The sequence below is a fragment of the Microvirga roseola genome (assembly GCF_020866965.1).
GTDB classification, from domain to species: Bacteria; Pseudomonadota; Alphaproteobacteria; order Rhizobiales; family Beijerinckiaceae; genus Microvirga; species Microvirga roseola.
The window spans coordinates 1-57,159 of record NZ_JAJATX010000018.1 but is presented as its reverse complement, the minus strand read 5'-3'; the positions used below and the strand labels follow the sequence as shown (position 1 = coordinate 57,159).

Sequence of the window (57,159 nt, the reverse complement as noted above, 5' to 3'; positions counted from 1 at the left end):
TGCCGACCGACAAGGTGCGCTGCTCGCCGCCCCGGCACGATCCCGGCGGCGGGGGCATCAATGTCGCCCGGGTGGTGCGGACCCTCGGGGGCGATGCGCTTGCGGTGTATCCTGCGGGCGGGCCGGCGGGGCTCGCGCTCGAAACGCTGCTCGAAAGGGATGGCGCTCCCCATCGCCGCATTCCGATTTTCGGTCCGACGCGTGAGAGCTTTACCGTCGACGAACGGCGCAGCGGCCAGCAATACCGCTTCGTGCTGCCGGGGCCTGTGCTCTCGGAGGCCGAGCATAAGGCCTGCCTCGATGGGCTCGCCGAGGCGGCGAGTGATGCTCGCTTCATCGTGGCGAGCGGCAGTTTGCCGTCAGGGGTTGGAGCGGATTTCTATCAAAAGGCCGCCGATGTTGCGAAAGGGCTCGGGATCCGCTTCGTCCTGGATACATCCGGCGAGGCGCTGAGGCACATGCGCTCCGGGGTTCATCTCTTGAAGCCGAGCATCCGCGAGCTGCGCGAATGGACCGGCAGCGAGCTGCGCAGCGAGGCGCAGCAGATCGAGGCTGTGCGGCAGCTGATCGGGCGGGGCATCTGCGAGATCATCGTGATCTCCCTCGGTGCGGAGGGCGCTCTCCTCGTGACAGAGGAGATGCACGAAAGGCTTGCGCCCATCGAGGTGCCTGTCAGAAGCGCCGTCGGCGCGGGTGACAGCATGGTCGCTGCGATCACATACGGTCTGGCGCGGGGGCTTGACCTGCGCAATGCGATCCGCCTCGGCATGGCGGCTGGGGCCGCGACCGTTATGACGCCGGGGACGGAGCTATGCCGACGCGAGGATGTGGAGCGCCTCTATGGAGCGTCGCTCTGAGCGCTTTCGATTGAATTTCCACAAAGGGCCGGCACAATCATCAGATCCGACATGATGAGGAGCCTCTGCCTTGACCGGTGACGATACTCCTGCGCTGATGTGGAATCTGGCGGTTCTCTCCGGCTGGCTCGCCATTGGCGCGCTCGTTCTCGCCTGGTACGCGCGCCGACGGTTCCATGCCCTTCTGAAGGCGCCGCTGACGGAGGAGGTGGAGCACCAGACGCACATCTGGGAGCACCACATTCCACGCTGGACCAGTATCGGCCTGTGGCTGGCGGGATTGTCGCTCCTGTCTTGCGCCGCATGGCTCGTCTTCTAAGCCGCTGGAGGAATAGCCCCGACGAGATAGGCTACATGGCCTGCGCCAGCGGCTCGTTCAGAATGGCCGATGCGTCATCCTCGTCCGCAGGGCGCTGGCCGGATCGCGACCGGTGGATCTGCTCCAGCTCTTCTGCAAGGAGCGCAAGGGCCGCCGGGGCGAAGGGGATGTCGTTGTGCTCGGCATCCACCTTGTGCACCTCGAAATCCTTTGATACGTGGCCCGACCATCCCTTCATGCCGTCGCGCCAGCGGCCGGCGAGCGCCATGGGGCGGCCGTTTTCGCTGCCATTATGGAAGTAAAGCGTGCGCACCGGCAGGAGCCTGATCGTGTACTTCCACATCGCCCGCACCATCACGAGGCTGCCATGAAGGTTACGGTCCTCCTGGGCGACCTGTCGTCCGCTGAGGTCTCGCGACCTGATCCTGAGAATCTGCTCCCGCTTGTATTTTCCCAGCAGCACCTTAAGGCCCATGATCGTCGCTCCCGCCGAACGCAGCAGCAGGGGAGAGAGAAGCGACGGAAAGGCGGGCAGGGGCTCCAGCAGCCGGAACTCGCGAGAGCACATGTTCGGCGACTCATACATTACCAGCAGCGCGACTTCCTCGCCCGCATCCACAAGCTTGTGCGCGATCTCGCGGGCCACGATGCCGCCGATGCACTGGCCCGCCAGCAGATAGGGTCCGTGCGGCTGCACGGTGCGGATGTCCTGCAGGTAGCGCTTTGCCATCGCTTCGATGGTGCGGGCTCCGCCGCGGCCTTCAAGGCCGTCCCACTGCAGGCCGTAGACCGGCTGATCGGGCGGCATGGCGCGTGCGAGCTTCGGGAAGCTCGCGATGTTGCCGGAGCCGCCATGGACGCAGAACAGGGGCGTCCTCTCGCCGCCTGTTTTCAGCGGCACCAGAACCTGCCAGTTGTTCTCTTGCATGTGGTTTTCCAGCAGGCCTGCCAATCCTGCGATGGTTGGAAACTGCGCCAGCGCTCCAAGGGGCAGTTCCTGCCCGAACTGCTCGGCGATCAACAGGAACATCTCCACCGCCATCATGGAGTCGCCGCCGAGGTCGAAGAAATCGTCGTGACGCCCGATCTCCGAGATGCCGAGAAGTTCCTGCCAGATGGAAGCAAGCCGCCGTTCAGCCTCGCCGGCAGGCTCTTCATAGGCCGTGGAGAGAATACCGCGGTCGAAGGCGGGAGCGGGAAGACGCGCGGTGTCGATCTTGCCGCTGGGCGTGAGCGGCAGGGAGTCGAGCACGAGGTAATGCGAGGGGACCATGTAGTCCGGCAGGCTGCTCCTGGCGAAGCGGTGCAGATCCTGCAGCGAGAGGATTGCGCCGTCGCGGGGAACGGCATAGGCGGCAAGCCGCGGGCCGACCCCGTCGAGACGCACGATCGACGCCACGCATTGCTTGACGCCCGGAAAGCCCGAGAGCACCGAGGAGACTTCGCCGAGTTCGATGCGGTAGCCGCGAAACTTGACCTGATGGTCGATGCGGCCGAGGAATTCGAGCGTGCCGTCCTCAAGCCAGCGCGCCAGATCGCCCGTCTTGTAGAGCCGCTCGCCCGGCGCTGCATGGGGCCGCTCGACGAAACGCTCGGCGGTCAGATCCAGCCGCCCCAGATACTCGCGGGCAAGGCAGGTTCCGCCGAGATAGAGCTCTCCCGGCACGCCGATGGGGCGCGGATATCCTTTGGCATCCAGCACGTGGACCGTGGAATTCGCAATTGGCGCGCCGACGGGCGGCAGCGTCGGCCAGGTCTGCGGCGCACCGGTCAGGCGATAGGCGGTGACCACGTGGCTCTCCGATGGACCGTACTGGTTCTCGAGCAGGCAGTCGGACAGGCTTGAGAAAAAGCTGCGGATCGTATCGTCGACCACGAGCTGCTCGCCCGCCGTATAGACCTCGCGTAAGGTCTCGGGAGACTGCCCCGTGGCCACGGCCGCATCGGCAAGACCGCGCAGCGCCACGAAGGGCAGGAAGATGCGATTGACCGCATGGGTGCGGATGTAGTCGAGCAGGCCGCGCGGATCGCGCCTCACCGTATCCGGGATCAGCACGAGCGAGCTGCCGGAGCACCAGGTGGAAAAGATCTCCTGGAAGGATACGTCGAAGCTGAGCGAGGCGAATTGCAGGGTGCGGGCGCCGGGCGTGAAATCGGGGCGTGCGAGCTGCCACTCGATCAGGTTTGTGAGCGCCCGCTGCGGCAGCGCGACAGCTTTCGGCTGGCCGGTCGAGCCGGAAGTGAAGATCACGTAACCGAGATTGTCCCCCGTCGCCGCGCTGTCGGGAGCCGCCAGCGGAGCATCGGTTGCACCAGCAAGCGCTTCGTCGATCATCAAGCGTTCGATGGTGCCGTCCTCGGAGCCTTCTCTGTCGGTCAGCAAAAGGCGCGCGCCTGATTGCGCGACCATATAGTCGCGCCGCGCCGCCGGATAGGCCGGATCGATCGCCACATAGGCGCCGCCGGCCTTGAGAACGGCGAGAACCGCCACGACCATGCCGATGGAGCGCTCGATGCTGACGCCGACCGTTACATCAGATCCGATACCGCGGCGGACCAGTTCCTGCGCGAGCCGGTTCGCTTTCGCGTCAAGCTCGCGATAAGTGAGCGTCTCTTTCTGAAACTCGACGGCGACCGCCTCCGGGGTACGGGCGACTTGTTCGGCAAACATCTCTGCGATAGTGCGCCGGTCTTCTCTCGGCCTCGCGGTGGCATTCCAGTTGCGAAGGCTGTCCTGCTCGTCCTCCGTGAGCAGAGTGAGCTCATCGACAGGCGCATCCGGGTCAGCAAGGGCTCCGCTGAGCAACACTTCGAAGCGGGCAAGGAGGCGCTCCACCCGCCGGGGTTCGAAGAGCTGGGGCGCATAGTCCAGGCGCAGGGCAATGCCGGCCTCGGATTCGTGCCAGAGAAGCGTGAGGTCGCAGGGAGCGAAACGGCCGTCCGTGAGTGGCGCAACCTCGTTCAGGGGCTGACGGCACTCTGCGAGCGCGACCTGGAAGACAGGATGCTTGCTGTTGCCGGGCTCGATCCCGAGGGCCGCAACGAGATCAGGCATCATGATCCGGGCAAGCTCTCCCTCAACTAGTTCTCGCGAAGCATTCGCCACCATCTGACGCAATGATCTGCTGCTGTCGGCGGGAGAGCGAAGAATGGCCCAACCGGGACTGTCGTTCCCAGCCGGGTCGAGAACGGCGCAGCCCATGACCAGATCGCGTTGATCCGTATGCCGGCAGAGGAGTGCCTGCCACAGCGCCAGCAGCACGGCATTCAGCGCGATTCCGCATGATCTCGCGAAGGCCTGCGCATCGTCGGTTTGCTGCTTGTTCAAGATACGTGAGACCGACAGCACTTCCCCCGTCAGCTTTGTCGGACGGGATCGGTCGGTGGGCAGTTCGAGGATGGAAGGGGCGCCATCAAGCTTGGTAGCCCAGTCAACGGGCGGGCGATCTGACGTCACGTCCGTTTCGAACAATGTCGAACTCCCTTTCCAAAGACCGTGCCGCCGACAGGAGGGCCCAGTGGGCCGCAAAACCATCTCCACTTCGCAATGAATCGGGCCTGTCAGGTTCCTTCCCATGCGGTAACCCGCGGGGCGTTGACAGGACCGTCAGTACGGCAGGTACGGCAATATGCTCGGATGCTAATGTCGTGCCGGAGGTGCCGGTGGGCAACGTACTATCACGGGGAGAGGCTGCCCCCCGAATGGTTACCTACGATGTTCCAAGTGCAGCATTGGGCTATTCGGCTCTGATGCGTTCTCCTGAACAGGAGAGAGTGGACCAGCGAGCAGCCATGGAGAAAGCGGGCTGTACAGCCCGCTTTCTTGAGAGTCACCGGACAGGAGCCTTAGCCTCAACGGGGCGCTGCTCTAGCTCTTGTTGCTCTGCTTGTCGGTCTTGCGGTCGGCGCCGGTGTTCATGTTGCCGATGCCGCCGGTCTTCTGGTTGCCGACACCTCCGCCCTCGCTCGGGTTGCCGACGCCCGGAGCGTTCTTGTTGCTCGCAGGGCCTTTCTTGATCTCGTTGGCCATGAGGCCATGTCTCCCTGTCGGGCCGGCTTTCGCCGGAGTTGTTGAGCCAAACGCCGTCAGCGCTGACGGGGCGGTCCGTCGCCATCCGTGCGCGTGCCGGGATCGATCGGCTTCACCACGGTCTGGTTCTGGCCGGTGCGTTCATCGCTCTTGCGATGGCTATCGGCGCTCTTGTCGCGGGCTTTGTTGACGCCGCCCTTATTGGCGCCTGCGTTCTGAGCCATGTCTTGTCTCCTTTAAGCCTTGCCGCCGCTCTGAATGTCGGTCGAGGGCGCACGCTGAGGATGGTTGCCGCCGCCTTGTCTCTCGAAGGCGCGCTCGCAGCGATCGATATGGTGCTCGGCGCGCTGCTGCATTTCCTGGATGTTATGGCAGGGATCGTTCACGTCCTGCTGGCAGAATGCGCAGATCATATTAGCCTCCTTTGGGTTCGGGCTTGAAGGCCAACGTGGAGGCGGAGTCGCGGTTCCTCAGAACAATTCAAAACGGCCCGCGGAAGCGGGCCGCTTATGATTGGAATTGCAGCAGCTTAGCTGCGCTGCGTCACGCGCGCCTTGCGCGATCCGGAGGGCCTGCCCTCGTTGCGCTTGTGCTTCTTCCAAGACGGTCTCATGCGGGCTTTCTTGGCCATCGATTCACCTCCTATGGCTTGTAGCGGTCTTCCTGCGACGGGCTGTCGGCATCCTTTTTGTCCGCTGGCTCGTCATTTCCGGTCAGGCTCCGGTTGCTCTGCGTCAGGTCGCCCTGTTCCTGGTGGTCGGGGCTGCTCTGGTTGGGATGCCTGATGCTGGCCTTCACGCTTTGCGCGGCCAAACCCTTGGCGCGGTCCTCGGCCATGGCTCACCTGCGACTGAGCATGTCGGCGTCGCCGGAGCCCGTTCCGGTCTCGTACTGCCTCATGAGGGCAGTCTCGCAACGGGAGACGTGGCTTGCAGCCCGCTGCTGCATCTCCTGCACGTTACTGCAGGGATTCTCCACGTCCTGCTGGCAGAATCGGCACCTCATGGTGGTCTCCTTTCTGATACGTGTGAGGCAACGTGAGGGATAAGATGGGGTTCCGGGGAGCATGATCCGCCAGTTTTGACTTTCCCAAGCACGAACTGAAACAGTGGAAGGTTGTCGCATTGTATTGCGGTGCAACAAAGCGGTGCCGCAATCGTGAATTCTTCCGCTTTATTCGCTGGCCGATAATAGCGTCTTGAAACCAAGCTGGTGCGGCCTATCATAACTTGACTGTACGTTGTGTCCGACGGCGAACTTTCACGGGCCGCGGATATCAGGGTGATTGCGCCTTCGGCGTTGAGGCTGAGCGGCGGAACACCACAGGTTTGGGAGGACGCGCATTGGCCTGCAGTCCGGTAGCTCCATCTCGCTGCTGCGAAGATGAGCCCCTCCTTTTGCTTCGCCGCAAGAGTAACTTCGCGTCCGATGCGGACCTCGCGATGATCTCGCGCGGCAGCTTTCCTGAACATCTTCGGCATAACGCCATCCAGGGCTGGCCTCGTCTCACGGCATCTTGGCCTCCGCTAGGGCCGCCCTGGCCGAAGAAGACCGTAGGCGGAGGCGGCTGAACTCAGAAAACCAGACAGGGAGGAAACGATGTCAGCCACTGAGAGCATTGCCGATACCCGCCGCGGGTTCCTGAAACGCGGCGCCCTCGTCGCCGGCGCGGCAGCCGGCACCGTGGCGGCTCCAGCCGTAAAGGCGCAGAGTCCCGTCGTCATCAAGATGCAGACCTCGTGGCCGTCCTCGGACATCTGGATGGATTTCGCCCGGCAATATGTCGAGCGAGTCGAGAAGATGTCCGGCGGGCGGCTCAAGATAGACCTCCTGCCGGCGGGCGCGGTGGTCGGCGCCTTCCAGGTGCTCGATGCCGTGCATGACGGCGTCATCGACGCCGCCCACACCGTGCCGGTCTATTGGTACGGTAAGCACAAGGCGGCTTCCCTCTTCGGGACGGGGCCGGTCTGGGGCGGCAGCGCCGCGACCATGCTGGCCTGGTTCTATGCCGGCGGTGGGCAGGATTTCTACAAGGAGCTGACCCAGGACATCCTCGGCCTCAACGTCTACGGGTTCTATGGCTTCCCCATGCCGGCCCAGCCCTTCGGGTGGTTCAAGAACCCGGTGACCTCGGTCAACGATGTACGGGGCCTGAAGTACCGTACCGTCGGATTGGCTGCGGACCTCATGCAGCAGATGGGCATGAGCGTGGCCCAGCTGCCGGGCGGCGAAATCGTGCCGGCCATGGAACGCGGCGTGATCGACGCCTTCGAGTTCAACAATCCGTCATCCGACATGCGTTTCGGCGCACAGGACGTGGCCAAGAACTACATGCTGTCCTCCTACCATCAGGCGAGCGAGTCGTTCGAGTTCCTCTTCAACAAGGACTTCTTCGACGATCTTGACGAGGATCTGCAGGCAATCCTGCAGCATGGCGTCGAAGCGGTGAGCACCTCCAACCATGCGCTGGCTCTCGACCAGTACTCGCAGGATCTGCGCAAGCTGCAGGAAGGCGGCGTCAACGTGATCCGCACGCCGCAGGATGTTCTCGACGCCCAGCTCCAGGCCTGGGATAAACTCATCCCGACGCTGGAGCAGGACGAGTTCATGAAACGCGTCATGGACAGTCAGCGCCAGTTCGTGGAGCGGGTGGTGTTCTACGAGATCATGAATGCCCCGGATTATGCTCTCGCCTATGAGCATTACTTCCCGGGCAAGCTGAAGATCTGAGAACGATCCATACGTCCATCCATACGGCCCGGCGGCGGATAACGAACCGCCGGGTCGCCCTGTGACCAGAGCAGCGCGGGATCTCCATGGTTCGCTATATCATGTTTGCCGATCGCGTTTCGGCATGGTTCGGCAAGGCCTTCGCCTGGGCGATCATGATTATGACGCTCGGCACCGGTTACGAAGTTTTCGTCCGCTATGTCATGAACAGGCCGACGAGCTGGGCCTTCGACATTTCGTACATCATGTACGGAACGCTGTTTATGATGGCGGGCGCCTATACGCTCTCACGAAACGGGCATGTCCGAGGTGACTTCCTGTACCGGCTCTGGAGGCCGCAGACGCAGGCCAAAGTCGAGCTGGTCCTCTACTTCCTTTTCTTCTTCCCAGGCGTGCTGGCCTTGGTGCTGGCCGGCTGGAAATACGCAGCACGCTCCTGGCGCTTCCAGGAGGTGAGCGTCAATTCGCCCGCCGGTATTCCGATCTACCAGTTCAAGTCCATCATTGTCGCCGCCGGGCTGCTGCTTCTCATCCAGGGAATCGCACAGGTCTGCCGCTGCATCGTCTGTATCAGGACGGGCGAGTGGATTCGCGCTGCCGATGATGTCGAAGAAACCGAGAAGAAGCTGATGGAAGAGCGCGAGGCCGAAATCATCCGGCACGGGCCGGAGGCGGTCGACGTGCCTTCCAATCTCGATCCTTCCAGAAAAGGGTGACGGCCCATGACCGATCCGCAAGTCGCCCTGCTGATGCTCGGGACATTCATCTTCATCATTCTGCTCGGTTTCCCCATCGCCTTCACGCTCATGGCGATGGGCGTCGGGTTCGGATACTATGCCTACTTCGACGCGGGTCGGATGTGGCGGGCCTATGACAGGGCCGTCCGAAACGATGCCGATACATGGACGCAAATGCAGGAATGGGTCGGCGGTTTCTTCAACAACCGGATCTTCGATCTCTTGGTCAACCAGACCTACTCGGTCATGGCCAATGACGTGCTGACCGCAGTGCCGCTCTTCCTGTTCATGGGCTACATCGTCGAGCGCGCCAACATCGTCGATCGCCTGTTCCACACGCTCTATATCGCCGCACGCCGTGTGCCGGGAGCGATGGCGGTTGCAGCTCTCGTCACCTGCGCTTTGTTCGCCACGGCGACAGGCATCGTCGGCGCCGTCGTCACACTCATGGGACTTCTGGCCTTCCCCGCAATGCTCAAGGCCCGCTACGACACGAGCTTCGCCTCCGGTGTCATCTGCGCCGGTGGCACGCTCGGCATCCTGATCCCGCCGTCGATCATGCTGATCGTCTATGCCGCGGCCTCGGGCGTCTCCATCGTCCAGCTCTACGCCGGGGCATTATTCCCGGGCATGCTGCTGGCGGGCCTCTATCTGGTCTATGTGATCGTCCGTTCCTGGCTCCAGCCGAAGATCGCTCCTAAGCCGAAGGAAGAGGATATCGGCGACATCTCGACGGGACGTCTGATCGTGATGCTGCTCACGTCGTTCCTGCCGCTCGCTCTGCTTATCCTGTCGGTCCTCGGCGCCATCCTGCTGGGGCTTGCGACGCCGTCGGAAGCCGCTGCGGTGGGCGCTCTCGGCGGTCTGCTGCTTGCGGCGATCTACCGGGCGCTCACATGGCAACGCCTGCGGGAATCGGTCTATCTTACCGTGCGCACCGCAGCTATGGTGTGCTGGCTCTTCGTCGGATCCTGGACCTTCTCCTCCGTCTTCTCCTATTTGGGCGGCGAGCAGATCATCAAGGAGTTCGTCACCGGCCTCGACCTGTCGCCGCTGGCCTTCCTGATCCTCGCGCAGCTGATCATCTTCCTGCTCGGCTGGCCGCTGGAATGGTCGGAAATCATCATCATCTTCGTGCCGATCTTCCTGCCGCTGCTGCCGCATTTCGGCATCGATCCGCTGTTCTTCGGAATCCTGGTGGCCCTGAACCTGCAGACCTCGTTCCTGACTCCACCCATGGCGATGTCCGCCTACTACCTGAAAGGCATCGCGCCGCCGCATGTTCAGCTCGTCCAGATCTTCCGCGGATGCATGCCGTTCCTGGCCTTGGTGTTCGTGGCGATGGCGATGCTGTACATCTTCCCGGAGATAGCCTTCTGGCTGCCGAACCAGGTTTATGGCCGCTGATGGCGCATACGGGAGTGAACGCGTGAAGATGTCATCCATCAATCTTTTCGCCACGGACCTGCGCGACAGGATCGCTCGCGGCGAGCTGAGCGCGGAGAATGTTGTTCGGTCCTGCCTCGAGCGGATCGACGCGACCGAGAGTGAGCTCCGCGCATGGGCTCATCTCGACCGGGATGCTGCGCTCAACCATGCGAAGCGGCTCGATGGCTACCGCGCCAGCGGGCATCCGCTCGGCCCGCTGCATGGCGTGCCCGTCGGCATCAAGGACAGCATCGACACCGCCGACATGCCAACAGAGCGCGGAACCGTGATCGATGCGGGACGGCGGCCGTCGCAGGACGCCGTCGTCGTGTCCCGGCTTCGGGCGGCTGGCGCGGTGATCCTCGGCAAGACAGCCTGCACCGAGCTTTCCTATTTCACGCCCGTAGAAACCCGGAACCCGCACGATCCGCGCCGGACGCCGGGCGGATCCTCGTCCGGCTCGGCCGCCGCCGTGGCTGCGGGCCATGTGCCGCTGGCGGTGGGCACGCAAACGGCGGACTCTGTGATCCGCCCAGCCTCCTTCTGCGGCATCGTCGGCTTCAAGCCGAGCCACGGTCTCGTGCCGCGCACGGGCATCCTGATGCAGGCGCCACCCCTCGATACGGTCGGCGCTTTCGGCAGGACCGTAGAGGATGCGGCGCTGCTCGCGGACGTTCTGGCTGGCTACGATCCCGGCGATCCGGACACCCGTCCCATTGCGCCACCCCGGCTTCTGGAGCTTGCCTCGGGCCGGCCTCCGGTGCGACCCGACCTCGCCTTCGTCAAGGGACCCGTCTGGGACCGGGCGGCTCCGGAAACGCAGCAGGGGTTTGCCGAACTGGTGGAGGCTCTTAGCGAAGCCTGCGACACGGTCGATCTGCCCGATGCCTTCGGTCAGGCGGAGGCCGCTCATCGCCAGCTGATGACCACAGGCTTCGCCCGCAATCTCAGGCCCTACTACGAGCGCCACCACGATGCGGTGAGCGAGGTCGTGCGCCGGACCATCGAGGAGGGGCGGGACGTCAAGGCGGTGGACTACCTGACAGCGCTCGACTGGCGCGAGGTCCTGAACGATGGGCTGGAACGCATCTTTGAGCGCTACGATGCCCTCATCACGCCGGCCGCTATCGGCGAGGCGCCTCTCGGCCTGGAGACGACCGGCAACCCGGCTTTCTGCGTGCTCTGGACGTTCTGCGGCGTGCCGACGGTGTCGCTGCCCCTGCTTCAGGGGCCGAACGGGCTTCCCGTGGGCGTGCAGCTCGTCGGCCGACGGGGCCATGACGGACGGCTCCTGCGAACCGCCCGCTGGCTCACGGATTATCTGTCGAAGGCGGACTGACGGGGAGGTTTGTGAACATGGACACGATCATCGGCATCCTGGCCATTGCCTGCTTCGTTGCCTTCGTTGCCGTTCTCGCAGTCTTCGTGCCCGAATGGGACCTGATGATCGTCCTTGCCGCGGCCGTGCTGATGGCCGTTTGGGATTTCTGGCGTGCGCTGCGTTCCGGGCGGGGGTGACCGCTCCGGCTCCTTGCGCTGAACAATCTCCCGCAATGGGAATGGGCGACGGAACCACCTGTCTCCCGGCCGGTTCAAAGGGGAGGACCCACTCGCGAACCGGTGCTGCTGCGGAGGAGACGACTGGTCTGCCTTTCAGCATGCGCCTCACGGAGACTGGACATGCGCAAGACATTCGTCATGGCAGCGGGATTTGCATTGCTTGCGACCTCGGCATGGAGTCAGGGCTCGCCCTATTATGGTGGCGGCGGCGGTTACGACCGTTGGGACCGGCGCGAGAGCGGCAGAGGCTGGGATCGCGGTGCTGACGAGAGACGTGGTCATCACATGCGGCATGGCATGAGACACGGCATGCGGGGTGATCACGATGGCAAGGAGACCGGGGCCCGCTTCTTCCTGCGCAACGGCGACAGGCGGCTCGGCGTCGTCTGCAGCACGCAGGAATCGACCGAAGCTTGCGTGAATGCCGCGCTGCGCCTGCTCAACAGCGTGGAGCAGCAGGGACCGCAGCAGGGGCAGGGGACCACTCAGCCCTTCTCGCCATCACCGGGCCAGTCGCAATCCTTCCAGTAATTCTTCAGACGCGCTCGAGCGCCTGTCCCAGATCGGCCAGAAGATCCTCGCGATGTTCGAGGCCGACGGACAGGCGCACGAGGCCGTCCGGGATGCCCATCTCGGCGCGCAGCTCCGGCGCGAAGCGCTGGTGGGTTGTCGTCGCCGGATGCGTGACGAGGCTCTTGGCGTCGCCCAGATTGTTGGAGATGCAGATGAGCCTCAACGCATTCATGAAGCGGAACGCGCCTTCCTTGCCGCCCTCGACATCGAGCGCGATCATCGTGGAGCCGCCGTTCATCTGACGGCATATCAACTCGGCCTGGGGATGGTCCGGGCGGCCCGGATAGGTGAGGCGTCGAAGCTTCGGGTGGTCGTGCAGGGCGTTGGCGAGAAAGCCCGCGCTCGCGGTCTGCCGTTCGACGCGAAGGGTGAGGGTTTCAAGCCCCTTCAGCAGGACCCATGCGTTGAACGGCGAGATCGTCGGGCCGGTCATCCGCAGGAACTGCTGCACCTTCGTCTCGATGAATTCGGTCGAGGCGAGGATCACGCCGCCCAGACATCGGCCCTGCCCGTCGATGTGTTTGGTCGCGGAATAGACAACGCAATCGGCGCCGAGCCCGAGCGGCCTCTGGAAGAGGGGGGTGGCGAAGACATTGTCTACGGTGAGCGTCGCGCCGGCTTCGCGCGCAATCGCCGCGACGCCCGCAACATCGATGATCTCGAGGCTCGGATTGGCCGGCGTCTCGAGCAGGAAGGCCTTGGTTTCGGGGCGCACCGCCTTCCGCCACTCGTCAAGATTGGGACCGTTCACCAGCGTGCAGGCGACGCCGAAACGGGGCAGGAGGTCCTCGACCACCCAGCGACAGGAACCGAAGAGGGCGCGGGCCGCCACCACATGATCCCCGGCCTGGACTTGCCCCATCATCGCGGCGGTTACGGCTGCCATCCCCGTCGCGGTGGCACGGGCGGCCTCCGCCCCTTCGAGCGAGGCCATCCGCTCCTCGAAGGCGGTAACGGTGGGATTGGAGAAGCGGGTATAGCTGGAGCCCGGCTCCTCGTTCAGGAAGCGCCTCTCCGCGCTCTCTGCGCTCTCGTAGACGAAACCCTGCGTGAGGAAGAGAGCCTCGGAGGTCTCGCCGAAGGGCGTGCGCTCATGGCCCTCGTGAACGAGGCGGGTTTCCAGGTGGTAGTCGGGGTTCGATGTCGTCATGCAACGAGCTTACGAATGTTCTGTAAAAAGAACAACCGGCTCTTTCTGTAGAATTTCCCCTACCGTGCGACCTCGGCCCGCGCCTCCTCGATCAGGCGCTTGATGCAGGCTTCCAGGGAAGTTCTCCAGTGCGGAAGCACGACGCCGTGCGCCTCCGCCAGCTTGGTGCAGTCGAGCCGCGAATTGGCGGGCCGCTTGGCGGGGGTGGGATAATCCGCTGTCGTGATGGCCTTCACCCGTGCGCTCGGGCCGCCGAACCGGGCGGACTGCTCGAAGATTTCGGAAGCGAATTCCGCCCAACTGGCAGAGCCGGTGGAGGTCATGTGGAAGAGGCCGCGCAGGGATTTATCCTGAGGCTTCTCCAAAAGATTGCGGCACACGGTGAAAATGCCGTCAGCGATCGCGAAGGCGCAGGTCGGCGAGCCGACCTGGTCTCCCACTACGCCGATCTCGTCCCGCGAGGCCGCAAGGCGCAGCATGGTCTTCACGAAGTTCTTGCCGAAGGGGCTGTAGATCCAGGCCGTCCTGAGGATCACATGGTTCTCCGCCACCTCCGCCACCGCCTGCTCGCCCAGGAGCTTCGAGGCTCCATAGACGCCGATGGGACGAACCTTGTCCTCTTCCCTGTAAGGCCGGTCGAGAGTTCCGTCGAAGACATAGTCGGTGGACAGATGAACGATGGGCACCTTCATCGCCACCGCGGCGCCTGCGACGACGCCCGCGCCGATGCCGTTGATGGCCTCGGCCAGTTCGGGCTCGGACTCCGCCTGGTCGACGGCGGTATAGGCCGCCGTATTCACGATCACGTCGCCGCGGGTCTCGAAGAGGATGTCCTCGATGCCGGAGGGATCGGCGAGATCGAGCTTGGGACGGCCAAGGAGAACCGCCTTCGCACCATGGGCCGAAGCGCGCTCGTGAAGGGCGCGGGCGACCTGTCCTTCCTTGCCGATGACGATGATGCGCACGGGACCCGAACCCTCCTCAGTTCAGAACAAACGAAGCGACCCCATAGGAGAGGGGCCGCTTCGGGAAGTCAATTGCCGATGGCAACGCCTTCGCGCCGGCTGTCCGCGCCGCCGACGAGGCCCGCAGGCGTGACCACGATGGCGTGGATGCCGGAATTCTGGTCGATGAGCCTGACCTCGTGGCCCTTGGCCTCGAGCGCCGTCTTCCAGGCTTCGGCCTCGGTGCCCGCCTCCAGCTCGGTCGGGCCGTTGCGGCTGCCGAAATTGGGAAGGTCCGCCGCAACCTGAGGGTCGAGGTTCCAGTCGAGGATGCCGACGAGGGTCTTCGCCACGTAATTGGGGATCAGGCTGCCGCCCGGCGAGCCGACAACGGCGTAGAGCTTGCTGCTGCCGTCGAGCACGAGGGTAGGGGCCATGGAGCTGCGCGGCCGTTTGCCCGGCTCGACCCGGTTCGCGATGGGCTTACCGTCCTCCGTCGTGGCGAAGGAAAAGTCGGTCAGCTCGTTGTTGAGCAGGAAGCCGCTCTTGGTCATGAGCCTTGCGCCGAACCCGTCCTCGATGGTCGTGGTCATGGACACGGCGTTGCCGTCCCGGTCCACGATGGAGATGTGGCTGGTGCCGAACTCGATCCCCTCGGATGCCCCCCACAGGAAGGTCTTCTGGAAGGGCGGGGCGCCGGGCTCCGCCTTGCCCATGGACTTGTTCGGGTCGATCAGGGCCGCGCGGCTCTTCAGGTAGCCGGGATCGGTCAGCCCCCTCACCGGCACGCTCACGAAGGCGGGATCCGCCACATAGAGCGACCGGTCCGCATAGGCGAGGCGACCGGCCTCGGACATCCAATGGGCCGCCTTGGGGCCCGGCTTCAAGGCCGCCATATCCTGCGTTTCGAGGATCCCGAGCATCTGCTGCACGGCAAGCTGGCCGGAGGAGGGCGGGCCCATGCCGCAGACCCTATAGGCGCGGTACTGCCCGCAGAGGGCGTCGCGCTCTTCCATCTTGTAGCTTCTCAGGTCCTCCAGGGTAATGTCGCCCGGATTGGTGGGATGGCCCGTAACGGTCGCCACGATGTCCTGCGCAATCTCGCCCGTATAGAAGGCGTCCGCCCCCTTTTCGGCGATGGTCCGGAGGGTTTGGGCGAAGGCCGGGTTCTTCAGGATCGTTCCGACAGCCTTGGGCGTGCCGTCCGCCTCATAGAAATAGGCCCGCGCAACCGGATCGTTCTGGAGATATTTCTCCTTGGAGAGCAACCCGTTGAGCCGGGGGGAGATGGCGAAGCCTTCCTCCGCAAGGCGGGCGGCCGGCTCGATTAGCTGCTGCCAGGACAGCTTGCCCCAGTTCTTGTGGGCGGCTTCGAGCAGGCGCAGGGTGCCGGGGACGCCCACCGAGAGGCCGCCGACCACGGCGTCATAGAACTTCATCGGCTTGCCGTCAGGGCCGAGGAAACGTTCGGGCCTGGCGGCCATTGGTGCCTTCTCGCGGCCATCCAGGGTCGTCATGGTCTTGCCGTCCCAGTACACCATGAAGGCGCCGCCGCCGATGCCGGAACTCTGTGGCTCGACGAGGTTGAGGACGAGCTGCACCGCAATGGCTGCATCGACGGCGCTGCCGCCGGCTGCGAGGATGTCCTGGCCGGCCTTGGCGGCCAGCGGATTGGCCGCGGCGACCATGTCCTTCGTGGCCGTGCCGACGGATTTCGCCGTGCGCCCGGTAGGGGCCTCGGGAGCCGGCGCGGCAGGCTGGGCCCAGACGGACGCGGGCAGGGACAGGCTTGCGGCAAGGCCAAGCCCGCCAAGGCTTTGCCAGAAAGTTCCTCGTGCGATCATTCCGCTGGTGCTCCCTCAGGTCGATATCCGGCAGATCCGGTTAAAGAGCAGCCTAACAAAGGCCGGACGGGTCGCGCCACCACCATTCGGGAGGGCAGGGGGAGCAGAAAATGAATCCGCACTTCAGTTTCATCACACTCCCGTCATTCTTCTCCTTTAGGTTGAGATTCGCGGCTGAAGCGATGCGATGGAGGAGGACATGTACGCTTATAATCTGTTCCGCAGTACGAAGCCCGACGGCCTCGTCTGCGCAGTTCCGGAAGAGCGTTCGGTTCCGCCTTTCGTGATGGGACCGCATTGGGAGTTCGGCGGACGTGTCGACGAGCGGGAGGCTCCGCTTGGCTTCGACCGGAAAGCGGCCCAGACCGGCGTCCGGTACAACGGCTTTTATCTCTATGCCAGCTTCCAGAAGGAGCGCCGGGCCATCCGCGCCTGAGTGCTCCTCGCCTTGGGCATGCCCCAACCTGGGCATGCCCGTCCCGCTCCCCACGCACGGTCCTTTCCCAAACGGCTCTTGATCTTACGCGGCGACTGTTCTCTATCTGGGTGTCTCCTCGCGCCCGCCGCTTCGCATCTCTCCTGACCGGACCGTGAATTCCTCTCTTGCCCTCATCTGGACGATCACGGCTGCAACGACTCTTCTGCAGGCCGCCAACGGTCTCCTCCAGGCCCTGATGCCCCTGCGGATGCAGGCGGAGGGCCTCTCCGTCTCGTCCATCGGTGTTGTTGCGGCAGCCTACGGGCTCGGCTTCTCGACAGGCTGCTTTCTCGCCCCCGCCTTCATCCGGCACGTCGGCTATATTCGCGCCTTTGCAAGCCTGGCAGCCATTGTCTCCGTCATGGTGCTGCTCATGACCCAGGCCCATTCGACGCTCGCCTGGGCGCTCCTGCGCGGCCTGACGGGGGTGGCACTCGCCTGTATCTTCACCGTCACGGACGGATGGATCAGCGCCCGCGCGACCTCGAGCCACCGCGGGCGGATTCTGTCGATCTACATGATCTGCACCAAAGTCGCCCTGATGCTCTCGCCATTGGGCATCAGCTTCGGCGACGTCCGGACGGACGGGCTGTTCATGGCGGTGAGCGCCGTGATGACGCTCTCGCTCCTTCCCATCGCCGCCACCACCACAGCGGAACCGCCCGCTCCCCTTGGCGTGCGGATCAATGTGAAGGGTTTGTTCCGGTCCGCGCCCTCGGCCGTGGTCGGAGCTTTCGTGGTCGGCCTCGTCAACGGTCCCGTCATCGCCATCACGCCTGTCTTCGGCATCAGCATCGGCCTGGGCCAGGACAAGGCTGCCGCGCTCCTCTTCGCGCTCCAGGCCGGAAGCCTCGTGATGCAATGGCCGCTGGGCTGGCTCTCGGACCGGTCCGACCGGCGCTACGTGATCGCGGGGCTGGCCGCAGGGACGAGCCTCGTCTCGATGCTGATCCTCATGGCGAGCATGCAGGGCGCGGACATGCTGGTCCTTCTGTCCTTCGCCGTCTGGGGCGGACTGGCGCTGTGCATTTACTCGGTCTGCGTGGCCCATGCCTGCGATATCGTGGAGCCGGGCCAGATTGTCTCGACCGTCGGAACGCTCCTGTTCTCCTGGGCTGCGGGTGTCACCGTCGGCCCGCTGTTCGGGGCCGGCGCCATGGAGATCCTCGGGCCGCGGGGGCTCTTCATCTATGCGGCCGTCGTCTCGCTGGCGCTGACGGCCTTCGTCATCACCCGCATCCGGCAGGTGAAGCGGCCTGCCGCGGGAGGCGGCTTCGCGGTGGTTTCCCCCACCAGCTCCGCGTCGCCCGCCCTGACGCCGCGGGCCGAGGTCGCCATCCCCGATGAGGCAATGGTCTCACCGGAGGCGGCTCCGAGCGAAGGAGAAGCCGTAAGTCCCGATCAGAAGGACGCGTCAGCCGTCGCGCGAAGCGAGACGTCCTGATAGCGGTCGAGGCGCTTGTCGATCATGCCTTCGATCTTGCCGAAGACCTCGGCCACGGTGAGCTCGCGGGTCTTCTTGCCGTCCTTCGTGAAGAACAGGGACTTGTTGGACTTAGCCGCCGACGGGAAGGTGCTTGGGGCGCTCTTCTTCGGCTCGTCATCCACCAGCGCGATGAACTTGCTGGCGCTGTCCACGCCGAAGAAGTGGGAGAGATAGAACTCCGACCGGGTGAGCTTGCGCCCGAGCCTGCCTTCGATCTTCGTCTTGTCCCGCTGCATCAGCTCGGCAGCCATGAGGGCGGCGATGTAGGGGTTACGGCGCAGGCCGAGAATGTGCTCGCGCAGGGACTTGTCCCGCACATCCAGGTTCCCGGGCACGCCCTCGATGGCCTTCGCCTCCATGACGAGCCCATGCTTGGGACCGAAGGTCCGGACGGTTTCGAACCAGGTGCTCGTGATGAACTGGAACAGCCCTTCCGCCGACGAGGTCGAAGCCTTGTTGGCCGGGATGAAGCTCGATTCCTTGTCGGCGAGGGCCATCATGTAGACGGGATCCGCGCCGGTGAGCTTGGACGCCCGCAGGATCGTATCCACGATCCAGAGCGGCACGCGCATCTCCTCGAACTCAAGGTGCTCGACGGGATCGGCGAAGATCTGCTGCTCGTCCTCGCCGCCTTCCGCCGCGGGCGGCTCGGTCATGGGGATCGACGTGATGATCAGCTTCTGCAGTTCTGCATGGTCGCTGAGGTCGGCAGCAGGAACCGGGACGATCGCCTCCAGGGGATCAGACCCGTATGCCCGGACAGCGGGCGCAACGGGAACATGCGGTGATCGGGCCGCGTTTTGTCCCTGCATGGCGAAAGGCTCGGCGGCCTTAGCGGAATCCGTCACCGCGCTGGCCGTGGCCATCACGAGGCAGATCCCGAGCCCGAGGCTCGTGGTCATGTTCAGCAGCGCTTTCCATCCCCTTGCGCTGGAGCGGCTCCGCAGGATGCGGGAACGGAGCCACTGGATGTTGTTCTCTTGGCAATACGCCGATGACTGGCACGCGTCGAGAGACGCTGTCAGGTCGATTTGCATTCGGAGAAACCCCCAGGAAATGTCGCGTCGCCGGAAGGCAGCTGCGCGGTCCTTGTTCATTCACCTGCGGGTTCTCTGCTTGGTCGATATGTCCAGAATGGGTCAGCTTGGCTGTGCCGGAGAGAATTAGTTCCATGGTGCGACCACCCGCCGCGATTTTGGCAAGCAAAGCCAAGGGCAATGCGAAGGACTTGCAAAGAAAACGGGAGGGATCTCGCCCTCCCGCTCAGATTAACGTCAAGTTTGCTGTCGATTTCCAGTTGCGTGCGGGCCCGCATAGAACGCGCGGCCGGTCGCTCCATAGTTGAAGACTTCCTCAAGGTGCACATCAGCCAGGCTTTTGCGCGGGCATAGACGCTGATGGTGTCATTGATCCTGTCGTCGGCATTGACATCCAGGCGGGCGCAGGACTCGAGCCTGTCTCTTGAGCCGCCGGACGAGAAGCGCTCGCCGACGAAGACCGCCGGGCGCGATGGGCAGGATGATCTCCTGGCTTGCAGTTCATCGCGGCGATCCGCCTTCCCAAATCTTGCCGCGCTTTCCCTCCCGGCGCTTCAATGGCATGAAGGACCGCCGCTCACCGCCCACAGTCGCGTGGGACAGCCACGGCACTGGACGTGTGTCCACACCGTGTTCCCGTTTCACCTCGGTACCGAGGCATCAGCGTCAGTTCTCCTGTCATGAAGGTGTCAGTGGTCCCGCAACTCCATCTCAGGCTCCTATCCAGATGGATCGTGCCGCTCGTCCTGACCTTGTGGCTTGGAGGAGGGCTGGCCGTTGCGCAGCCGAAACCCCAACGCGTGGTGTCGCTCAATCTCTGCGCCGATCAGCTCCTGCTGGCCTTGGCGGACCGCGAGCAGATCGCCTCCTTGAGCTTTCTCTCGCGCGACCCGTCCTTGTCCTTCCTGGCGGAGGAGGCGGCTGCTCTTCCGGTTAATGAGGGGCGGGCGGAGGCTGTCCTATTCGGCGGGGCCGACCTCGTCCTGGCCGGCACCTACGGCCAGCAGCATCAGGCCGCTTTGCTCCAGGCGCAGGGCCTAGACGTCCTGAGGCTCGGGCCCTGGACGCGCTTGGAGCAGGGAAGAGAGCAGATCCGGGCCCTGGCCCGCCGTCTCGGCCACCCGGAACGGGGCGAGGCCCTGATCGCGAGGATCGACGCTGCGCTTGCGCGGACGAAGGACATCGTGCCCTCCCGGTCCAGCATCCTGATCTACGACAGGCGGGGGTGGGTTCCGTCACTGGATTCCATGCAGAACGAGATCCTGGCCCATATGGGGTTCGTCCCTCACCAGAAGGCTCTCGGCCTGATGCAGGGGGGCACCGTCTCGATGGAGGCGCTCCTGACCTCGCCGCCGGACTACATGCTCGTGGACGAAGGCTCGAGCCAGGCCGTCGACCAAGGCTCGGCGCTTTTCGTCCATCCGGCTCTGGTGAAAACCGTGCCTCTGGAGCGGCGTCTGAAAGTCCCGGCCAGGCTGACGATCTGCGGCGGCCCCTCGACGCCGGCGATGATCGAAGCGCTCGCGGCGGAGGTCGCCCTGAAAGTTCGGTAGTGGAAGAACCCGTCAGCTAAGTGCCAACTGGAGGGGCGGGGCCGGCTTGAGCAATACCGGGCATCCCGCGGCCACGAAAACGACCGCATCGCAAGCCTCCGCGAGCCGCTGGTTCAGGCGTCCCTGTTCGTCCCGGAAACGGCGTCCCAAGGGTGTCGCGGGCACGATTCCCTGGCCGACCTCGTTGGAGACGAGGATCAGCGGTCCCGCGGCCTCCCTGACGGCCTGCACCAGACCATCCGCCTCACGCTCCGCATCGCGCTCCGCCAGCAGGAGATTCGAGAGCCAGAGCGTCAGGCAGTCGACGAGCACGACCCGTTCCGGGCTGGTCGTTTCGCGGATGATACCGGCCAGTTCCAAGGGGGCTTCAAGCGTTTGCCACGAGCCGTCCCGTTCGGCCCGGTGGTGGGCGATGCGCTCCCGCATCTCCTCGTCGAAGGCTTGGGCTGTGGCGATGTAGAGCCGCGCCGGGGCGGCGGTCTCGGCAAGCTGCTTCGCCGTGCGGCTCTTGCCGGAACGGGCGCCGCCCAGAACAAGGGCGCGGCGATGGAAACTCATGGAACTGTTCCACTAATCGGTCAGGCGGTTGAGAGGCAGCGTCATATGGACAAAAAGACCCTCGGGCCGCCACTCCCGATCCAAGCTGCCGCCGAGCTGGCCGGCGATGCTTCTCTGGGAGAGCTGCGATCCGAAGCCTTCGAAATCCGGAGGATTTTCGATGAGGGGACCGCCGGTCTCAGTCCAGAGAAGATCCACGACAGTCGCATTCTCGATCATCCACCGAATGGCGAGATTCCCGCCCGGGCTCGACAGGCAGCCATATTTTGCGGCATTTGTCGCAAGTTCGTGCAGGACCAGAGCAAGGCTCGTGGTCGTATTCGAGCCCACGCGCACGTCCGGTCCCTCGATCACGATCTGGTTGTGCCCGGCCTGCCGATAGGGTTCGAGAACGGCGTCGATCAGCTGTGAGAGGCCGACCTCATGCCCCGTCCCCCTGCCGGGCGGAAAGGCAGGCTGCACCAGTTCGTGCGCCTTCGCGAGGGCGCTCAGGCGGCCCCTCAGGGCGGCCGCCATTTCCTTCGGGTCCTTGGCCGTGCGGGCCGTCATGGAGACCATGCCGTTTGCGATGGCGAAGAGATTCTTGACCCGGTGGTTCAGCTCCCGGGTTAGGAGCTGCTGGGCCTCCTCCGAGGCGCGGCGTTCGGTAACGTCGCTCACAACGCCCGAGAGGCTCACCGCACGGCTCTTGCCATCCTCACGAACGAAAAAGGCCTGTCCGTGCGAACGGACCCACCGGAGCTTTCCATCCGGCAGGACCGCACGGTACTCGGACTCGTAGCGGCCGTTCGAGCCTGGATCTGCGGCAGCGGCGATGCGCTCCTGCACATCCCGCCGGTCCTCCGGATGGATCAGAAGCATGGCCTCCTTGAGGGGGAGGCTGTAGAGGCCGTCATGCGGGATGTTGTAGAGGGCGCAGGTTCCTTCATCCCAGGCGATCTCTTCCCTCTCGAGATCGATCTTCCAGGTTCCGAGCTTGGCGGCTTCAAGAGCCAGGCGACATTGGCTCTCGAGAATCCGGTGAGCTTCTTCCGCCTTCTTCTGAGCATCGATATTGGTGCTGGTCCCGAACCAGCGCACGATGTTGCCCGACAGGTCCTGGATGGGAATGGCCCTAGTGAGCGCCCACTCGTAATCTCCGGCCGTATTTCGGATCCGGTGCTCCTCCTCGTAATGGGAGCCGGTTTCGAGCGAGTAGCGCCACCGGGAAAGCAGGTGAGGCAGGTCATCCGGATGGATCGCCGCCTGCCATCCTTCTCCTCCCGACTGCTCGGGCGTAAGCCCTGTGAATTCCTGCCAGCGGCGATTGAAATAGTCATGATAGCCGTCAGGGCGCGCCGACCAGACGAGTTGCGGAAGGGTTTCCGCCAGAACAGCGAACTGGTTTTCGGTCTCGTTGAAATCCACCGGGAACTCCCTGGTCAGGCATTATACCGCCAAGTCTCCTCATGACGCCATTGTTGTAAGGCTTTTTGAAGCTGACAACCCAAATCCGGACGAATGCGCGATTCCGGACGCCGAAGGGTAGCCCAGCCGGCCCGAAGCCACTAAAAGCGACCTGAGTCTGGCGCTTCCGGTCCTGAGCGCATAAATGCAGGCGCGAGCCCTCGAACCATCGAGTGATCCTTCCTACGCCGAGGCCGGTTGACAGTTTTCATGAACGATATGAGCCCTCATCCGGTCTCGCCTCCCGAGATGTCGTCCGCCGACGCCCTCCATCCGAGGGAAAAGCGCTCCCGCCGCTTCGCCTGGATCGGAATGGCGGCGAGCGCCATCCTGTTCGTCGCGTCTCTGGCCGTTCTCTGGCATATCGTGTCCGATATCGAGGTCACGGAGCTCAAGGCTGCTTTCACGGCAGCGAGCACCCGACAGATCGGCTTGGCTATTCTCTTCACAGCGGTCAGCTACAGTCTTCTGACCTGCTACGATGCGATTGCTCTCAGGCAGCTCAAGCTGCAAATCCCATACCGCACCACGGCCCTGGCTTCCTTCACGAGCTATGCGGTCAGCTTCACCTTGGGATTTCCGCTGCTGACGGCGGGTACGGTCCGCTATTGGATCTACTCGTCCAGGGGCATACGCCCCGGGAGGGTCGCGAGTCTGACCGTGATCGCGGGGGTGACCTTCTGGCTCGGCATGGCCCTCGTGCTGGCCTGGAGCCTGATCCGCCAGGCCGACGAGCTGGCAAGCCTCGTCTACACGAATATCTGGGTCAACCAGATCATCGGCTTGGTCGCGGCCATCTTCGTCGCCGGCTACATGGTCTGGGTCTCCCTCAAGCGGCGCTCCGTAAGGATCCAGGGCTGGAAGCTAGAGTTGCCCGGGTTCCGCCTGTCCCTGGCGCAGATCCTGATCGGAGCCGGGGACGTCTGCGCCGGTGCGGCCGTCCTGTTCGTCCTCCTTCCCGGCGGCCACAATATCAGCTTCGAGACGTTCCTGGCGGTCTACATCTTCGCCGTGATGCTCGGGGTCGTAAGCCACGCGCCGGGAGGGCTCGGCGTTTTTGAGGCCACGATCCTCCTGGCGCTCTCCAGCTATCCCCGCGAGCCGGTTCTGGGCGCCCTGCTGCTGTACCGCCTTTGCTATTACCTCGTGCCTTTCGTCGTCGCCCTTGCGCTGCTCGGAGCCTACGAGATCCGCAACCGCATCCGCGCGGCGCGGGACTCCTTTAAGCCGGACAGTGAAGAGGTTCCGGCCGAGTAGAGGCTTGGCAGGAGGGGAGGGAGCGTCCTAAAGAGAATGTCGTCCCTCCAAAAGCCTCCACCGTCCCCATGAGCGATCCCGACGAGACCCGGCCGACAGCCGGGCCCAAGAGCGAAGTGTCTGCGCGACGCGCTGCCTTCCGCGGCGCCGCGATCGCCTGTTTCCTGCTGATCCTGATCGCGGCTGCGCAGGGGCGCTTCGATGGATGGTTGCTTCTGGGAGCGGCTCTGGCTCTCGTACTCAGTGTCTTTGTGGCCGGTCGGGCCCGGGGTCTGGGCAGCGGCAGGCAGCGCTCGCCCAGAGGGTCCCTGCGCGCAGGCCATGCCGAGGCGCTCCTGGCCCATATTCCGGATCCGGTCATTCTGGTGGATCAGCGCGCCGTGGTGGTCGAGGCGAACGAGGCTGCCCACAACCTGCTGCCGGCCCTCAAGACGGGGCATCCTCTGTCCTTCGCGCTCCGTAGCCCGGATGTCCTCGACGGCATCGAGCGGGTTCTATCCTCCCAAGCCCCCTTGCGGGTCGAGTATGGCGAGCGGGTCCCGACGGAGCGGGTTTTCGAGGTCCATATCGGCCCCTTGAAACACAATGCCTCTGCGGCCGATATGCAGTCCGGCGTGGTCCTGTTCTTCCGAGATCTGACCTCGGCCCGGCGTCTCGAGGCCATGCGGGCCGATTTCGTCGCCAATGCCAGCCATGAACTGCGCACGCCCCTGGCATCCCTGCTCGGCTTCATAGAGACCCTACAGGGTCCTGCCCGCGAGGATCCCAAGGCCCGCGAGCGCTTCCTCGAGATCATGCGGGTCCAGGCCCAGCGCATGAAGCGCCTGATCGACGATCTTCTCTCCCTGTCGCGCATTGAGATGCGCGCCCACGTTCCGCCAACCGAGCCCGTGGATCTGACGGCCCTCGCCGCGCACATGATCGAGACCCTCTCGCCTCTGGCCAAGGAAAGAGGCGTCGACATCGAATCCAAGTTTCCTGATCTCCCGGCCCATGTGCTGGGCGACCGGGACGAACTGCTCCGGGTCCTGGAAAACCTCATCGAGAATGCGGTGAAGTACGGCGAGAGCGGCGGGAAGGTGGAGATCGAGTTGGGCCGCACCGGTGTCTCCCATGGCCAGCAGGGGCCGTTCCTGACGGTCTCTGTCAAGGATTACGGGCCCGGCATCGCGCCCGAGCACCTGCCGCGCCTGACCGAGCGGTTCTACCGGGTCGACGTGGCGCAAAGTCGTGAGAAGGGCGGTACGGGGCTGGGGCTTGCCATCGTCAAGCACATCGTCAACCGGCACCGCGGTCATCTCGACGTCGAAAGCCAGCCGGGGCAGGGCGCCCAGTTCACGGTGACGCTTCCGGAGGCGGGCGCCAGCGGGCGAGTCTAGCCATAGTCACGAGTCTTTGAACAGGTCTCTCCGGTGCCGTCCTCGTGAGCAGAATGGCTCGTTTTCCACGCCTGTGGAAAAACTAAGAACCCAAGCAGCAGAAGGGTTTCGCTCAAGCTGTCATCTAACTGTCATTCAAGTGTCGTAGAGGCGACATGCCCGGGTCCTAGGGGTCCCCTCGCGCGGCCCGGCCTACATAAGCTGAGCCACCTGTCGCGCTTGTATGAACAGGGAGATTTATCGTGAAAATCATGTCCTACGCGGTTGCGGTCGGCCTTGCCGTCGCGAGCCTTACGACTACGGCGTCTGCCGCTGACATCACCGGCGCGGGCGCGACCTTCCCTTTCCCGGTCTATTCGAAGTGGGCTGAGGCCTACAAGAAGGCGACCGGAACCGGCCTGAATTATCAGTCCATCGGTTCTGGCGGCGGCATCAAGCAGATCCAGGCCAAGACCGTGGATTTCGGCGCCACCGACGCTCCTCTGAAGGCCGAGGTTCTCGAGAAGAGCGGCCTCGTGCAGTTCCCGACCGTGATGGGCGCCGTCGTGCCGGTCGTCAACATCCCGGGCGTGCAGTCCGGTCAGGTCAAGCTGACGGGTCCGGTCCTGGCTGACATCTTCCAGGGCAAGATCACCAAGTGGAACGATCCCAAGATCGCCCAGCTCAATTCCGGCGTGAAGCTGCCCGACGCCAACATCACTCCGGTCTACCGCTCGGACTCCTCGGGCACGACCAGCGTGTTCACCACTTATCTCTCGCAGGTTTCCAACGCGTGGAAGTCGGACCTCGGCGCCGGCACCACGGTCAACTGGCCGGCCGGTCAGGGTGGTAAGGGCAACGAGGGCGTTGCCGCCACGGTGAAGCAGGTTCCGAACTCGATCGGCTACGTCGAGTACGCCTACGCCAAGCAGAACAACATTCCCTACACTCTGCTCCAGAACCAGGCCGGCAAGTATCCGCAGCCGGAGACCAAGTCCTTCCAGGCTGCTGCTGCTAACGCCAACTGGACGGCCGCTCCCGGCTTCGGCATCTCGCTGACCAACCAACCCGGCGACGAGGCTTGGCCGATCACCGCTCCGACCTTCATCCTGGTCTATGAGAACCCGGAGAACCCGGAGCAGACTGCCGAGGTCCTGAAGTTCTTCGATTGGGCCTACAAGAACGGCGACAAGCTGGCCGCCGACCTCGACTATGTTCCCCTTCCCGACAACGTCGTCGAGCAGGTTCGTGCAACCTGGGCGAAGGAAATCAAGAACAAGTCGGGTCAGCCCGTCTACAAGATGTAAGTGGCTGGCTAACGACCGGTAAAATGGGGTATGGCGGATGGCTGTCTTGTCTGATGAAGTCGTTATGTCGAACATGCAGACCGTCCGCCGTCGCACCTCGCCCGGCTTCGACCAGGGTTTTCGCTGGGCCAGCTACGGCTCCGCCCTGGTCGTTCTCGCCGTCCTCGCCGGAATCCTGGGCGCCATGCTCTATGGCGGGTGGCCCGCCTTCCAGGAATTCGGCTTCAGTTTCATTACCTCCAGCGTCTGGAATGTAGGCGAGGATCAGTATGGCGCCTGGGTCGCCATCTCCGGCACTCTGACCTCGGCCCTGATTGCCCTCGTCATCGGTGTGCCGATCTCCATCGGCATCGCGATTTTCCTGACGCAGCTTTGCCCGCCCTGGCTCAAGCGCCCGGTCTCCACGACCATCGAACTGCTCGCGGCGGTTCCCAGCATCATCTATGGCATGTGGGGCCTCTTCGTCTTCGCCCCGTTCTTTGCCCGGTTTGTCCAAATCCCCGTCTCCGAGCTGGTGGAAGGGATTCCGATCCTCGGCACGATCTTCTATGCGCGAGTGCCCTCGGGCGTCGGCATGATGACGGCCGGGATCATCCTGGCGATCATGATCATTCCCTTCATCGCTTCGATCGCCCGGGACATCCTGGACCAGATCCCGACCGTGCTGCGCGAAAGCGCCTACGGCATCGGTTGCACCACCTGGGAAGTGGTCCGCTACGTCCTCCTGCCGCAGGCGGGCGTGAGCATCATCGGTGCGATTATGCTGGGCCTCGGCCGCGCCCTCGGCGAGACCATGGCCGTGACCTTCGTGATCGGCAATGCAAACAGGCTCTCTCTCTCGCTCTTCGATCCGAGCTCCACGATCGCATCGCGTATCGCCAACGAGTTCAACGAAGCTGCCGGCATGCAGATGCACGCGCTCCTCGCACTCGGCTGTATCCTGTTCCTGGTCACCTTCATCGTTCTCATGTTCGCGCGCTTTCTGATCTCGCGCGTTCAAACTCACTAAGGGGCGGCTCATGGACACTGCGCTGCAAGACAAGACGATTGCCGCTCCTGCTCCGTGGGGACGTGTCCGCCGCAGCCGCTACGTGGCTGACCGCGCGCTCAAGATCATCTGCGTCCTGTTCACGGTCCTCGGGGCGACCGTGCTCGGCTGGATCCTGCTGATGCTCCTCTACAGGGGCTTCGGCGCTCTCTCGCCTGCGGTCTTCACCGAGACCACTCCCGGTCCAGGCAGCGAGGGCGGCGGCATCGCGAATGCCATCGTCGGCAGCCTGATCATGACGGCGCTCGGCATTATCGTTGCCACGCCGATCGGTGTTCTCGCGGGAACGTTCCTCGCCGAATACGGCAAGGGATCGAAGCTCGCGATGGTCATTCGCTTCGTCAACGACATCCTTCTGGCCGCCCCGAGCATCCTGATCGGCCTGTTCGTCTACATGCTCATGGTGCAGCCGATGGGCGGCTATTCCGGATGGGCGGGCGGCGTGGCTCTGGCCATCATCGCGGTTCCGGTCGTCGTGCGGGCGACCGAGGACATGCTCCGTCTCGTGCCGGGCTCTCTGCGCGAAGCCGGCGCCGCCCTCGGAGCTCCGATGTCGACGGTGATCGTCAAGATCAGCTGGAAGGCGGCGCGAGCCGGCATGGTCACCGGCGTGATCCTGGCGACTGCCCGCATCGCCGGAGAGACCGCGCCGCTGCTCTTCACGGCGCTCAACAATACTTTCTGGTTCAGCCCCAACCTGATGGGCGGCGTCTCGAACCTGCCTGTCACGATCTACCAGTTCGCGCTCGCGCCCTATTCCAACTGGCAGCAGTTGGCCTGGGCCGGTGCCCTCATCATCACCTTGTCGATCCTGGCGCTGTCGATCACCGCGCGCCTGCTCTTGAGGAAGGATAAAGTCCGATGAGCACGATTGCAGTCAATGCCGGCGGCGGCATCGGGAATGCGGCCGCGGCCGACGCCAACGCGTCTGTCCGCATCGCTGTCAGGAACCTTGATTTCTACTACGGCGATTTCCGGGGTCTGAAGGACATCTCTCTGAATTTCTTCGATCGGCAGGTTACGGCTCTGATCGGGCCTTCCGGTTGCGGAAAGTCGACGCTGCTGCGTACTTTCAACCGCATCTACAGCCTGTACCCCGAGCAGCGCGCCACCGGCGAGATCCTGCTCGACGGCCAGAACGTCCTGTCGTCCTCCATCGATGTGAACGAGCTGCGCGCCCGAGTCGGCATGGTGTTCCAGAAGCCCACGCCGTTCCCCATGTCGATCTACGACAACATCGCTTTCGGCATTCGCCTCTACGAGAAGCTGCCGAGGGGCGAACTCGACGACCGTATCGAGGAGGCCCTGCGCAAGGCTGCGCTCTGGGACGAGGTGAAGGACAAGCTACGCCAGTCGGGCATGGGATTGTCCGGCGGTCAGCAACAGCGCCTGTGCATCGCGCGCACCATTGCGCAGCGGCCTGAGGTGATCCTGCTCGACGAGCCCACATCCGCCCTCGACCCGATCTCCACCGGAAAAATCGAGGAGCTGATCGAGCAGTTGCGCTCCGAATTCACCATCGTGATCGTCACGCATAACATGCAGCAGGCGGCGCGCATATCGCAGTACACCGCGTTCATGTATCTCGGCGAGCTCGTGGAATTCGGGCCGACGGCCAAGATGTTCATGAACCCCGGCAAGAAGCAAACTCAAGATTACATCACGGGACGCTTCGGCTGACCGAAGCGCTACGAGGGAGGCCTCCCATGGCGGAGCATATCGTCAGCTCCTACGACGAAGACCTGCAGGGTCTCAGGCGACGGATCACCGAAATGGGCGGCATCGCCGAGAAGATGCTCGTCGATTCCATCTCGGCGCTCGTGCGGCACGACAAGGCCCTGGCCCAAGCCGTCATCTCGGCCGATCCCCGCCTCGATGCGCTGCAGCGCGAGGTCGAGGAGAATGCGATTTTCACCATCGCCCGGCGTCAGCCGCTTGCGGTCGACCTGCGCGAGACCATCTCCGCGATCCGCGTGTCCGGCGACGTAGAGCGCATTGGGGATCTGGCGAAGAACATCGCCAAGCGCGCGCTCGCCATCGGCAGCGATTTCCAGCCGCAGAAGATCGTGGTCGGACTGCAGCACATGAGCGACCTCGTGATGGGGCAGCTCAAGGACGTGCTCGATGCTTACACGCTGCAGGACACGGCGAAGGCGCTCGACGTCTGGCAGCGCGACGGGGCTATCGATGCGCTCTACACGTCGCTCTTCCGTGAACTGCTCACGTACATGATGGAAGACCCGCGCAACATCTCGTTCTGCACGCATCTTCTCTTCTGCGCCAAGAACATCGAGCGCATCGGCGATCACACCACCAACATCGCGGAGACGGTCCACTACCTCGTCACCGGCGAGACGCTGGCGATCGACCGTCCCAAGAACGACCGATCCATCGATACGACGGTCCATACAGGAGCCTAACACTATGGGGCCGCGCGTTCTGATCGTCGAGGACGAGGAGCCGCTTACTCTCCTCCTGCGCTACAACCTCGAGGCCGAGGGCTATGACGTGGATAGCGTGGCCCGGGGGGACGAGGCCGAGATCCGCCTGCGGGAGCAGGTTCCAGACATCGTGCTGCTGGACTGGATGCTGCCGGGCCTGTCGGGCATCGAGCTCTGCCGGCGCATTCGCGTCCGGCCCGAGACGGAGCGTCTTCCCGTCATCATGCTGACGGCGCGGGGCGAGGAGGGCGACCGCATCCGCGGCCTGTCCACCGGAGCGGACGACTACATCGTCAAGCCCTTCTCCGTGCCGGAACTGCTCGCGCGCGTGCGCGCGCTCCTGCGTCGCACGAAGCCGGCGCATATCGCGACCCTGCTGCGGGCCGGTGACATGGAGCTGGACCGGGAAACGCACAGGGTCCGCCGGGCGGGCAAGGAACTGCATCTCGGCCCCACGGAATTCCGGCTTCTCGAGTTCCTCATGCAGAGCCCTGGGCGGGTCTTCAGCCGCGAGCACCTGCTCAATGCGGTCTGGGGGCACGATGTCTATATCGACGAGCGGACGGTCGATGTGCATGTGGGTCGGCTCCGCAAGGCCATCAACCTGCCTCGCAGGCCCGATCCCATCCGCACCGTGCGCGGGGCCGGCTATTCCTTCGACGAGACTTTCGCACGCGAGGAGCAGCCCCTGAAGGCCGAAGGCTGACGATCTCCTCATAGGCAAAAGATAAGGGCGCAGCGACCATCATCGCTGCGCCCTTTTTGTTTTGTCCTGCAGAGTCGCTCAGGCGCGGGCCAGCTTCCGCTCGCGCTTCCTATCGGCAACCGGCTGATAGGCGATGCGGGCATGATGGGTGCAATAGGGCAGGCCCGTGATGGAGCGGGCGCCGCAGAAACGGAAATCGGGCTTGGTCGGGTCGCCCATGGGCCAGCGGCACATGGATTCACGCAGTTCCATGATTGTCACGCGTTCGGACATCGGGATGGCCATATTCTCCTCGACCAGAACCTCCGTCTCCATGGCAGCCGGCTGCAGGGAGATCGGAGCGATCACCACATTGCTGTGGGTCTGAGGCGCAATTGGGGCCGGGGCGCTGGGAACGCGCGAGGCCTTGCGGGGGCGCTGGGAGACAGCGGAGGCGGGCTTTGCGTCCTTTGCACGGCCCGAGAGGCCAAGGCGGTGGACTTTGCCGATCACCGCATTGCGGGTCACGTTGCCGAGCTCGGCTGCGATCTGGCTCGCGCTCAAACCATCGGCCCAGAGCTTCTTCAGAAGCTCGACCCTCTCGTCCGTCCAGGTTGCGCCCGCATCCATCATTTTGTTTCCTGCCTCCATCAGGGCCGCCTTTGACTCAGAATCCCCCATGCCTCGCGGACAGAGCAAAAATGTCCGACCGCGTTGCGAGGGTCGCTCCTGAGGGTGAAGGCCGCCGTACGGGATGTCGTACTCGACTGCTGCGAAGTTACTAGATCGGTGGACTCGGGCGCAAGAGTCCCCGCACATGCCATGTCGTTTTCCCCAGGGAAGTCGACTTCGGGAAAATTTGCCTGTGATGGGTCACTTCATTTCTCTTGAATTGACAGGGTCTCAGGCCTCGTTAGAATTTCTTTTGTGCCGCCCAGCTTGGGCGGCGCTTTCTTTTTCGGGCCCGGGTGCGACCTTGGGTCCCTCTAGGCGGAGATAGCCCCGTGACATCGCCATTGCTGCCCGTTTTCGCGCGCGCCGAGCTTTCCTTCGAAAAAGGGGAGGGCCCCTGGCTCTATAACCGAGACGGTGAGCGATATCTGGATTTCGGGGCCGGCATCGCCGTGAACGCTCTGGGCCATGCCCATCCGCACCTCGTGAAAACCCTGACGGAGCAGGCCGCCAAGGTCTGGCACACGTCGAACCTGTTCCAGATCCCGGAAGGGGAGCGGCTGGCCCGGCGGCTTGTGGAGAATACTTTCGCCGATGTGGTGTTCTTCTCCAATTCCGGCGCCGAGGCGAATGAGGCGGCCATCAAGATGGCGCGCAAATATCATGCCGCCGGCGGGCATCCGGAGCGCTTCCGCATCGTTACGTTCGAGGGCGCCTTCCATGGCAGGACCCTGGCGACCATCGCGGCCGGCGGCCAGGCCAAGTATATCGAGGGCTTCGGCCCGAAGGTCGAAGGCTTCGATCAGGTTCCTTTCGATGACATGGAGGCCCTGAAGGCCGCCATCGGTCCCGAGACCGCCGCCCTCATGATCGAGCCGATCCAGGGTGAAGCCGGCATCAGGTCGGTGCCGAACGCCTTCCTGAAGGAACTGCGCGCGCTGTGCGACCAGCACGGACTGCTCCTGATCTTCGATGAGATCCAGACGGGCGTCGGCCGTACCGGCAAGCTCTTCGCCTATGAGTGGACGGGCGTGACGCCGGACATCATGTCGGTCGCGAAAGGCATCGGCGGCGGCTTTCCTCTGGGCGCCTGCCTCGCCACGGCCGAGGCCTCGAAGGGCATGACGGCCGGCACGCACGGCACCACCTTCGGCGGCAATCCGCTCGCCATGGCTGTCGGCAATGCGGTGCTCGACGTGATCCTTGAGCCCGGGTTCCTGCAGAATGTCGAGCGGATGGGACTGCTCCTCAAGCAGCGCCTCGCCGAACTCAAGGACCGTCACCCCGGCGTCATTGCCGAGGTGCGGGGGCATGGCCTCATGATGGGCCTGCGCACTATCGTGCCCAATACCGAATTCATCGCTGCGGCCCGTGCCCAGAAGCTGATCCTGATCGGGGCCGGGGACAACGTCGCCCGCCTTCTTCCGCCCCTGATCATCACCGAGGCGGACATCACGGAAGCTTTCGACCGCATGGATGCCGCCTGTTTGGCCATTGAAGCTGAGCTGAACGCTACCGCTCAGCGGGGAGCTGCCCAATGAAGACCCGTCACTTCCTCGATCTCAGCGATTTTTCCGGCGCCGAGATTCGCCACGTCCTGAATGTCGGACTGGAGCTCAAAGCCAAGCGCCGCAGAGGCGAGCGCGCCAAGGAGCGTCCCCTTGAGGGCAAGGTCCTGGCCATGGTGTTCGACAAGCCGTCCACCCGCACCCGTGTCTCCTTTGATGTAGGCATGCGGGAACTGGGTGGCGAGACGCTGATGCTCACGGGCAAGGAGATGCAGCTCGGCCGCGGCGAGACCATCGCCGATACGGCCCGCGTCCTGTCCCGTTACGTGGACGCCATCATGATCCGCACCCTCGATCATGCGATGGTGGCGGAGCTTGCCCAGTACGCCTCGATCCCGGTCATCAACGGGCTCACCAAGATGACGCATCCCTGCCAGATCATGGCGGACGTGATGACCTTCGAGGAGCACCGTGGCTCGATCAAGGGACGCACGATCGCCTGGACGGGCGACGCAAACAACGTGCTCGCTTCCTGGGTTCATGCTGCGGCGAAGCTCGATTTCCGGCTCAAGATCGCCTCTCCGCCGGAACTTGCTCCCCGTCCGGAGCTTTTGTCATGGGCGAAACAAGAAGGAGCGGAGATCAGCGTGACGACCGATGCCTTCGAGGCCGCAGAGGGTGCCGACGCCGTGGTTACCGATTGCTGGGTGTCCATGGGGGACGACGACGAGTTCCGCCGCCACAATCTGCTGAAGCCCTATCAGGTCAATTCCAGGCTCATGAGCGTGGCTGCCAAGGACGCCGTCTTCATGCATTGCCTTCCCGCCCACCGCGGCGAGGAAGTGACGGATGAGGTCATGGACGGGCCCCAATCGGTCGTCTTCGACGAGGCGGAAAACCGGCTTCATGCACAGAAGGGCATCCTGGCCTGGTGCTTGGGAGCAGCAGAGGCATGAGTTCAGCCCCGTTCGAAGGAAACGACGACATCGTCCTGCCCTTCGCGGTCGAGCCTCTCGACGTGCGCGGGCGGGTCGTCCGTCTCGGGCCTTCCATCGACACCCTGCTGGCGCGTCATAACTACCCGGATGCGGTCGCCCGCGTCGTCGGCGAGGCGGCTGCACTCACGGTCATGCTCGGAGCCTCCCTCAAGCTCGAAGGGCGCTTTCAGCTCCAGACCAAGACCGACGGCATCATCGACATGGTGGTCGTGGACTTCAATGCGCCGGACCGGCTGCGCGCCACCGCTCGCTTCGACAAGGAGAAGCTCGAGGCTCTCGGTGCAGGTTCGCTGAAGACAGGGGACCTTCTGGGCTCTGGTTATCTCGCCATGACCATCGACCAGGGCACGGACCGCAGCCGCTACCAGGGTGTGGTCGCGCTCGAAGGGCAAAGCTTCGAAGAGGCGGCGCACCAGTATTTCCGCCAGTCGGAGCAGATCCCGACCCAAGTGCGGCTAGCCGTTGCCGAACAGTTCGAGAATGGGCGGCACACCTATCGCGCCGGCGGGCTGATGATCCAGTTCCTTCCCACGTCGCCGGATCGCCTGCGTCAGGCCGATCTCGCGCCCGGCGATATTCCGGAGGGGCATCCGTCGCACGATCTCGATGCCCCGTCGGAGGACGATGCCTGGGTCGAGGCCAAGCACCTGCTCGCGACAGTCGAAGATCACGAACTCGTCGATCCCGCCGTCTCCAGCGAGCGCCTGCTTTATCGCCTCTTCCACGAGCGCGGCGTGCGCGTCTTCGAAGGACAGCATGTGCATGAGGAATGCACATGCTCGCATGATCGCATCATGGCCATGATGCGCCGGTTCTCGCCGGAGGATCGCCGCGACATGGTCGGCGAGAACGGCCGCATCGGCGTGACCTGCGAATTCTGCTCGGAATTCTATGACCTAGACCCCACTGCGGTCGAGGCCGAAATTGCGAAGTCAGAGGCGTAAGGGAGCGCCCGAAGCAGCCTATTCTTCGCATTACCTACCATGCCCGCATTCGTTGCGGGCATGGGCGATTGGGACGTCATCTTTCAACGACGTAATGGCCGGAACAGGCACAGCCATAATGCGGATCAATCGTCAGGAGCTTGCGCAGGTGGCAGCGAGGCGACGCATGAAGGCCGCGCCCGCCTCGAGTTGCTCCAGGGTGATGTATTCGTCGGGCTGGTGAGCTTGGTCGATGGAGCCGGGGCCGCAGACGACGGTGGGAATACCGGCCGCCTGATAATGACCAGCCTCCGTGCCGAAGGGCACGGTTTGCGTATGGTTCTTGCCCGCAAGCCTCAGCGCCAGCACTTCCGCGGCGGAGCCCGGCTCCGGTGCAAGGCCCGGCACCGCCACTTCGAGCTGCGTCTCGATCCGGCCGAAATCTCCGAAGCGGTTGAGGCGCTTCAAGGCGACCTCCTGAACGAACTTGTCGAGACGGTTCGGGATCTCCTGCGGGTCGAGGCTCGGGAGGCCGCGGAACTCCCAATGGAAGTTGCATGACTTGGAAAGGATGTTGCGGGCTGTTCCGCCGGAGACGGTCCCCACATGGACCGTAGTATAGGGAGGATCGAAGCGTCCGCTCGTGTCACCGCGCTCCATCATCTCGTCAGCGATCCGGTTGAGCTCCGCGATCAGCTCCGCTGCCGTCATCACGGCGCTCGCGCCGAGATAGGGTTTCGATGAATGCGCCTCGAACCCGTGCACGGTGGTGGAGAAGGTCACGACGCTTTTGTGTGCATCCACGACTTCCATCATGGTCGGCTCTCCGACGATGGCGGCCTTCGGCATGGGCAGATCGCGGCCCATTCTGCGGATGCCGTCGACGACGCCGAGGCAGGTGGTTTCCTCATCATAGGAAAGCATGATGTGGATCGGCGTCTTGAGGTCGGCCGCCAGGAACTCGGGAATGAGCGCCAGGGTCAGCGCATCGAAGCCCTTCATGTCCACCGCGCCGCGTCCATAGGCGCGCCCATTCTCGACGCGCAGCGTGAAGGGATCCGACGTCCACGCCTGACCCTTGACCGGCACAACATCCGTGTGACCGGAGAGAACGACGCCGCCCCGATCCTGCGGGCCAATCGTGGCATAGATCGACGCCTTGTCACCGCTCGCATTCGGAAGGCGGACGTAAGGCACGTTCCAACTCTGCAGATAGCCCTCGACGAACTCGATCAGGGGCAGATTGGATTTTGAGCTTTCAGTATCGAGCGAAACCAGCTTTGCGAGCATTTCGAGCGGCGCCAGCCGCTGACCTGTGGGAGACATTCAGACCTCAGTGAAGAATGCGGTTGGTGCGCGGAACATCGAGCGAGAAGGCGGGAATTTCCGCGTTGAAGACATCGCCGCTGGCGGTCTCCATCACGTAGCTGCCCTGCATGGTGCCGCCCGGCGTGGTTAAGGGGCAGCCGCTAGTGTAGCTGAAGCTCTCGCCTGGTCCTAGGATCGGCTCTTCGCCGACGACCCCGGCGCCCCGCACTTCCTGGACGCGGCCCCGCTCGTCGGTGACAGTCCAGCAGCGGGCGCGAAGCTGAACCCGTTCCAGGCTCGTGTTGATGATCTCCACCGTATAGGCGAAGAAGTACCGGCCATCATCCGGGGACGATTCTTCGGGCATGTAGCGGGGCGTCACCGTCACGCTGATGCCACGGGTTATGGCCTTGTACATGGGCTCCTCTATCAAAGGTGGAAGATCGCTGCAGGTCCGTGGTAAGCCCGCCCTTGAACCTCGTCAATCGAGGCAGAGGAGATGATGCCATGCTCGACGGCTGGGTGCGGCCCCTGATCGATCCGCCCCTGGACCGGGCCGGGCGGAGCCTGGCGAAAGCCGGGCTCTCCGCGGATGCAGCGACCGCCTTGGGGCTGGTCGCCGGGCTCGGAGCCGCCCTTATGATCGTGCTGCAGTTCGATGCGGCGGCGCTCGTCCTGTTCGCCCTCAACAGGCTGCTCGACGGACTCGACGGCGCGATCGCACGCGCCAGCCAGCGCACCGACCGGGGCGGATTCCTCGATATCGTCTTCGATTTCGTCATCTACGGGGCCGTGCCGGCAGCCTTCGCCCTGCGGGAGCCTGAGGCTCATGCACTGCCGGCCGCCATCCTGCTCCTCTCCTTCTATATCAATGGAGCGAGCTTCCTGGCCTTTGCGGCGGTGGCGGCCAAGCGCGGGATCGAGGGCTCGTCCCGCGGGATCAAGTCCTTCTACTTCTCCGCTGGCCTGATGGAGGGCACCGAGACCATCCTGTTCTTCCTCGTCATGATCCTGGTGCCGGACCGATTCCCGGTCCTGGCCTATGCCTTCGCGGGGTTAACCTTCATGAGCGCTTTGGCGCGTGTGACCCTGGCATGGCACGTGTTTCGCGACGAGAATGAGGAAACGGATTAAGAATTCCGTAACATGGCTTAGAGAGAAGCCACACTGGACAACACAGGGCGAAGGCCCGTCGGAGCAAGATCATGGTAGCGTTGAAGGACGGGATCCAATCGGCTGATGCCATCATGCGCCTGACGGAAGCAGGCGTGATCGCGCCCGAGACGCCTTTTGCATCCGATCAGGTGCAGCCCGCGAGCCTCGATCTGAGGCTGGGCAAGCGGGCCTACCGGGTCCGCGCCAGCTTTCTGCCCGGCCGCAACCACACGGTTCGCGACCGGCTGACCCAGCTGAGCTTTCACGAGATCGATCTCGGCCCCGGGGCCATCCTGGAGACGGGAAGTGTCTATATCGCTGAGCTGCAGGAAGGCCTTGCCCTACCTCAGGATCTCTCCGCCGCAGCAAACCCCAAGAGTTCGACGGGGCGGATCGACGTGTTCACCCGCGTCATCACCGACCGCAGCCAGGAATTCGACACTATCGGCGCCGGCTACCGTGGTCCGCTCTATGCCGAGGTCTCGCCGAGAACCTTTCCGGTCCTAGTCCGGACGGGGACGCGCCTTTCGCAACTACGGCTGCGGAAGGGAGACGTCCGCCTGAGCGATGCCGAACTCCATGCCCTGCACCAGCGCGAGCGGGTGGTGACCTCGGCCGAGCCCTCGATCCAGGATGGCGTCGCCGTCAGCGTAGATCTGGCGGGCTTCGGGGCCGACAAGCTCATCGGTTACCGCGGCAAGCGGCATACGGGCCTCATCGACGTGGATAAGCCCGGATCCTGCCGGATCGCCGATTTCTGGGAGCCGCTCTATGCGGATTCCAGCCGCACCCTGATCCTCGACCCCGGGCAGTTCTATATCCTCGCCTCCAAGGAGGCGGTTCATGTGCCGCCGGACTACGCCGCCGAGATGGTGCCCTTCGACCCCCTCGTGGGCGAGTTCCGGGTCCACTACGCCGGCTTCTTCGATCCAGGCTTCGGCCATGCGGAAGCGGGAGGGGAGGGGGCCCGTGCAGTCCTGGAGGTCCGATCCCGCGATGTTCCCTTCATCCTGGAGGATGGGCAGATCGTCGGTCGCCTTGTCTACGAGCGCATGGCGGAGAGGCCAAAGGTGCTCTACGGCGCAGGAGCGGGCTCCAACTATCAGGCGCAGGGCCTCAAACTCTCGAAGCATTTCCGCTGACCCCTTGCCGGATAGGGGATAACACCGGTATGAATAGAGTCATGCGGGCGTAGTTCAGAGGTAGAACGTCAGCTTCCCAAGCTGAATGTCGTGGGTTCGATTCCCATCGCCCGCTCCAAAGTCCCTAGAAAATAATGCCGCTGCCTCTGCTCCAGATACCGGGTCGATTGCGGCGGGTCCTGAGCGCCAGTTGTCCTGGCCAATTCGGCAGTGGGCTGCCGGTATCGTTAGGCGGCTTAGCGCATCGCAAACGGTGAACCCTGGAACATTCGTCTCCTGGTCCTCTTGAATCCTCATCAGGTTTTCAGGAGATCGACGCAATGTTCAGGCTCATTCGAAATATCTTTCTGCTGCGGCAGGTATGGAAACTCGTGAAACGTCGGCGCTGAGGGGTAGGCGGATGGGTCCCGGTACGCTCCGTCCGCCTGATTGGCCGAAGTTCAGGTGGTAGTCGGCAAGGCGAAGCTGAGCGTTTGCGCTTGCCCAGGAAGCCGGACTTGCCCAGGCAACCGGATCAGGCACTTGGGCTCAAGCTCGGCAGGGTCATTGCTGGGCCAATGCCAGCTGTCGCCCGTGAACGGAAACGCCGAGACCGAGTTCTCTCCCCGGCAGCCCGTTAGATCACACCAAACCGGCCAGGGAATTATGGACAGGCATAGACTGCGTCTCGATACGGCATCGCGCCGATTGCCGATCTGGGCCTTCGGCCAGGAGTGATGTGGTGAACCGCTCCGTGCTGATCTCCATCGTGCTCGTCGTGGCGCTCGTCGGCTGGATTGCAAGTGGGATGCTGTTTGAGACCGAGGATGCGGCGCCCCCGGAGCCGCCGCGGGCCGCCGGCGACGTGCTGGTGGAGGCGCGGAGACTGTCGGCGCAGCCGGTCACGCGCTCTCTGCTTATCCAGGGCGAAGTCCGCCCCGTTCGCGAGGTGGTTCTGCGCTCTGAGGCCGACGGCACCGTGGCCGAGATCCCGGTGGAGGAGGGGGGGCGGATCGAGGAGGGCGCGCTCGTTGTGCGCCTCGCTCTCGAGGAACTCGTCGCAAGGCGCGAGGAGGTGCGGGCCCAAGTCGCGCAAAGAGAGGCCGACTACGAGGCCGCCACGCGGTTGGGGGAGCGGGGCTATACGCCCGAACAGCGCGTCCGCGAGGCGTTCACCCAGCTGCAGGCCGCCCGCGCGGCCCTGGCGCGTATCGAGCAGGAGATCGAGAACACGACGATCGAGGCGCCGTTCTCCGGGATCGTCAACGAGGTTGCGGTCGAGGTCGGCGAGTTCGTGTCGGCGAACGGGACGGTCGCCACGCTGATCGACAACGACCCGCTGGTCGTCACCGTGAACGTGCCTCAGCAGAGCATCGATCAGGTCAGCGTCGGCGCGCCCGCCAACGTGACCTTCGTGACGGGCCGCGAGGCCCAGGGACGGATTACCTATGTTTCCGCCAATGCGCAGCGCGAGACACGGACCTTCCGGGTGGATGTCGAGGTACCCAATCCCGATGGCCGGACGCCATCCGGCATCAGCGCCGAGGCGCGCATCCCCATCGAGACGGTGCCGGCCCATTTTCTCTCTCCTGCACTGCTGTCCCTCGGGACGGACGGCGCACTCGGGGTGAAGACCGTGGATGCAGACAATGTCGTCCGCTTCTATCCGGTCGAGATCGTGCGGGCTCAGGCCGACGGAATCTGGGTGTCCGGCCTGCCGTCGCAGATCCGGCTGGTCACGACCGGCCAGGGCTTCGTCCGCGCAGGAGAGCGCGTCACGGTCGCGGAGAGCAGCAATGCGCAGCCCGCTCCGCCAGCGCTTCCCCAGACCGTCCCGACTGCGCGTGAACCGGCTCCTGCCGCCGGGAGCACCGCCCCCGCACCCCCGGAGTCCGCAGACCGGTCCCAGGCCGCTCAGACAGCGCCTCCCGCCGTGGTGGCCGCTGCTCCTTCTCCGGAAGAGCCCACTCCCACGCTCCCGGTTCCTGTTTCCATCGCGGAGATCCAGCTCGCGCTTGCAGCCGCAGGCTTCGACCCCGGGCCGGCCGACGGCGTCCCAGGCCCCCAAACCGTTGACGCGATCCGCTCCGCCCAGGCGCGCTTCGGCCTGCCGGTCACGGGCGAGCCCGATCCCGAACTCCTGCAGCGCTTGCGCGCGCGCGCCACGGCGGGGAGCGGGCAGTGAATGCGATCATCGACGCCGCCTTCAGCCGAAGCCGCACGGTCCTGCTGCTGCTGCTGCTGATCCTGAGCTTCGGCGTGCTCTCCTACCTGACCATCCCGAAGGAATCCTCGCCCGATATTCCGATCCCGACCATCTATGTGTCGGTGCCCTATGAAGGCATCTCGCCCGAGGATGCGGAGCGGCTCCTCGTGCGACCGCTCGAGACCGAGCTCCAGACCATCGAAGGGCTGAAGGAGATCCGTGCGACGGCGGCCGAGGGCTATGCCTCCGTCACGCTGGAGTTCGACGCCGGCTTCGATGCGGACGAGGCGCTCGACGAGGTGCACGAGGCCGTCGATCGGGCGAAGGTGGAGCTGCCGTCCGGCGCGGAAGAGCCGGTCGTGCAGGAGGTGAACACCGCCCTGTTTCCCGTCCTGACGGCCGTGCTGTCCGGCCCCATCCCCGAGCGCGCGCTGGTCGGTCTCGCCAACGATCTCGAGGACCGCATCGAGGCTCTGCCCGGCGTGCTGGAGGTCGATATCGGCGGCGACCGGGAGGAGGTGCTCGAGGTCCTGATCGATCCTGTGGCGCTGGAGACCTATGGCATTTCCTTCGAGACCTTGATCAGCCAGATCCAGCGCAATAATCGCCTGATCGCGGCCGGTGCCTTGGAGACGGAGGCCGGGCGCATCGTGCTCAAGGTCCCTGGCGTCATCGAGAACATCGAAGATGTCTTGAATCTGCCGGTAAAGGTCGTCGGCAGCACTGTCGTGACCTTCCAGGACGTCGCCGTGCCGCGCCGTACCTTCCGCGACCCCGAGAGCTTCGCGCGCATCAACGGTCAGCCTTCCGTCGCCCTGGAGATCAAGAAGAGGACGGGCGCCAATATCATCGAGACGGTGGAGAGCGTGCGCGCGCTCATCGCCGAGCGCCAGCAGACCTGGCCCTCCACGGTCTCTGTCACTTATCTCCAGGACGAATCCAAGCAGGTCCGCACCATGCTCGGCGACCTGCAGAACAATGTGCTCAGCGCGATCATCCTGGTGATGATCGTCATCGTTGCGACCATGGGGCTTCGGTCTTCGATCCTCGTGGGGCTCTCGATTCCGGGCGCGTTCCTGGCGGGCATGATCGTGCTCTACGGGCTCGGCTATACGCTCAACATCATCGTCCTGTTCTCCCTTATACTCGTCGTCGGCATGCTGGTGGACGGCGCCATCGTCACGACGGAGCTGGCCGACAGGCGCATGGCCGAGGGGGCGTCGCCGCGCGAGTCATATTCCTTCGCGGCCAAGCGAATGGCCTGGCCGATCATCTCATCGACAGCGACGACGCTGGCCGTGTTCCTGCCGCTTCTGTTCTGGGGAGGCGTTGTCGGCGAGTTCATGAAGTTCCTGCCGATTACCGTCATCATCACGCTCACCGCATCCCTGCTCATGGCGCTGGTCTTCATCCCCGTCCTTGGCGGCATGATCGGGCGCTCGGGCGCACAGAGCGAGCAGCAGCTGGCGGCGATTCGCGCTGCGGAGACCGGTAGCCTCGACCAGATCGCCGGGGGCACCGGCGCCTATCTGCGCCTGCTGCGCTGGTTCGTGAGCCGTCCCACCTTCAGCCTCGTTGTCGCCTTCGCCATGCTCGCAGCAGCCATTGTCGGCTATGCGCGGTACGGGAGAGGGGTGACGTTCTTTCCCGAAATCGAGCCGGATTTCGTGCAGGTTCAGGTTCAGGCGCGGGGCAATCTCTCGGTCTACGAAAAGGACGCGCTGGTGCGGCGCCTGGAGGAGGCCATTCTCGACCTGCCGGAAGTCCAGACCGTCTATGCCCGCACGATCGGCGTGCGCCTCGGTGGGCGCGAGCTCGCCGAGGATGTGGTCGGCGTGATTCAGCTGGAGCTTGCCGAATGGGACCGCCGACGCAAGGCCGCCGTCATTGCGCAGGATATCCGCGAGCGGACCGCATCGATCCCCGGCATCCAGTTGCAGATCCGGGAACAGCAGCAGGGGCCGAGCCAAGGCAAGCCGATCCAGCTGCGGGTCAGCGCCCGCGACCCGGATACGCTCGCGGGCGTGGTGGAACGCATCCGCGCTCTGATGAGCGAGATAGGCGGCTTCGTCGATGTGGAGGACAGCAGGCCCCTTCCGGGGGTCGAATGGCAGCTGAACGTCAACCGCGCCCAGGCCGCCCGCTACGGTGCGGACGTCACATTGCTGGGGCAGGCGGTGCAGCTGCTGACCCGGGGGCTCCAGGTCGCCGAGTATCGCCCGAACGATGCGGACGAGGAGGTGGAGATCCGCGTCCGGTTCCCTGCGACCAATCGCAGCCTGGAGCAGCTCGAACAGTTGCGCATTCCGACGCAGGAAGGGCTGGTGCCCATCCGAAACTTCGTCACCTTCGAACCATCCCCGCGCACGGGCACCCTGAGCCGGGTGGATGCGAGGCGCGTCATCACGGTCAGCGCCGACGTGCCGGAAGGCGTCCTGGTGAACGACAAAATCCAGCAGCTTCGGGCTGCGCTCGGGGCAGCCGAATTGCCCGAGGGAGCGAATTACGAATTTGCCGGGCAGGACGAGGAGCAACGCGAGGCCGCGCAGTTCCTCACGGTCGCTTTCGCCGCCGCCATCTTCCTCATGCTCATCATTCTGGTGACGCAGTTCAACAGCATCTATCAGGCCGTGCTGGTGCTGAGCGCTATCATCTTTTCGACGGCGGGCGTTCTGCTCGGCCTGCTGATCACCGGAAGGCCCTTTGGCGTGGTGATGGGCGGCATTGGCGTGATCGCGCTTGCGGGTATCGTGGTCAACAACAACATCGTGCTGATCGATACCTACAACGACCTGCGCGGGCGCGGCGTCGGGCCGGTCGAGGCAGCCTTGCGGACCGGCGCACAGCGCCTGCGCCCGGTGCTCCTCACCTCGATCACGACCGTTCTCGGACTGATGCCGATGGTGCTCGCGGTCAACATCGATCTGGTCAACCGGGACGTGGCCGTCGGCGCTCCCTCGACCCAGTGGTGGACGGAGCTGTCGAGCGCCATTGCGGGCGGTCTTACCTTCGCCACCATCCTGACACTCGTTCTCACCCCGTCGATGCTGGTGCTCGGCGCAAAGGTGTCCGGCTGGTTGAGAGGGCGTTTCGGCAAGCGATCCACGCTGTCCGGCGAGGATCGTTTGGACCGGGAGCATCAGGGCACAACCGTCTGAGTATCCTTTCCGTGTCATGTTCTCTCGCCGGTTCGGGCGGATACTCTATATGCTCGGTCTGTCAGAGGCTTGAGGCAGGACCGCATGATCGTCGTGTTCGGATCGATCAACATGGATCTCGTTGCGCGGGTGCGGAGCATCGCCCGACCAGGGGAGACGGTTCTCTCGCGTCAGGCCGACAGCTTCTTCGGCGGCAAGGGAGCGAACCAGGCGGTGGCCTCCGCCCGGATCAGCCGGGGCGGTCCGGTCACCGTTGCCATGATCGGAGCCGTCGGCGACGATGCTTTCGGGACGGCCTGCCTCGACAATCTCCGGGAGAACGGAGTCGATGCCGGGGCGGTCAGGATCGCCGACGAGCCGACAGGCTGCGCCTTCATCACGGTCGATGAAGCGGGGGAGAATGCCATCACTGTGGCCAGCGGCGCGAATATGGGACTTCGTGCCGGAGATGTACTGGCAGACTTCCTGTCGGAGGCCCAGGCTCTCGTCCTGCAGATGGAGGTGCCCGTTACAGAGAGCCTGGAAGTCGCCCGACAGGCCAAGCGGAACGGGGTGCCGGTCATCTGGAACTTCGCGCCGGTTCCGACCGACCTTCGGCAGGCGGACATCGCCGACCTGCTCTCGGCGACCGACTTTCTCATCGTCAACGAGCACGAGTCTGTATCCGCCGCCGCCATTGCCGGGGAGCAGGTCGGAGACGACTATCTCGAAGCTGCGGCGCTCCTGGCAAGAACCTATGGTCCGACCTGCATCGTCACGGCAGGAGCGCGCGGCGCCATCGCAATTGGGCCGGACGGTTCTCGAGTGCACGCCTCCGCTCCGCCGATCACGCCGGTGGATACGACCGGTGCGGGAGACACTTTCGTCGGCGTGTTTGCCAATGGCTTTGCCGAGGGACTTGAGATTGGCAAGGCCCTGCAGCGGGCCTGTCTTGCGGCATCCCAGGCCTGCCTGACCGCAGGGGCGCAGGCCGGCATGCCGACGAGAGATTCGCTGGAAGTCTCCTGACTTCAGCGGCCTTCTCCGAACTAGCTCCCTGTCTCCTGCGGGATGACGCGGGTCAGGCTTCCCGTTGCGGGGAAGAGAGGAATGAGGCAGCCCTGAAGGACGTGGTAGAGATCGGGCTTGCCCGTGAACAGCGTGCTGGCGGGCTTCAGGTCCTCGGACAACTCTGGATGCCATCCCCCGTGTTCGTGGTCGATCAGATGACGGTCGGCAAAGCCCCAGAGTGTACGATACCAAGCCTCGTGGAATTCGCTCGGGCAGTGTTCGTTCAGGAAAGCCGCCGCGCCGATGGCTTCCGCGCAGGGCCACCAGAGCTTCTGCGGCAGCCTGGGTTCGTCGTCCCAATCGAGAGCATAGAAGAAGCCGCCATTCTCCTCGTCCCAGCCGAGCTCGATGGATTGCCTGAACAATTCGCGGGAGGCTTCCGGCATCCAGTCGTGCCGCTTGCCGCCGAGCGTCCAGAGTTGGACCAGGAGCCGTGCCCATTCGAGCCAGTGGCCCGGTGTCGTGCCATAGGGACGGAACACGTCATAGCCGCGGTAGTCACGGTCGAGCGACCAATCCGCATTGAAATGCTCCGCCACCCTATAGCGGAGTGCGGCAGCGTGGCGGCCGATGATGAGGTCGGCGATGCGTTCGGCCTTGTCGAGATAGGACCTGTCGCCGGTCGCCTCGAAGGCGGCCATCAGCGACTCCGTCAGGTGCATGTTGGAGTTCTGGCCGCGATACTCGCTCAGGGGCGACCAGTCCCGGGCGAATTCCTCGGCCACGGCACCGTGCTGCTCTTCCCAGAAGCGTTCTTCCAGGATCTGCGTGATGTCCTCCAGGAGGCGATCCGCGAGGGGATGTCCGACCACCTTGGCGCTCGAGGCGGCCAGCAGGACGAAAGCATGCCCGTAGGCCTGCTTGGTATCGTCCTTCGGCCCGTCATTATTCAGAGACCAGACGTAGCCGCCGTGCTGGCTGTCCCGGTGCCCGTTCCAGAGGTATTCCATGCCGTGGTCCACGATCGCATCGCATCCAGGCCTGCCCAGCAGCGTGCCGATGGCGAAGCAATGCACCATGCGCGTGGTGTTGTGGATCTGGCGGACGGGATTGCCGGTGTCGATGCGCTCACCGGCAGTGCCGAGTTCGAAGAACCCGCCTTCCGGATTGATGATCCGGTTCTGGAAAAGACCGAACAGGTTGTTCGCCTGCTCGGCCAGCCAATGCCGGTGGAACGGCCTGGTCCGCCAGGGGGAGCCAAGGGGAGGGAGGACGGGCTGGGTGGTCGTCATCGTTTCAACTCCATCTCGCTCAGGCTCCCACCGACATGAACTCCACGACCTCGTCCCACGAGGGCGAGTTCGCGCCACGTCTCGTGCAGACGATGGCAGCGGCGGCGGCGGCGAAGTTGAGCGCCTCCGCCACCTGAGCCTCACTGAGGCTCGCGATGTGCTCAGGGGTGAGAAGGCCCTTCGCATCGAGCCACGAAAGCAGTCCTGCATGAAAGGTATCCCCGGCTCCGACCGTGTCCACGACCGTGATCCGAGGGGCCGGACGCTCCAGGACGGTGTCGTGGAATGCCGCCAGGGGCCCCTTCTCGCCGCGTGTGACAATGACGAGACTGGGGCCAAGGCGAAGCCATGCGTGCGCGGCGGAAACGAGATCACGTGTTCCGTAGAGCAGCTCGATATCCTCGTCGCTCGCCTTCACGACGTCGGCATGGGCAAGCAGGCGCTCGAAACGGTCCCGGTAGGCGGTCAGGTCGCCGACCACGCGCGGCCTGACGTTCGGATCGAGAGAGATGACACGCGAGCCGGCCTCGCGGCGGAGCAGGGCCTCGATGGCACTGGCGACCGGCTCGACACCGAGCGAATAGGAGCCGGCTGCGATGGCGTTCACTTCCGCAGGCAGTTGCGCGGGGAGCGCTTCAGGACTCAGCACCCGGTCCGCGCTCTCCTCCGCATAAAAGGAGTATTGCGGCTGCCCCGCTGCGTTTGTGGCGATGATGCTCAACGTGGTCCGCTTCGGGCTGCGCTGCAGGTATTCGGAACTGACGCCCCCCTCGGCAAGGCGGCTGGCGAGGAAAGCGCCGAAGGCATCCTCCGAGAGCGTCGAGAGAAATCCTGCCGGGCGGCCGAGCCGGCCGATGGCGAGGGCGACATTGAAAGGCGAGCCGCCCGCAATGGCTTCCGCCGAAAGCCCTGCCGGGGAGGGGGCTCCGACGAAGAGATCGATCAGAGCTTCGCCACAGACGAGGATCATGGCAGGGTCTTCCCTGAGGGATAAACGATGGCTGTGCTCGTCTTCGCATTCCACATGGTCGTCTCGCCTCAGGCCGGAACGGGATCGGCAGGAGCAGGCTGCGAGGGCAGCGCGGCGATGCGCTTGAGATCACGCAGGATGTCGCCCAGCGCAACGGGCCCGCTGACGCCGCCGAAGCCGAAATACAGCGCTCTGTAATGCCGGAAGAGCTGCTCGTAAACGGCATGGGCGGCAGGATCCGGTTCGAAGGTCCGGAAGGGGAGGCAGATGGTCCGCTGAGCCTCTTCCAGGCTTTGGTAGGAGCCCGCCGCCAAACTCGCGAAGATGCTGGAGCCGAGGCCGGTCGGAATCCCATTCGGAACGAGGACGGGTCGCCCGAGCACATTGGCATAGACCTGGTTCAAGACGGCATTGTGCTGCGGGATGCCGCCCGCATTGATCACCCGCTCGACCGGGACGCCTCCCTCCGCCATGCGCTCCAGGATGATGCGGGTGTGGAAGGCCGTGCCCTCGATGGCGGCGAAGAGCTCGTCCTGCGCCGTGTGCAGGAGATTCCAGCCCAGCGTGACGCCACCGAGATCCGCCTTCACGAGAACGGTCCGGTCTCCGTTGTCCCAGGTCAGGCGCAGGAGGCCTGTCTGGCCGGCGCGATACTGCTCAAGTCCTTTCGACAACTCCCGGACATTGGTATTGGCGCGACGCGCAATCGCCTCGAAGATGTCGCCTGTCGCCGAAAGACCGGCTTCGATTCCGACGAGGCTTGGGTCGACGCTGCCCGGCACGACCCCGCAGACACCCGGAATCAGGCTGGTTTGCTCTGCCATCGCAATGATGCAGGTCGAGGTGCCGACGACATTCACCACATCGCCGACGCGGCAGCCTGCCCCGATGGCGTCCCAGTGGGCATCGAAGGCGCCGACCGGGATCGGAATGCCGGCCTTGAGGCCCAGACGTTCGGCCCATTCCGGCGCGAGGTGTCCGGCAATCGTATCGGACGTCCTGTACTCGCCCGCAAGCTTGTCTTGGATCCCGTCGAAGAGCAGGTCGACCTTGGAGAGAAACTCCTGCGAAGGAAGTCCGCCCCAGCGTGGGTTCCACATCCACTTGTGGCCCATGGCGCAGACGCTGCGCTTCAGCTGATCGAGACGGGTTGCGCCTGTCAGAGTGGCCGCGACCATGTCGCAGTGCTCCATCGCGGTCACCAGCCGGTCGCGCCTGTTTGGATTGTGCCGCAGCCAGTGGAGCAGCTTCGAGAAGCCCCATTCGTGTGAATAGACGCCGCCGCACCACTGGATCGCCTCAAGGCCCTCCTGGTGTGCCAGCCGCGTGATCTCTTCCGCTTCGGCTTTCGCGCGGTGGTCGCACCAGAGATAGTACTCGCCAAGGGGCTCAAAGCCTTCGCCGACCATGACGACGCTGGAGCCGGTGGTGTCGATGGCAAGGGCAGCAACATCGTCCCTCTTCACGCCCGCGGATGCCAGGGCGCCGCGCATGGCGCGCGCCAGCGCATCCATGTGATCGGCATGGGACTGGGTGGCGTGATCGGGATCGTCCCGTCTGCGGTGGAGCGGGTACTCCGCGGTGGCAAGCCCAAGAGGACCCTTGCGGTCATCGACAAGGGTGACGCGCACGCTGAGGGTTCCAAAATCGACACCGGCTACAACGGCCATCTCGGTCTCCAGAGCGGAATGCAAATGTTATTTGTTGGATTGACCATAGGTCGCTGTCGAGCCGTGCTTTCGGAAATAGTGCCTGTCCAGGAGCGCCTGGGACACGCCTTTCGCGTTGGGCTCCAGCGAAAGCGTGTACATTGCCATACGGGCAACGGCTTCGAGCACAACCGCGTTATGAACGGCGTCGTCCGGCGTCTTTCCCCAGCAGAACGGGGCATGCCCAGCCACGAGAGCCGCCGGGACTTCCATGGGATCGCGGTTGCCGAAGGTCTCGACGATGGCGACACCGGTCGCGTGAACGTAGTCGCCGCCGATTTCTTCCGCAGTCAGCTCGCGCGTGACCGGGACGGGGCCGTAGAAGTAATCGGCATGGGTCGTGCCGAGAGCAGGGATCGGGCGCCCGGCCTGCGCCCAGGCCGTGGCATGCTCGGAATGCGTGTGCACGATCCCACCGATCTGCGGAAAAGACCTGTAGAGATGGAGATGCGTCGCAAGATCGGAGGAAGGACGAAGCTCGCCCCAGACGGTCTTTCCGTCGAGGTCCGTGACCACAAGGTCGTCCGCCCTCATGCGCTCATAGGGCACACCGCTCGGCTTGATGACGACGAGCCCATCCTCGCGGCTGATGCCGCTGACGTTCCCGAAGGTGTAAAGGACAAGCCCGCGGCGAACCACTTCCAGATTGGCTTCCAGAACCTGCTCCCGCAGCTGCCTCAGCATGGGACTCCTCCTCGGATCGAAACGGCCTGCTCTTATGAAAAGGCGGCCACGACAGGAGCCGTGGCCGCCGGATCGCGGGAGGTCAGCGCGCTGCCGTCCAGCCCTTGTACTCATCGACATTCTCGGCCGTGATCAGCTTCGGCTCGAGCAGGACAACCTTCTGCGCAGGCTGCTCTCCCTTGAGAACTCCGGCAGCCAGTTCGAGCGACTGGCCCGCCATGGTGTACGGATCCTGAGAGGCGGAGGCTTTGATCAGCGAACTGCCCGACTTCAGCTCCTGCTCGATATCCGGAGCGCCGTCGACGCCCGTGATGATGAACTCGTTGCGGTTGAGCTGCTTCGCGGCCAGGTTGACGCCGATCGCGGTCGGGTCGTTGACGGCGAAGATCGCATCCACTTTCGGGAAGCGGGTCAGGAGGCTCTGGCCGACGGCGAAGCCGCCTTCACGGGAGCCCTTGGCGTCCTGGTTGTCGGACAGGATGTTGATATCCGGGTGCTTCGAGAAGACCTGCTTGCAGCCCTTCACGCGATCGATGATCGAAGATACCTGCGGCCCGTTCACGATGATGACGTCGCCTTTGCCCTTCAGCTGATCGGCAATGTACTGGCACGAGAGCTCACCGGCCTTGACGTTGTCGGTCATGACCGTCACGTCCGCACCCGTTGCCGCGACGTCGAAGGCGGCGACGACGATGCCGGCATCCTGCGCACGCTTGACGGAGGGAGCAATGGCGACCGGATCGACCGCGTTCAGCATGATGACGTCGGCGCCAGCGGCGATGAAGTTGTCGATCTGCGTGAACTGCTTGTTGAGGTCATAATCCGACGAGACGGAGGTGATGTTCACGCCCGAATTGATCTCCTTCGCCCTGTCCGTGATGCCCTTGATGGTCGCGACGAAGAAGGGATTACCGAGCGAGCCGACGGAAATGCCGACATTCTCGAGCTTCTTTTCCTGCGCATAGGCAGAGGTTGCCAGTCCGGCGATGACGGCCAGGCTCAGTGTCAGTCGAGAGAGTACCATTGCTTCCTCCTGGTATCTTGTGACAAGCGGCTTCAGGAATCTGGTCCAGCTTCCGAAAGCCGCGCATACAAGCGCCCGGGTGCGGGCGCTGGTATTCCGCTCAGGTGCGTGCGGACCCCCTGAGCCGGTAGCGGTCGAGCGCTACGGCACCGATGATCACGAGCCCCTTGATGATGAACTGCCAGATGTCGGACACGCCGACGAGGATCAGGCCGTTCGACAGAATGGCGATGATCAGGGCGCCGATAAGCGTGCCCCAGATCGAGCCGATGCCGCCGACGAAGCTCGTGCCGCCGAGAATGACGGCGGCAATCGCGTCGAGCTCATAAGATTGCCCGAGCTGCAGGCCGTTGGCGGCATAGAGGCGGGCTGCCGACATCACCCCGCCGAGCCCGGCTGCGAGGCCGGAGAAGCAGTAGACGAAGAGCAGCACCGCCCAGACCTTGATGCCTGTCAGGCGCGCTGCATCCGGGTTGCCGCCCACGGCATAGATGTGAACGCCGAGCACGGTGCGGCGCAGGATGAACCATGAGATCACCACGACCGCGAAGGCGATCCAGACCAGCCAGGGTACGCCGAACAGGGTTCCGTTCCCGATAAAGGCGAAAGGCAGCTGCGGGTTGAACTGGGTCGTGTCGCCGCCGAGAAGGCGTGCGAGGCCGCGCACCGCCGTCAGCGATCCCAAGGTGACGATGAAGGGCGGTAATCGCGCGAAGGCGATGAGGGCGCCGTTCACAAAACCGAGCGCCAGGCCCATCAGCAGGGCGGCCGGTATGCCGACCATGCCCCATTCGGGGATCAGGGAGCCGAGAATGGCGACCATGGCGGAGGCGGCCAGGATCGAGCCGACGGAAAGGTCGATGCCGCCGGTCAGAATCACGAAGGTCATGCCAGCAGCCAGCACGATATTGATCGCAGCCTGCTGCGCGACGATGGAGAGATTCTGGAAGCTCATGAACCGGCCGGACATAAGCTCGAAGACGATCGCAAGGATGATCAGCACCGGCAGCATGCCGACTGCCTGCAGGGTGGATCGCCATGCGAGGCGGCGCTGACTGCTCTGGTTGCCGGTCTTCGCGCCTCCCGGGCCCGTTCCCTGTATCGATGTACTCGTATCGTTCGGAGGGGTCATGCGGCTGTCTTCCTCACACCTGTCGCAATGGCTACGATGTTCTCCTGCGTGATCGGCGGATGATCGGGCCCGCCGCCGACTTCGCCCGCGATCCTCCCTTCGCGCATGACGAGCACCCGGTCGCAGATGCCGACGACCTCAGGAAGCTCGCTCGAAATGACGATGACGCCGACGCCATTGCGGGCGAGGTCGTCGATCAGGCGGTAGATCTCCGATTTCGCGCCGATATCGACGCCGCGGGTCGGCTCGTCGAGGATCAGGACCCGCGGCTGGGTCTCGAGCAGGCGCGAGAGCAGGACCTTCTGCTGATTGCCGCCGGAAAGGCTGCCCACGGGCACGGTATCGCCCGCAACCCGGATCCCGAGCGCCTGGATGGCGCTGGCGGCGCGCTCCTTGGCGGCCTTCAGGTTCAGGACGCCACCCGCGCGGGCATCGCGTCCCAGCACGCTGATGCTCACGTTCTCGCGCACCGACAGGTCAAGGAAGAGACCCAGATGCTTGCGGTCCTCGGTGAGGTAGACCACGCCGGAGCGGATCGCGTCCTCGGGGCGGTTGATGGAAAGCGGCTTGCCATCGAGGACGGTCTCGCCGCTGGTGCGGCGGTCGGCTCCATAGATGAGACGGGCGAGCTCCGTCCTGCCGGCGCCGACGAGGCCCGCAATGCCGAGGACTTCGCCTTCGTGCAACTCGAAGGAGCAGTCATGCACGCGCTTTCCATCGCCGATATTTCGGACGGAGAGGATCACGGGGCCGCGGCTCTCGTGGGCGTTGTGCTCCTTCTTGTAGAACGATGACAGGTCGCGCCCGACCATCATCTGCACCAGCCGCTCCGCGGAGATCTCGTCCCGCACGAGCGTTCCGACATAGGAGCCGTCGCGGAGCACCGAGACCCGGTCGGCCAATTCGTAGACCTCGGCCATGCGGTGGCTGATGTAGATGATGGCCAGCCCTTCGGACCGAAGCTGGCGCACGAGCGCGAAGAGCGCCTCCGTCTCGCGTGAGGAGAGGGAGGTGGTCGGCTCGTCCATGACGAGGATGCGGGAATTCGCGATGAGCGCTCGGGCGATCTCGACAAGCTGCCGCTCGGCCATGGACAATTCGCTGACGAGCGTCGTGGGAGTGAAGGCTACGCCCAGCCTGTCGAGGACGGAGCGGCAGGCATCCGCCATCGAGCGGCGATCCACCATCGGGCCGGTCTTGTGCTCGCGCCCGAGAAGCACGTTCTCAGCCACCGTCAGGTTCGGTGCAAGGGAAAGCTCCTGATAGATGATCGAGATGCCGTGATGCCGCGCCGTGAGGGGCCCGTCGATATGGACGGGCCGGCCGTTGATGCGGATCTCGCCGCCCGGATCCGCCTGATAGGCGCCGGACAGAATCTTCATCAGGGTGGACTTGCCGGCACCGTTCTCGCCCATGAGCGCATGAATCTTGCCCGGATAGACCGTCAGCGCCACGTCCGTGAGCGCCTTGACGCCAGGAAAGGTTTTCGAAATGCCGCGCATCTCGAGAATGGGAGCCGCCTCCGTCACGGGCGTCTCTCCCACAGTCCGAAGATGGTGGGATCCGAACCCAGTCTCCCCATGGCAGAGCCCAACGACACGAAATCCTCCCTGATGTGCCCGATTGCGGATCGGAGCGGCTTCTTGGTTCAGGATGAGGAAGAACTAGGAGCGTATGCCGTTGCGTCAATTGCCCTTTCCCGAAGCGCCGCGAAATTCCGGCTTCAGGGCTTCGTACAGGTTTCGGAAGGCTTCGACACGGGGAGCATAGGCTTCCACGAGGCTGGGTTGTGGCTCGACGGTCTCGATCACGGCGGGTGCAGTGCAGACGGTCTCGATGGGCTCCCCTGTCACCGCGAGCCGCGCCAGCCGCGCTGCCCCGAAGGCCGGTCCTTTCTCGCTCCCCTCGTAGCGCAGGAGCGGAATGTTGAGGACGTTTGCGAGGATCTGCGTCCAGAATCGGCTGCGCGATCCGCCTCCGATCAGGCCTGCGCCATCGAGTTTCGTCCCGGCCTGCGCAAGGCAAGCCTTCGCATCCGCGAAACTGAAGGCGACACCTTCCAGGACTGCCTGCACCAGATCGGTCTGCCGTGTCTCCGGCGAGAGCCCAAAGAACACGCCGCGGGCGTAGGGGTCGTTATGGGGCGTGCGCTCCCCGGCAAGGTAGGGAAGGAAGAGCAGGCTGGACGGCTTTCTGTATTCCGCCTCGGTCTGGCGCAGAAGTTCGGCGATATCGGCCTTGAGGAGCCCGGCCGCCCAGGCGAGGCAGCTCGCAGCGTTCAGCATGGCTGCCATCTGGAACCAGCGATCGGGAACCGCGTGGCAGAAGGAATGGACCAGGGCCTCGGGCGCCGGGCTGAACTCCCGGGTGGTTACAAAGAGCTGTCCGGAGGTTCCAAGGGAGATGAAGGCCGATCCATTGTCGACGGCCCCGAGTCCGACCGCGCCCGCTGCCGCATCTCCGGCCCCGCCGGCCACGACGACATTGCTGCGCATTCCCCATTGCCGGGCGATCTCCGGACGCAGCACGCCGGAAGGGGAGGAGCCCTCGACGAGATCGGGCATCTGGGACCGCTCCAGCCCCGTTGCGGCAAGAGCCTCGTCCGACCATGCCCGCGCCGCCTCGTCGAGCCACCAGGTGCCGGCGGCGTCGGACATATCGGTCGTGCGCGAGCCGGTCAGCTTCAGCCGGATATAGTCCTTCGGCAGCAGCACCTTCCGGACGGCCCGGAATGTCTCCGGTTCATGCCGGGCGAGCCACAGGAGTTTGGGGGCCGTAAAGCCGGGCATGGGGATGACGCCCATCATCCGTGATAGGCCGGGATGCCTGACCTTGAGTTCATCCGCCTCCTGGAAGGAGCGGCCATCATTCCAGAGAATGGCCGGGCGAAGGGGGCGATCCTGATCGTCGAGCAGCACGGCGCCGTGCATCTGTCCCGACAAGCCGATCCCCTGGACATCGGCCAGAGCGGACGGTGCGTGGGTCCGCAAGTGCTCGATGGCGGCTTGAACCGCCTGCCACCAAGCCTCGGGATCCTGCTCGGACCAGAGCTCGCGCGGGCGCGAGACTTCAAGAGGAACATCCGCTTCGGCGAAGACAATCTGCCGCTCATCGACGATGAGGGCTTTGATGGCGGACGTGCCGATATCGATGCCGAGAAAGTTGGACATGCCCATTTCCCCTTCCAGAAGCTTCTTGAGGTGGTCCGCCCTTAACCTAGAGCTTCAAGGCGTAAGTTCAGCAGCGTCTGGCGCGAAGAGGGTTAGCTACAGTGTCGCCGGATCCGCCGAATGATGTTGCGTGTGCAGAACCCACTTTGGCGGTGGGCAGAAGGGTAGGGGCCTTATTGCTTCGCTATCTGGAACCTGCGGAGGCAGTGCTCTGTTTGCGAATTGATGGTTGCGATCCGATGAAGTGAAGCGGGTGCAGGACGATGACGGAGCCGTTCAATCTCGGTGAAGCCGTCTAAGGCTCCAGCCATGAGCCTTACGAACACGAAGGGATAGAGATACTGCAATTGAGATCCTGCATCGAAACAAGTCTGGGCATCGAGCATCCGGCTGGGACAGGGGCATCCCCGCCACGTGGTGTCCTGCGCCCAGGAGAGACATGCTGGCGCATGGAGCGGGCGGACCGCTTTGCCCTTATAGTGGATGCTGCGGATTACTTCTCCTATGCCAAGGATGCCATGCTGAAGGCACGCCGCTCCATCCTGCTGATCGGATGGGACTTCGACCTGCGGATCGACCTCACGCCTGCAGACGATGCGGATAAGGAAGACAGTCAGCTGGGACAATTCATGAAGAAACTCATCCGGCAGCGCCCGGACCTCGAGATCTTCATCCTGAAATGGGACATGGCCGTCGTCTACACTCTAAGCCGTCAGGTGCTGCCGCTCATGGCGCTCGACATCATGACCCGCGGCAGGACACATCTGCGCTTTGACAGCACCCACCCCTGGACCTCGGCGCATCACCAGAAAATTGTCGTCATTGATGATGCGCTTGCCTTCTGCGGCGGTATCGACATGACCACGGACCGGTGGGACACGCGGGGGCATCTGCCCAAGGACACTTGCCGTAGGAGGCCCGATAGCTCCCGCTATGGCCCATGGCACGATGCCACTGCAGCTGTCGATGGGCCGGCCGCGCGAGCGCTGGGCGACTTGGCGCGTCAGCGCTGGCGCTTTGCGACAGGCGAGCGACTCCCCGCCGTCGAGCGGGTCGAGCCTCTCTGGCCTGAGGGGCTGAGGCCCCAACTCCGCAATGTGGAGGTGGGCATCGCACGAACGATGCCGGCCTATGGTGGCCGCCCTGAAATCCGGGAGGTCGAAAGCCTGTACCTGGAGGCGATCCGCTCTGCGACGCGGTCCATCTACCTGGAGAGCCAGTATTTCGCATCCGCTCTCATCTGTGACGCGCTTGCCGATCGCCTCGAGGAAGCGAACGGCCCCGAGATAGTGGTGGTCAATCCACGCTCTACGGAGGGATGGCTCGAGCAGGAGACAATGGGCGTGGCCCGGGACGTATGTCTCGAGCGGGTCTTGCGCGCAGATCGGCACGGCCGGTTTCGGATCTTTTATCCGGTGAACGAGGCGGGGCAGCCGATCTACGTCCATGCCAAAATTCTGATTGTGGACGACCGGCTCATGCGGGTCGGATCGTCGAACATCAACAACCGCTCCATGGGCTTCGATTCCGAATGCGACCTCGCTATCGAAGCCGCGGAGCCCGACCGTGCGACACGGGATGCCATTCAACGCATGCGCAACGACCTGCTGGCCGAGCATCTCGATGTCGGAATCGAAGACGTGAGGGGGGCAATCACCATCAGCGGTTCGCTCGTGAATGCCGTCGAGGCCCTGGTAAAATCCCACGGCAGATCTCTCCGTCCTCTTCCCGTCCGGTCTGTCAACCCGGTTGAGGAGGCTGTCGTCGGCCTCCGCATCGCGGACCCGGAGCGGCCGGATCAGCCGGAATCGCGCCTGGAACACGCCGTCAAGCGCGCTGCGCTCGCCCTCCCTCCCAAGGCGCTTCTGGCTGCGACCGTGGGATTTGCAAGCGGCTTCTATATGGCGCGTAACCTCCGCTCTCCGCGCCAGAAGCGTTCTCGCTGATCTCGGGCCTCGCTTCTGCGATAATCGAGGGCTCCGGTAGGGGCAGAAAGGGAAGACCTTCTTTCTCGCATCCAGGGTGTTGACAAGCCGTCCGGTAATCGTCATATCCGCAGCCCCGCCGGACGTGAGTCCAGGCGGACTCCAAACCCTCACCGGACGCAGGCAGGCTCTCAGGAGCTCCGCACTAGTTCGGGTCAGATCAAGATCCCCAAAAGGTTCTGATCGACGGCACGAGCCAACAGCTCCGTTGAACGGACGCTTCCCGTGGCTCCTCTGACGAGATAGCAAAGTTTTAAGGCGACGCGAGTTGCTTGAAACAAAGGTCCACGCAGGGATGATTTCATTTCTGCGAGCGTTATTTCTTTGT

At 64.1% G+C, this 57,159-nt stretch carries 51 protein-coding genes, 1 tRNA gene and 1 riboswitch (1 of these 53 only partly in view); of the genes, 29 read left to right on the top strand and 23 right to left on the bottom strand.

Annotated elements, in window-relative coordinates; genetic code table 11:
• Positions 1–857, top strand: partial view of a 1-phosphofructokinase family hexose kinase gene (locus tag LG661_RS12820; protein ID WP_230532292.1) — the 3' portion only. It extends 67 nt beyond the left edge of the window; the window shows 857 of its 924 coding nt (coding positions 68–924); the start codon falls outside the window, past its left edge; its stop codon occupies positions 855–857.
• Positions 858–927: 70 nt separating this feature from the next.
• The gene (locus tag LG661_RS12815) at positions 928–1,176 is read left to right on the top strand and encodes a hypothetical protein (RefSeq protein WP_230532291.1); all 249 of its coding nucleotides are present in this window, start codon (positions 928–930) and stop codon (positions 1,174–1,176) included.
• A gap of 31 nt (positions 1,177–1,207) precedes the next feature.
• Here LG661_RS12815 and LG661_RS12810 read toward each other — a convergent pair whose 3' ends face one another.
• The 6 genes from LG661_RS12810 to LG661_RS12785 all read right to left on the bottom strand — a co-directional run bounded on the left by LG661_RS12810 (position 1,208) and on the right by LG661_RS12785 (position 6,211).
• Entirely contained in the window at positions 1,208–4,648 is a 3,441-nt protein-coding gene (locus tag LG661_RS12810; protein WP_230532290.1) for a non-ribosomal peptide synthetase, read from the bottom strand.
• A gap of 396 nt (positions 4,649–5,044) precedes the next feature.
• Positions 5,045–5,206, bottom strand: coding sequence for a hypothetical protein (locus LG661_RS12805; RefSeq protein WP_230532289.1), 162 nt, complete (start codon positions 5,204–5,206; stop codon positions 5,045–5,047).
• A 56-nt stretch (positions 5,207–5,262) separates the two neighbouring features.
• The gene (locus LG661_RS12800) at positions 5,263–5,430 is read right to left on the bottom strand and encodes a hypothetical protein (protein ID WP_230532288.1); all 168 of its coding nucleotides are present in this window, start codon (positions 5,428–5,430) and stop codon (positions 5,263–5,265) included.
• 12 nt (positions 5,431–5,442) lie between these two features.
• Entirely contained in the window at positions 5,443–5,619 is a 177-nt protein-coding gene (locus LG661_RS12795) for a hypothetical protein (RefSeq protein WP_230532287.1), read from the bottom strand.
• A gap of 229 nt (positions 5,620–5,848) precedes the next feature.
• The gene (locus tag LG661_RS12790; RefSeq protein WP_230532286.1) at positions 5,849–6,043 is read right to left on the bottom strand and encodes a hypothetical protein; all 195 of its coding nucleotides are present in this window, start codon (positions 6,041–6,043) and stop codon (positions 5,849–5,851) included.
• Positions 6,044–6,046: 3 nt separating this feature from the next.
• Positions 6,047–6,211, bottom strand: coding sequence for a hypothetical protein (locus LG661_RS12785; RefSeq protein WP_230532285.1), 165 nt, complete (start codon positions 6,209–6,211; stop codon positions 6,047–6,049).
• A gap of 594 nt (positions 6,212–6,805) precedes the next feature.
• On the opposite strand from LG661_RS12785, the gene LG661_RS12780 reads away from it, so the two are divergent.
• The 6 genes from LG661_RS12780 (at position 6,806) to LG661_RS12755 (ending at position 12,192) form a co-directional block, all read left to right on the top strand.
• Positions 6,806–7,936 (top strand): TRAP transporter substrate-binding protein, encoded by a 1,131-nt coding sequence (locus LG661_RS12780; RefSeq protein WP_230532284.1) that lies wholly within the window; start codon positions 6,806–6,808, stop codon positions 7,934–7,936.
• Positions 7,937–8,022: 86 nt separating this feature from the next.
• Positions 8,023–8,652, top strand: coding sequence for a TRAP transporter small permease subunit (locus tag LG661_RS12775; RefSeq protein ID WP_230532283.1), 630 nt, complete (start codon positions 8,023–8,025; stop codon positions 8,650–8,652).
• Positions 8,653–8,658: 6 nt separating this feature from the next.
• A complete protein-coding gene (locus LG661_RS12770; protein ID WP_230532282.1) occupies positions 8,659–10,080 on the top strand; it encodes a TRAP transporter large permease in 1,422 nt (473 codons plus the stop codon).
• 28 nt (positions 10,081–10,108) lie between these two features.
• On the top strand, positions 10,109–11,440 hold the full coding sequence (locus tag LG661_RS12765; protein WP_230532309.1) for an amidase: 1,332 nt from the start codon (positions 10,109–10,111) through the stop codon (positions 11,438–11,440).
• Positions 11,441–11,457: 17 nt separating this feature from the next.
• Positions 11,458–11,619 (top strand): hypothetical protein, encoded by a 162-nt coding sequence (locus LG661_RS12760; RefSeq protein ID WP_230532281.1) that lies wholly within the window; start codon positions 11,458–11,460, stop codon positions 11,617–11,619.
• Positions 11,620–11,781: 162 nt separating this feature from the next.
• Positions 11,782–12,192, top strand: coding sequence for a hypothetical protein (locus LG661_RS12755; protein ID WP_230532280.1), 411 nt, complete (start codon positions 11,782–11,784; stop codon positions 12,190–12,192).
• A gap of 4 nt (positions 12,193–12,196) precedes the next feature.
• Here the strand turns inward: LG661_RS12755 and metZ are convergent, their stop codons facing one another.
• The 3 genes from metZ to ggt all read right to left on the bottom strand — a co-directional run bounded on the left by metZ (position 12,197) and on the right by ggt (position 16,172).
• The gene (gene metZ, locus LG661_RS12750) at positions 12,197–13,384 is read right to left on the bottom strand and encodes an O-succinylhomoserine sulfhydrylase (RefSeq protein ID WP_230532279.1); all 1,188 of its coding nucleotides are present in this window, start codon (positions 13,382–13,384) and stop codon (positions 12,197–12,199) included.
• 59 nt (positions 13,385–13,443) lie between these two features.
• Positions 13,444–14,349 (bottom strand): dTDP-4-dehydrorhamnose reductase, encoded by a 906-nt coding sequence (gene rfbD, locus LG661_RS12745; RefSeq protein WP_230532278.1) that lies wholly within the window; start codon positions 14,347–14,349, stop codon positions 13,444–13,446.
• 68 nt (positions 14,350–14,417) lie between these two features.
• Positions 14,418–16,172, bottom strand: coding sequence for a gamma-glutamyltransferase (ggt, locus tag LG661_RS12740; RefSeq protein WP_230532277.1), 1,755 nt, complete (start codon positions 16,170–16,172; stop codon positions 14,418–14,420).
• Positions 16,173–16,371: 199 nt separating this feature from the next.
• Here ggt and LG661_RS12735 point away from each other — a divergent pair, with 199 nt between their 5' ends.
• Entirely contained in the window at positions 16,372–16,608 is a 237-nt protein-coding gene (locus LG661_RS12735; RefSeq protein ID WP_230532276.1) for a hypothetical protein, read from the top strand.
• 154 nt (positions 16,609–16,762) lie between these two features.
• The gene (locus LG661_RS12730) at positions 16,763–18,094 is read left to right on the top strand and encodes an MFS transporter (protein ID WP_230532275.1); all 1,332 of its coding nucleotides are present in this window, start codon (positions 16,763–16,765) and stop codon (positions 18,092–18,094) included.
• Here the strand turns inward: LG661_RS12730 and LG661_RS12725 are convergent.
• Entirely contained in the window at positions 18,052–19,038 is a 987-nt protein-coding gene (locus LG661_RS12725) for a lytic transglycosylase domain-containing protein (RefSeq protein ID WP_230532274.1), read from the bottom strand. The two genes, LG661_RS12730 and LG661_RS12725, sit on opposite strands and share 43 nt — an antisense overlap.
• A gap of 604 nt (positions 19,039–19,642) precedes the next feature.
• Positions 19,643–19,846, bottom strand: a riboswitch (cobalamin riboswitch).
• Positions 19,847–19,907: 61 nt separating this feature from the next.
• Between LG661_RS12725 and LG661_RS12720 the strand changes: the two genes are divergently transcribed.
• A complete protein-coding gene (locus LG661_RS12720) occupies positions 19,908–20,726 on the top strand; it encodes an ABC transporter substrate-binding protein (protein ID WP_230532273.1) in 819 nt (272 codons plus the stop codon).
• 12 nt (positions 20,727–20,738) lie between these two features.
• Here the strand turns inward: LG661_RS12720 and cobU are convergent, their stop codons facing one another.
• Together cobU and LG661_RS12710 are read right to left on the bottom strand one after the other, a co-directional pair.
• Complete coding sequence (gene cobU, locus LG661_RS12715) at positions 20,739–21,284, bottom strand: bifunctional adenosylcobinamide kinase/adenosylcobinamide-phosphate guanylyltransferase (protein ID WP_230532272.1); 546 nt, start codon at positions 21,282–21,284, stop codon at positions 20,739–20,741.
• A 12-nt stretch (positions 21,285–21,296) separates the two neighbouring features.
• Positions 21,297–22,691, bottom strand: a complete 1,395-nt coding sequence (locus LG661_RS12710; RefSeq protein ID WP_230532271.1) for a sensor histidine kinase — start codon at positions 22,689–22,691, stop codon at positions 21,297–21,299.
• Positions 22,692–22,940: 249 nt separating this feature from the next.
• Between LG661_RS12710 and LG661_RS12705 the strand changes: the two genes are divergently transcribed.
• From LG661_RS12705 to phoB, 8 genes are all read left to right on the top strand, one after another.
• Complete coding sequence (locus LG661_RS12705) at positions 22,941–23,987, top strand: lysylphosphatidylglycerol synthase domain-containing protein (protein ID WP_230532270.1); 1,047 nt, start codon at positions 22,941–22,943, stop codon at positions 23,985–23,987.
• A 68-nt stretch (positions 23,988–24,055) separates the two neighbouring features.
• Positions 24,056–25,366 (top strand): ATP-binding protein, encoded by a 1,311-nt coding sequence (locus LG661_RS12700; RefSeq protein WP_230532269.1) that lies wholly within the window; start codon positions 24,056–24,058, stop codon positions 25,364–25,366.
• Positions 25,367–25,617: 251 nt separating this feature from the next.
• Positions 25,618–26,652: a phosphate ABC transporter substrate-binding protein PstS gene (pstS, locus tag LG661_RS12695; RefSeq protein WP_407666706.1), complete on the top strand. Its 1,035-nt coding sequence runs from the start codon at positions 25,618–25,620 to the stop codon at positions 26,650–26,652.
• Between the two features lie 73 nt (positions 26,653–26,725).
• Positions 26,726–27,661 (top strand): phosphate ABC transporter permease subunit PstC, encoded by a 936-nt coding sequence (gene pstC, locus LG661_RS12690; RefSeq protein ID WP_407666705.1) that lies wholly within the window; start codon positions 26,726–26,728, stop codon positions 27,659–27,661.
• Positions 27,662–27,671: 10 nt separating this feature from the next.
• Complete coding sequence (gene pstA, locus LG661_RS12685; protein ID WP_230532266.1) at positions 27,672–28,565, top strand: phosphate ABC transporter permease PstA; 894 nt, start codon at positions 27,672–27,674, stop codon at positions 28,563–28,565.
• Complete coding sequence (gene pstB, locus LG661_RS12680; RefSeq protein ID WP_230532265.1) at positions 28,562–29,380, top strand: phosphate ABC transporter ATP-binding protein PstB; 819 nt, start codon at positions 28,562–28,564, stop codon at positions 29,378–29,380. The genes pstA and pstB overlap by 4 nt, the downstream gene beginning before the upstream one ends.
• A gap of 26 nt (positions 29,381–29,406) precedes the next feature.
• A complete protein-coding gene (gene phoU / locus LG661_RS12675) occupies positions 29,407–30,120 on the top strand; it encodes a phosphate signaling complex protein PhoU (protein WP_230532264.1) in 714 nt (237 codons plus the stop codon).
• Positions 30,121–30,124: 4 nt separating this feature from the next.
• The gene (gene phoB, locus LG661_RS12670) at positions 30,125–30,847 is read left to right on the top strand and encodes a phosphate regulon transcriptional regulator PhoB (protein ID WP_230532263.1); all 723 of its coding nucleotides are present in this window, start codon (positions 30,125–30,127) and stop codon (positions 30,845–30,847) included.
• A gap of 78 nt (positions 30,848–30,925) precedes the next feature.
• Here phoB and LG661_RS12665 read toward each other — a convergent pair whose 3' ends face one another.
• Entirely contained in the window at positions 30,926–31,459 is a 534-nt protein-coding gene (locus tag LG661_RS12665; protein WP_230532308.1) for a GcrA family cell cycle regulator, read from the bottom strand.
• 371 nt (positions 31,460–31,830) lie between these two features.
• Between LG661_RS12665 and LG661_RS12660 the strand changes: the two genes are divergently transcribed.
• Genes LG661_RS12660 through LG661_RS12650 form a run of 3 tightly spaced genes read left to right on the top strand, consistent with a single transcriptional unit; the run spans position 31,831 to position 34,948 of the window.
• A complete protein-coding gene (locus LG661_RS12660) occupies positions 31,831–33,039 on the top strand; it encodes an aspartate aminotransferase family protein (RefSeq protein ID WP_230532262.1) in 1,209 nt (402 codons plus the stop codon).
• Complete coding sequence (gene argF / locus LG661_RS12655) at positions 33,036–33,962, top strand: ornithine carbamoyltransferase (protein ID WP_230532261.1); 927 nt, start codon at positions 33,036–33,038, stop codon at positions 33,960–33,962. Before LG661_RS12660 ends, argF begins: the two co-directional genes overlap by 4 nt.
• A complete protein-coding gene (locus LG661_RS12650; protein ID WP_230532260.1) occupies positions 33,959–34,948 on the top strand; it encodes an Hsp33 family molecular chaperone in 990 nt (329 codons plus the stop codon). Before argF ends, LG661_RS12650 begins: the two co-directional genes overlap by 4 nt.
• A 132-nt stretch (positions 34,949–35,080) precedes the next feature.
• Here LG661_RS12650 and argE read toward each other — a convergent pair whose 3' ends face one another.
• Together argE and apaG are read right to left on the bottom strand one after the other, a co-directional pair.
• The gene (argE, locus tag LG661_RS12645) at positions 35,081–36,253 is read right to left on the bottom strand and encodes an acetylornithine deacetylase (RefSeq protein ID WP_230532259.1); all 1,173 of its coding nucleotides are present in this window, start codon (positions 36,251–36,253) and stop codon (positions 35,081–35,083) included.
• A gap of 7 nt (positions 36,254–36,260) precedes the next feature.
• Positions 36,261–36,653 (bottom strand): Co2+/Mg2+ efflux protein ApaG, encoded by a 393-nt coding sequence (gene apaG / locus LG661_RS12640; protein WP_230532258.1) that lies wholly within the window; start codon positions 36,651–36,653, stop codon positions 36,261–36,263.
• Between the two features lie 89 nt (positions 36,654–36,742).
• Between apaG and LG661_RS12635 the strand changes: the two genes are divergently transcribed.
• The 6 genes from LG661_RS12635 (at position 36,743) to LG661_RS12610 (ending at position 44,883) form a co-directional block, all read left to right on the top strand.
• Positions 36,743–37,369, top strand: a complete 627-nt coding sequence (locus LG661_RS12635) for a CDP-alcohol phosphatidyltransferase family protein (RefSeq protein WP_230532257.1) — start codon at positions 36,743–36,745, stop codon at positions 37,367–37,369.
• A gap of 71 nt (positions 37,370–37,440) precedes the next feature.
• Positions 37,441–38,532, top strand: coding sequence for a 2'-deoxycytidine 5'-triphosphate deaminase (locus tag LG661_RS12630; RefSeq protein WP_230532256.1), 1,092 nt, complete (start codon positions 37,441–37,443; stop codon positions 38,530–38,532).
• A gap of 43 nt (positions 38,533–38,575) precedes the next feature.
• Positions 38,576–38,650: transfer RNA gene (locus LG661_RS12625), tRNA-Gly, on the top strand.
• Between the two features lie 603 nt (positions 38,651–39,253).
• On the top strand, positions 39,254–40,696 hold the full coding sequence (locus tag LG661_RS12620) for an efflux RND transporter periplasmic adaptor subunit (protein WP_230532255.1): 1,443 nt from the start codon (positions 39,254–39,256) through the stop codon (positions 40,694–40,696).
• Positions 40,693–43,875 (top strand): efflux RND transporter permease subunit, encoded by a 3,183-nt coding sequence (locus LG661_RS12615; protein WP_230532254.1) that lies wholly within the window; start codon positions 40,693–40,695, stop codon positions 43,873–43,875. The genes LG661_RS12620 and LG661_RS12615 overlap by 4 nt, the downstream gene beginning before the upstream one ends.
• 84 nt (positions 43,876–43,959) lie before the next feature.
• The gene (locus tag LG661_RS12610) at positions 43,960–44,883 is read left to right on the top strand and encodes a ribokinase (RefSeq protein WP_230532253.1); all 924 of its coding nucleotides are present in this window, start codon (positions 43,960–43,962) and stop codon (positions 44,881–44,883) included.
• A 20-nt stretch (positions 44,884–44,903) separates the two neighbouring features.
• On the opposite strand, the gene LG661_RS12605 is transcribed toward LG661_RS12610, so the two are convergent.
• The 8 genes from LG661_RS12605 to xylB all read right to left on the bottom strand — a co-directional run bounded on the left by LG661_RS12605 (position 44,904) and on the right by xylB (position 54,846).
• The gene (locus LG661_RS12605; RefSeq protein WP_230532252.1) at positions 44,904–46,157 is read right to left on the bottom strand and encodes an AGE family epimerase/isomerase; all 1,254 of its coding nucleotides are present in this window, start codon (positions 46,155–46,157) and stop codon (positions 44,904–44,906) included.
• Between the two features lie 19 nt (positions 46,158–46,176).
• A complete protein-coding gene (locus LG661_RS12600) occupies positions 46,177–47,127 on the bottom strand; it encodes a carbohydrate kinase family protein (protein ID WP_230532251.1) in 951 nt (316 codons plus the stop codon).
• Between the two features lie 68 nt (positions 47,128–47,195).
• Positions 47,196–48,797: a ribulokinase gene (locus LG661_RS12595; RefSeq protein ID WP_230532250.1), complete on the bottom strand. Its 1,602-nt coding sequence runs from the start codon at positions 48,795–48,797 to the stop codon at positions 47,196–47,198.
• Positions 48,798–48,824: 27 nt separating this feature from the next.
• A complete protein-coding gene (locus LG661_RS12590; protein WP_322098864.1) occupies positions 48,825–49,520 on the bottom strand; it encodes an L-ribulose-5-phosphate 4-epimerase in 696 nt (231 codons plus the stop codon).
• Positions 49,521–49,602: 82 nt separating this feature from the next.
• A complete protein-coding gene (locus LG661_RS12585; protein ID WP_230532249.1) occupies positions 49,603–50,544 on the bottom strand; it encodes an ABC transporter substrate-binding protein in 942 nt (313 codons plus the stop codon).
• A gap of 100 nt (positions 50,545–50,644) precedes the next feature.
• Positions 50,645–51,676: an ABC transporter permease subunit gene (locus LG661_RS12580; protein ID WP_230532248.1), complete on the bottom strand. Its 1,032-nt coding sequence runs from the start codon at positions 51,674–51,676 to the stop codon at positions 50,645–50,647.
• Positions 51,673–53,178 carry a sugar ABC transporter ATP-binding protein gene (locus LG661_RS12575; RefSeq protein ID WP_230532306.1) on the bottom strand — a complete coding sequence of 502 codons (1,506 nt, stop codon included), beginning with the start codon at positions 53,176–53,178 and terminating at the stop codon, positions 51,673–51,675. The genes LG661_RS12580 and LG661_RS12575 overlap by 4 nt, the downstream gene beginning before the upstream one ends.
• Positions 53,179–53,361: 183 nt before the next feature.
• Positions 53,362–54,846, bottom strand: coding sequence for a xylulokinase (xylB, locus tag LG661_RS12570; protein WP_230532247.1), 1,485 nt, complete (start codon positions 54,844–54,846; stop codon positions 53,362–53,364).
• A 449-nt stretch (positions 54,847–55,295) separates the two neighbouring features.
• On the opposite strand from xylB, the gene LG661_RS12565 reads away from it, so the two are divergent.
• The gene (locus LG661_RS12565) at positions 55,296–56,792 is read left to right on the top strand and encodes a phospholipase D-like domain-containing protein (RefSeq protein WP_230532246.1); all 1,497 of its coding nucleotides are present in this window, start codon (positions 55,296–55,298) and stop codon (positions 56,790–56,792) included.
• The last annotated feature ends 367 nt before the right edge of the window (positions 56,793–57,159 follow it).

Excerpts from the sequence above, each read along its gene's own strand:
- LG661_RS12805 (WP_230532289.1), bottom strand. The coding sequence starts at position 5,206 with ATGGCCAACGAGATCAAGAAAGGCCCTGCGAGCAACAAGAACGCTCCG.
- LG661_RS12800 (WP_230532288.1), bottom strand. The coding sequence starts at position 5,430 with ATGGCTCAGAACGCAGGCGCCAATAAGGGCGGCGTCAACAAAGCCCGC.
- LG661_RS12795 (WP_230532287.1), bottom strand. The coding sequence starts at position 5,619 with ATGATCTGCGCATTCTGCCAGCAGGACGTGAACGATCCCTGCCATAAC.
- LG661_RS12790 (WP_230532286.1), bottom strand. The coding sequence starts at position 6,043 with ATGGCCGAGGACCGCGCCAAGGGTTTGGCCGCGCAAAGCGTGAAGGCC.
- LG661_RS12785 (WP_230532285.1), bottom strand. The coding sequence starts at position 6,211 with ATGAGGTGCCGATTCTGCCAGCAGGACGTGGAGAATCCCTGCAGTAAC.
- LG661_RS12780 (WP_230532284.1), top strand. The coding sequence starts at position 6,806 with ATGTCAGCCACTGAGAGCATTGCCGATACCCGCCGCGGGTTCCTGAAA.
- LG661_RS12775 (WP_230532283.1), top strand. The coding sequence starts at position 8,023 with ATGGTTCGCTATATCATGTTTGCCGATCGCGTTTCGGCATGGTTCGGC.
- LG661_RS12770 (WP_230532282.1), top strand. The coding sequence starts at position 8,659 with ATGACCGATCCGCAAGTCGCCCTGCTGATGCTCGGGACATTCATCTTC.
- LG661_RS12765 (WP_230532309.1), top strand. The coding sequence starts at position 10,109 with ATGTCATCCATCAATCTTTTCGCCACGGACCTGCGCGACAGGATCGCT.
- LG661_RS12760 (WP_230532281.1), top strand. The coding sequence starts at position 11,458 with ATGGACACGATCATCGGCATCCTGGCCATTGCCTGCTTCGTTGCCTTC.
- LG661_RS12755 (WP_230532280.1), top strand. The coding sequence starts at position 11,782 with ATGCGCAAGACATTCGTCATGGCAGCGGGATTTGCATTGCTTGCGACC.
- metZ (WP_230532279.1), bottom strand. The coding sequence starts at position 13,384 with ATGACGACATCGAACCCCGACTACCACCTGGAAACCCGCCTCGTTCAC.
- ggt (WP_230532277.1), bottom strand. The coding sequence starts at position 16,172 with ATGATCGCACGAGGAACTTTCTGGCAAAGCCTTGGCGGGCTTGGCCTT.
- LG661_RS12735 (WP_230532276.1), top strand. The coding sequence starts at position 16,372 with ATGTACGCTTATAATCTGTTCCGCAGTACGAAGCCCGACGGCCTCGTC.
- LG661_RS12725 (WP_230532274.1), bottom strand. The coding sequence starts at position 19,038 with ATGACCACGAGCCTCGGGCTCGGGATCTGCCTCGTGATGGCCACGGCC.
- cobU (WP_230532272.1), bottom strand. The coding sequence starts at position 21,284 with ATGAGTTTCCATCGCCGCGCCCTTGTTCTGGGCGGCGCCCGTTCCGGC.
- LG661_RS12705 (WP_230532270.1), top strand. The coding sequence starts at position 22,941 with ATGAACGATATGAGCCCTCATCCGGTCTCGCCTCCCGAGATGTCGTCC.
- LG661_RS12700 (WP_230532269.1), top strand. The coding sequence starts at position 24,056 with ATGAGCGATCCCGACGAGACCCGGCCGACAGCCGGGCCCAAGAGCGAA.
- pstS (WP_407666706.1), top strand. The coding sequence starts at position 25,618 with ATGTCCTACGCGGTTGCGGTCGGCCTTGCCGTCGCGAGCCTTACGACT.
- pstC (WP_407666705.1), top strand. The coding sequence starts at position 26,726 with ATGCAGACCGTCCGCCGTCGCACCTCGCCCGGCTTCGACCAGGGTTTT.
- pstA (WP_230532266.1), top strand. The coding sequence starts at position 27,672 with ATGGACACTGCGCTGCAAGACAAGACGATTGCCGCTCCTGCTCCGTGG.
- pstB (WP_230532265.1), top strand. The coding sequence starts at position 28,562 with ATGAGCACGATTGCAGTCAATGCCGGCGGCGGCATCGGGAATGCGGCC.
- phoU (WP_230532264.1), top strand. The coding sequence starts at position 29,407 with ATGGCGGAGCATATCGTCAGCTCCTACGACGAAGACCTGCAGGGTCTC.
- phoB (WP_230532263.1), top strand. The coding sequence starts at position 30,125 with ATGGGGCCGCGCGTTCTGATCGTCGAGGACGAGGAGCCGCTTACTCTC.
- LG661_RS12665 (WP_230532308.1), bottom strand. The coding sequence starts at position 31,459 with ATGATGGATGCGGGCGCAACCTGGACGGACGAGAGGGTCGAGCTTCTG.
- argF (WP_230532261.1), top strand. The coding sequence starts at position 33,036 with ATGAAGACCCGTCACTTCCTCGATCTCAGCGATTTTTCCGGCGCCGAG.
- LG661_RS12650 (WP_230532260.1), top strand. The coding sequence starts at position 33,959 with ATGAGTTCAGCCCCGTTCGAAGGAAACGACGACATCGTCCTGCCCTTC.
- argE (WP_230532259.1), bottom strand. The coding sequence starts at position 36,253 with ATGTCTCCCACAGGTCAGCGGCTGGCGCCGCTCGAAATGCTCGCAAAG.
- apaG (WP_230532258.1), bottom strand. The coding sequence starts at position 36,653 with ATGTACAAGGCCATAACCCGTGGCATCAGCGTGACGGTGACGCCCCGC.
- LG661_RS12635 (WP_230532257.1), top strand. The coding sequence starts at position 36,743 with ATGCTCGACGGCTGGGTGCGGCCCCTGATCGATCCGCCCCTGGACCGG.
- LG661_RS12630 (WP_230532256.1), top strand. The coding sequence starts at position 37,441 with ATGGTAGCGTTGAAGGACGGGATCCAATCGGCTGATGCCATCATGCGC.
- LG661_RS12610 (WP_230532253.1), top strand. The coding sequence starts at position 43,960 with ATGATCGTCGTGTTCGGATCGATCAACATGGATCTCGTTGCGCGGGTG.
- LG661_RS12605 (WP_230532252.1), bottom strand. The coding sequence starts at position 46,157 with ATGACGACCACCCAGCCCGTCCTCCCTCCCCTTGGCTCCCCCTGGCGG.
- LG661_RS12600 (WP_230532251.1), bottom strand. The coding sequence starts at position 47,127 with ATGATCCTCGTCTGTGGCGAAGCTCTGATCGATCTCTTCGTCGGAGCC.
- LG661_RS12595 (WP_230532250.1), bottom strand. The coding sequence starts at position 48,797 with ATGGCCGTTGTAGCCGGTGTCGATTTTGGAACCCTCAGCGTGCGCGTC.
- LG661_RS12590 (WP_322098864.1), bottom strand. The coding sequence starts at position 49,520 with ATGCTGAGGCAGCTGCGGGAGCAGGTTCTGGAAGCCAATCTGGAAGTG.
- LG661_RS12585 (WP_230532249.1), bottom strand. The coding sequence starts at position 50,544 with ATGGTACTCTCTCGACTGACACTGAGCCTGGCCGTCATCGCCGGACTG.
- LG661_RS12580 (WP_230532248.1), bottom strand. The coding sequence starts at position 51,676 with ATGACCCCTCCGAACGATACGAGTACATCGATACAGGGAACGGGCCCG.
- LG661_RS12575 (WP_230532306.1), bottom strand. The coding sequence starts at position 53,178 with ATGCGCGGCATTTCGAAAACCTTTCCTGGCGTCAAGGCGCTCACGGAC.
- xylB (WP_230532247.1), bottom strand. The coding sequence starts at position 54,846 with ATGTCCAACTTTCTCGGCATCGATATCGGCACGTCCGCCATCAAAGCC.
- LG661_RS12565 (WP_230532246.1), top strand. The coding sequence starts at position 55,296 with ATGGAGCGGGCGGACCGCTTTGCCCTTATAGTGGATGCTGCGGATTAC.